58 protein-coding genes and 3 pseudogenes are annotated in these 55,282 nt (G+C 69.7%); 35 read left to right on the forward strand and 26 right to left on the reverse strand.

The genetic code is table 11. The annotated features are described in order from the left end of the window. Positions 1–207: pseudogene (locus tag ABT403_RS34620) on the forward strand (flavodoxin); the annotation flags it as partial. Positions 208–306: 99 nt separating this feature from the next. Here ABT403_RS34620 and ABT403_RS34625 read toward each other — a convergent pair. After that, the gene (locus ABT403_RS34625; protein ID WP_344170266.1) at positions 307–498 is read right to left on the reverse strand and encodes an early set domain-containing protein; all 192 of its coding nucleotides are present in this window, start codon (positions 496–498) and stop codon (positions 307–309) included. Between the two features lie 617 nt (positions 499–1,115). Here ABT403_RS34625 and ABT403_RS34630 point away from each other — a divergent pair. The 8 genes from ABT403_RS34630 to ABT403_RS34665 all read left to right on the forward strand — a co-directional run bounded on the left by ABT403_RS34630 (position 1,116) and on the right by ABT403_RS34665 (position 10,096). Further along, a complete protein-coding gene (locus tag ABT403_RS34630) occupies positions 1,116–2,174 on the forward strand; it encodes a LacI family DNA-binding transcriptional regulator (RefSeq protein ID WP_344170263.1) in 1,059 nt (352 codons plus the stop codon). Between the two features lie 408 nt (positions 2,175–2,582). Continuing rightward, entirely contained in the window at positions 2,583–4,082 is a 1,500-nt protein-coding gene (locus ABT403_RS34635) for a glycoside hydrolase family 32 protein (RefSeq protein ID WP_344170260.1), read from the forward strand. A gap of 76 nt (positions 4,083–4,158) precedes the next feature. Then, positions 4,159–5,502 (forward strand): ABC transporter substrate-binding protein, encoded by a 1,344-nt coding sequence (locus tag ABT403_RS34640; RefSeq protein WP_344170257.1) that lies wholly within the window; start codon positions 4,159–4,161, stop codon positions 5,500–5,502. Between the two features lie 77 nt (positions 5,503–5,579). Next, entirely contained in the window at positions 5,580–6,581 is a 1,002-nt protein-coding gene (locus ABT403_RS34645) for a carbohydrate ABC transporter permease (RefSeq protein WP_425580355.1), read from the forward strand. Between the two features lie 2 nt (positions 6,582–6,583). Continuing rightward, complete coding sequence (locus ABT403_RS34650; RefSeq protein ID WP_344170254.1) at positions 6,584–7,420, forward strand: carbohydrate ABC transporter permease; 837 nt, start codon at positions 6,584–6,586, stop codon at positions 7,418–7,420. 35 nt (positions 7,421–7,455) lie between these two features. Further along, a complete protein-coding gene (locus ABT403_RS34655; RefSeq protein WP_344170251.1) occupies positions 7,456–8,439 on the forward strand; it encodes a carbohydrate kinase family protein in 984 nt (327 codons plus the stop codon). Between the two features lie 308 nt (positions 8,440–8,747). Then, positions 8,748–9,557 (forward strand): DUF4253 domain-containing protein, encoded by an 810-nt coding sequence (locus tag ABT403_RS34660; RefSeq protein WP_344170248.1) that lies wholly within the window; start codon positions 8,748–8,750, stop codon positions 9,555–9,557. Positions 9,558–9,559: 2 nt separating this feature from the next. Further along, entirely contained in the window at positions 9,560–10,096 is a 537-nt protein-coding gene (locus ABT403_RS34665; protein ID WP_344170245.1) for a DUF4240 domain-containing protein, read from the forward strand. 136 nt (positions 10,097–10,232) lie between these two features. Here the strand turns inward: ABT403_RS34665 and ABT403_RS34670 are convergent, their stop codons facing one another. Next, positions 10,233–11,489 (reverse strand): sensor histidine kinase, encoded by a 1,257-nt coding sequence (locus ABT403_RS34670; protein WP_344170242.1) that lies wholly within the window; start codon positions 11,487–11,489, stop codon positions 10,233–10,235. 171 nt (positions 11,490–11,660) lie between these two features. Between ABT403_RS34670 and ABT403_RS34675 the strand changes: the two genes are divergently transcribed. The 4 genes from ABT403_RS34675 to ABT403_RS34690 all read left to right on the forward strand — a co-directional run bounded on the left by ABT403_RS34675 (position 11,661) and on the right by ABT403_RS34690 (position 13,388). Continuing rightward, on the forward strand, positions 11,661–12,140 hold the full coding sequence (locus ABT403_RS34675; RefSeq protein ID WP_344170239.1) for a hypothetical protein: 480 nt from the start codon (positions 11,661–11,663) through the stop codon (positions 12,138–12,140). 198 nt (positions 12,141–12,338) lie between these two features. After that, positions 12,339–12,554, forward strand: coding sequence for a class I SAM-dependent methyltransferase (locus tag ABT403_RS34680; protein ID WP_344170236.1), 216 nt, complete (start codon positions 12,339–12,341; stop codon positions 12,552–12,554). Between the two features lie 176 nt (positions 12,555–12,730). Beyond that, the gene (locus tag ABT403_RS34685; RefSeq protein WP_344170233.1) at positions 12,731–13,057 is read left to right on the forward strand and encodes a hypothetical protein; all 327 of its coding nucleotides are present in this window, start codon (positions 12,731–12,733) and stop codon (positions 13,055–13,057) included. Positions 13,058–13,214: 157 nt separating this feature from the next. Beyond that, a complete protein-coding gene (locus tag ABT403_RS34690; protein WP_344170230.1) occupies positions 13,215–13,388 on the forward strand; it encodes a hypothetical protein in 174 nt (57 codons plus the stop codon). 142 nt (positions 13,389–13,530) lie between these two features. On the opposite strand, the gene ABT403_RS34695 is transcribed toward ABT403_RS34690, so the two are convergent. Beyond that, entirely contained in the window at positions 13,531–14,397 is an 867-nt protein-coding gene (locus ABT403_RS34695; RefSeq protein WP_344170227.1) for an alpha/beta fold hydrolase, read from the reverse strand. Between the two features lie 250 nt (positions 14,398–14,647). Between ABT403_RS34695 and ABT403_RS34700 the strand changes: the two genes are divergently transcribed. From ABT403_RS34700 to ABT403_RS34710, 3 genes are all read left to right on the forward strand, one after another. After that, entirely contained in the window at positions 14,648–15,034 is a 387-nt protein-coding gene (locus ABT403_RS34700) for a hypothetical protein (protein WP_344170224.1), read from the forward strand. A gap of 595 nt (positions 15,035–15,629) precedes the next feature. Continuing rightward, the gene (locus tag ABT403_RS34705) at positions 15,630–16,277 is read left to right on the forward strand and encodes a hypothetical protein (protein WP_344170221.1); all 648 of its coding nucleotides are present in this window, start codon (positions 15,630–15,632) and stop codon (positions 16,275–16,277) included. Between the two features lie 346 nt (positions 16,278–16,623). Next, entirely contained in the window at positions 16,624–17,028 is a 405-nt protein-coding gene (locus ABT403_RS34710) for a hypothetical protein (protein WP_344170218.1), read from the forward strand. 15 nt (positions 17,029–17,043) lie between these two features. On the opposite strand, the gene ABT403_RS34715 is transcribed toward ABT403_RS34710, so the two are convergent. Both ABT403_RS34715 and ABT403_RS34720 read right to left on the reverse strand, forming a co-directional pair. Beyond that, the gene (locus tag ABT403_RS34715) at positions 17,044–17,205 is read right to left on the reverse strand and encodes a hypothetical protein (protein ID WP_344170215.1); all 162 of its coding nucleotides are present in this window, start codon (positions 17,203–17,205) and stop codon (positions 17,044–17,046) included. Between the two features lie 137 nt (positions 17,206–17,342). Further along, entirely contained in the window at positions 17,343–17,870 is a 528-nt protein-coding gene (locus tag ABT403_RS34720) for a hypothetical protein (protein ID WP_344170213.1), read from the reverse strand. Between the two features lie 241 nt (positions 17,871–18,111). Here ABT403_RS34720 and ABT403_RS34725 point away from each other — a divergent pair, with 241 nt between their 5' ends. The 3 genes from ABT403_RS34725 to ABT403_RS34735 all read left to right on the forward strand — a co-directional run bounded on the left by ABT403_RS34725 (position 18,112) and on the right by ABT403_RS34735 (position 20,135). Next, the gene (locus tag ABT403_RS34725; protein WP_344170211.1) at positions 18,112–18,348 is read left to right on the forward strand and encodes a hypothetical protein; all 237 of its coding nucleotides are present in this window, start codon (positions 18,112–18,114) and stop codon (positions 18,346–18,348) included. A gap of 327 nt (positions 18,349–18,675) precedes the next feature. Further along, on the forward strand, positions 18,676–19,140 hold the full coding sequence (locus ABT403_RS34730; RefSeq protein WP_344170209.1) for a hypothetical protein: 465 nt from the start codon (positions 18,676–18,678) through the stop codon (positions 19,138–19,140). Further along, positions 19,137–20,135, forward strand: coding sequence for a CopG family transcriptional regulator (locus ABT403_RS34735; RefSeq protein WP_344170207.1), 999 nt, complete (start codon positions 19,137–19,139; stop codon positions 20,133–20,135). Before ABT403_RS34730 ends, ABT403_RS34735 begins: the two co-directional genes overlap by 4 nt. Before the next feature lie 298 nt (positions 20,136–20,433). On the opposite strand, the gene ABT403_RS34740 is transcribed toward ABT403_RS34735, so the two are convergent. Continuing rightward, the gene (locus ABT403_RS34740; protein WP_344170205.1) at positions 20,434–21,504 is read right to left on the reverse strand and encodes a tyrosine-type recombinase/integrase; all 1,071 of its coding nucleotides are present in this window, start codon (positions 21,502–21,504) and stop codon (positions 20,434–20,436) included. A 291-nt stretch (positions 21,505–21,795) separates the two neighbouring features. Here ABT403_RS34740 and ABT403_RS34745 point away from each other — a divergent pair, with 291 nt between their 5' ends. From ABT403_RS34745 to ABT403_RS34755, 3 genes are all read left to right on the forward strand, one after another. After that, entirely contained in the window at positions 21,796–22,863 is a 1,068-nt protein-coding gene (locus ABT403_RS34745; protein WP_344170203.1) for a hypothetical protein, read from the forward strand. 34 nt (positions 22,864–22,897) lie between these two features. Then, on the forward strand, positions 22,898–23,623 hold the full coding sequence (locus ABT403_RS34750; protein ID WP_344170201.1) for a TetR/AcrR family transcriptional regulator: 726 nt from the start codon (positions 22,898–22,900) through the stop codon (positions 23,621–23,623). Positions 23,624–23,732: 109 nt separating this feature from the next. Then, positions 23,733–24,011, forward strand: coding sequence for a hypothetical protein (locus ABT403_RS34755; RefSeq protein WP_344170199.1), 279 nt, complete (start codon positions 23,733–23,735; stop codon positions 24,009–24,011). Here ABT403_RS34755 and ABT403_RS34760 read toward each other — a convergent pair. Next, complete coding sequence (locus ABT403_RS34760) at positions 23,989–24,711, reverse strand: MucR family transcriptional regulator (protein WP_351650626.1); 723 nt, start codon at positions 24,709–24,711, stop codon at positions 23,989–23,991. The genes ABT403_RS34755 and ABT403_RS34760 overlap by 23 nt on opposite strands. A 400-nt stretch (positions 24,712–25,111) precedes the next feature. Between ABT403_RS34760 and ABT403_RS34765 the strand changes: the two genes are divergently transcribed. Beyond that, complete coding sequence (locus ABT403_RS34765) at positions 25,112–25,663, forward strand: MarR family winged helix-turn-helix transcriptional regulator (protein WP_344170197.1); 552 nt, start codon at positions 25,112–25,114, stop codon at positions 25,661–25,663. A gap of 22 nt (positions 25,664–25,685) precedes the next feature. Further along, the gene (locus tag ABT403_RS34770; RefSeq protein WP_344170190.1) at positions 25,686–26,108 is read left to right on the forward strand and encodes a nuclear transport factor 2 family protein; all 423 of its coding nucleotides are present in this window, start codon (positions 25,686–25,688) and stop codon (positions 26,106–26,108) included. A gap of 99 nt (positions 26,109–26,207) precedes the next feature. On the opposite strand, the pseudogene ABT403_RS34775 reads toward ABT403_RS34770, so the two are convergent. Together ABT403_RS34775 and ABT403_RS34780 are read right to left on the reverse strand one after the other, a co-directional pair. After that, positions 26,208–26,606: pseudogene (locus ABT403_RS34775) on the reverse strand (transposase); the annotation flags it as partial. A gap of 174 nt (positions 26,607–26,780) precedes the next feature. Then, complete coding sequence (locus ABT403_RS34780) at positions 26,781–26,921, reverse strand: hypothetical protein (RefSeq protein ID WP_344170188.1); 141 nt, start codon at positions 26,919–26,921, stop codon at positions 26,781–26,783. Positions 26,922–27,698: 777 nt separating this feature from the next. Between ABT403_RS34780 and ABT403_RS34785 the strand changes: the two genes are divergently transcribed. Next, positions 27,699–27,836, forward strand: a complete 138-nt coding sequence (locus tag ABT403_RS34785; RefSeq protein ID WP_344170186.1) for a hypothetical protein — start codon at positions 27,699–27,701, stop codon at positions 27,834–27,836. Positions 27,837–28,741: 905 nt separating this feature from the next. Then, positions 28,742–28,942 (forward strand): hypothetical protein, encoded by a 201-nt coding sequence (locus tag ABT403_RS34790; protein ID WP_344170184.1) that lies wholly within the window; start codon positions 28,742–28,744, stop codon positions 28,940–28,942. Positions 28,943–29,354: 412 nt separating this feature from the next. On the opposite strand, the gene ABT403_RS34795 is transcribed toward ABT403_RS34790, so the two are convergent. Then, on the reverse strand, positions 29,355–29,546 hold the full coding sequence (locus ABT403_RS34795; RefSeq protein ID WP_344170181.1) for a hypothetical protein: 192 nt from the start codon (positions 29,544–29,546) through the stop codon (positions 29,355–29,357). A 330-nt stretch (positions 29,547–29,876) separates the two neighbouring features. Between ABT403_RS34795 and ABT403_RS34800 the strand changes: the two genes are divergently transcribed. Next, positions 29,877–30,446, forward strand: coding sequence for a hypothetical protein (locus ABT403_RS34800; protein WP_344170178.1), 570 nt, complete (start codon positions 29,877–29,879; stop codon positions 30,444–30,446). A gap of 3 nt (positions 30,447–30,449) precedes the next feature. On the opposite strand, the gene ABT403_RS34805 is transcribed toward ABT403_RS34800, so the two are convergent. Both ABT403_RS34805 and ABT403_RS34810 read right to left on the reverse strand, forming a co-directional pair. Beyond that, a complete protein-coding gene (locus tag ABT403_RS34805) occupies positions 30,450–32,285 on the reverse strand; it encodes a hypothetical protein (protein WP_344170175.1) in 1,836 nt (611 codons plus the stop codon). Between the two features lie 217 nt (positions 32,286–32,502). Continuing rightward, positions 32,503–32,768, reverse strand: a pseudogene (locus tag ABT403_RS34810) (transposase); the annotation flags it as partial. 210 nt (positions 32,769–32,978) lie between these two features. Between ABT403_RS34810 and ABT403_RS34815 the strand changes: the two are divergent. Next, positions 32,979–33,269 carry a protein-tyrosine phosphatase family protein gene (locus tag ABT403_RS34815; RefSeq protein WP_344170172.1) on the forward strand — a complete coding sequence of 97 codons (291 nt, stop codon included), beginning with the start codon at positions 32,979–32,981 and terminating at the stop codon, positions 33,267–33,269. Here the strand turns inward: ABT403_RS34815 and ABT403_RS34820 are convergent. The 5 genes from ABT403_RS34820 to ABT403_RS34840 all read right to left on the reverse strand — a co-directional run bounded on the left by ABT403_RS34820 (position 33,252) and on the right by ABT403_RS34840 (position 36,284). Beyond that, the gene (locus tag ABT403_RS34820; RefSeq protein WP_344170169.1) at positions 33,252–33,881 is read right to left on the reverse strand and encodes a hypothetical protein; all 630 of its coding nucleotides are present in this window, start codon (positions 33,879–33,881) and stop codon (positions 33,252–33,254) included. The genes ABT403_RS34815 and ABT403_RS34820 overlap by 18 nt on opposite strands. Continuing rightward, positions 33,847–34,320, reverse strand: a complete 474-nt coding sequence (locus ABT403_RS34825; protein WP_344170166.1) for a hypothetical protein — start codon at positions 34,318–34,320, stop codon at positions 33,847–33,849. Before ABT403_RS34825 ends, ABT403_RS34820 begins: the two co-directional genes overlap by 35 nt. Further along, positions 34,212–34,655, reverse strand: coding sequence for a transposase domain-containing protein (locus tag ABT403_RS34830; RefSeq protein ID WP_351650645.1), 444 nt, complete (start codon positions 34,653–34,655; stop codon positions 34,212–34,214). The genes ABT403_RS34825 and ABT403_RS34830 overlap by 109 nt, the downstream gene beginning before the upstream one ends. Before the next feature lie 180 nt (positions 34,656–34,835). Further along, a complete protein-coding gene (locus ABT403_RS34835; RefSeq protein WP_344170163.1) occupies positions 34,836–36,053 on the reverse strand; it encodes a cupin domain-containing protein in 1,218 nt (405 codons plus the stop codon). Between the two features lie 18 nt (positions 36,054–36,071). Continuing rightward, positions 36,072–36,284 carry a hypothetical protein gene (locus tag ABT403_RS34840; protein ID WP_344170160.1) on the reverse strand — a complete coding sequence of 71 codons (213 nt, stop codon included), beginning with the start codon at positions 36,282–36,284 and terminating at the stop codon, positions 36,072–36,074. A gap of 636 nt (positions 36,285–36,920) precedes the next feature. On the opposite strand from ABT403_RS34840, the gene ABT403_RS34845 reads away from it, so the two are divergent. Beyond that, the gene (locus tag ABT403_RS34845) at positions 36,921–37,100 is read left to right on the forward strand and encodes a hypothetical protein (protein WP_344170157.1); all 180 of its coding nucleotides are present in this window, start codon (positions 36,921–36,923) and stop codon (positions 37,098–37,100) included. Positions 37,101–37,311: 211 nt separating this feature from the next. On the opposite strand, the gene ABT403_RS34850 is transcribed toward ABT403_RS34845, so the two are convergent. The 4 genes from ABT403_RS34850 to ABT403_RS34865 are packed head-to-tail and all read right to left on the reverse strand — an operon-like array spanning position 37,312 to position 46,765. Continuing rightward, on the reverse strand, positions 37,312–38,682 hold the full coding sequence (locus ABT403_RS34850; RefSeq protein WP_344170154.1) for a DUF2399 domain-containing protein: 1,371 nt from the start codon (positions 38,680–38,682) through the stop codon (positions 37,312–37,314). Then, positions 38,672–44,014 (reverse strand): SbcC/MukB-like Walker B domain-containing protein, encoded by a 5,343-nt coding sequence (locus ABT403_RS34855; protein WP_351650633.1) that lies wholly within the window; start codon positions 44,012–44,014, stop codon positions 38,672–38,674. Before ABT403_RS34855 ends, ABT403_RS34850 begins: the two co-directional genes overlap by 11 nt. Continuing rightward, complete coding sequence (locus tag ABT403_RS34860; RefSeq protein ID WP_344170151.1) at positions 43,983–45,260, reverse strand: DUF2398 family protein; 1,278 nt, start codon at positions 45,258–45,260, stop codon at positions 43,983–43,985. The genes ABT403_RS34855 and ABT403_RS34860 overlap by 32 nt, the downstream gene beginning before the upstream one ends. Then, positions 45,257–46,765 (reverse strand): DUF2397 family protein, encoded by a 1,509-nt coding sequence (locus tag ABT403_RS34865; protein ID WP_344170148.1) that lies wholly within the window; start codon positions 46,763–46,765, stop codon positions 45,257–45,259. The genes ABT403_RS34860 and ABT403_RS34865 overlap by 4 nt, the downstream gene beginning before the upstream one ends. Before the next feature lie 333 nt (positions 46,766–47,098). On the opposite strand from ABT403_RS34865, the gene ABT403_RS34870 reads away from it, so the two are divergent. After that, the gene (locus ABT403_RS34870; RefSeq protein ID WP_351650636.1) at positions 47,099–47,665 is read left to right on the forward strand and encodes a hypothetical protein; all 567 of its coding nucleotides are present in this window, start codon (positions 47,099–47,101) and stop codon (positions 47,663–47,665) included. 146 nt (positions 47,666–47,811) lie between these two features. Continuing rightward, positions 47,812–48,114 (forward strand): hypothetical protein, encoded by a 303-nt coding sequence (locus ABT403_RS34875; RefSeq protein ID WP_344170142.1) that lies wholly within the window; start codon positions 47,812–47,814, stop codon positions 48,112–48,114. Between the two features lie 343 nt (positions 48,115–48,457). On the opposite strand, the gene ABT403_RS34880 is transcribed toward ABT403_RS34875, so the two are convergent. The 4 genes from ABT403_RS34880 to ABT403_RS34895 all read right to left on the reverse strand — a co-directional run bounded on the left by ABT403_RS34880 (position 48,458) and on the right by ABT403_RS34895 (position 51,728). Then, the gene (locus tag ABT403_RS34880; protein ID WP_344170139.1) at positions 48,458–49,117 is read right to left on the reverse strand and encodes a hypothetical protein; all 660 of its coding nucleotides are present in this window, start codon (positions 49,115–49,117) and stop codon (positions 48,458–48,460) included. Positions 49,118–49,402: 285 nt separating this feature from the next. Then, the gene (locus ABT403_RS34885; protein ID WP_344170136.1) at positions 49,403–49,750 is read right to left on the reverse strand and encodes an antibiotic biosynthesis monooxygenase family protein; all 348 of its coding nucleotides are present in this window, start codon (positions 49,748–49,750) and stop codon (positions 49,403–49,405) included. A gap of 327 nt (positions 49,751–50,077) precedes the next feature. Continuing rightward, complete coding sequence (locus ABT403_RS34890; protein WP_344170133.1) at positions 50,078–50,857, reverse strand: class I SAM-dependent methyltransferase; 780 nt, start codon at positions 50,855–50,857, stop codon at positions 50,078–50,080. Between the two features lie 190 nt (positions 50,858–51,047). Further along, complete coding sequence (locus ABT403_RS34895) at positions 51,048–51,728, reverse strand: type 1 glutamine amidotransferase domain-containing protein (RefSeq protein WP_344170130.1); 681 nt, start codon at positions 51,726–51,728, stop codon at positions 51,048–51,050. Positions 51,729–51,877: 149 nt separating this feature from the next. On the opposite strand from ABT403_RS34895, the gene ABT403_RS34900 reads away from it, so the two are divergent. Next, positions 51,878–52,795 (forward strand): LysR family transcriptional regulator, encoded by a 918-nt coding sequence (locus ABT403_RS34900; RefSeq protein ID WP_344170127.1) that lies wholly within the window; start codon positions 51,878–51,880, stop codon positions 52,793–52,795. A 318-nt stretch (positions 52,796–53,113) separates the two neighbouring features. Further along, positions 53,114–53,650, forward strand: a complete 537-nt coding sequence (locus tag ABT403_RS34905; protein ID WP_344170124.1) for a hypothetical protein — start codon at positions 53,114–53,116, stop codon at positions 53,648–53,650. A 48-nt stretch (positions 53,651–53,698) separates the two neighbouring features. Here the strand turns inward: ABT403_RS34905 and ABT403_RS34910 are convergent, their stop codons facing one another. Beyond that, positions 53,699–54,157, reverse strand: a complete 459-nt coding sequence (locus tag ABT403_RS34910) for a PPOX class F420-dependent oxidoreductase (protein WP_344170121.1) — start codon at positions 54,155–54,157, stop codon at positions 53,699–53,701. Positions 54,158–54,357: 200 nt separating this feature from the next. Here ABT403_RS34910 and ABT403_RS34915 point away from each other — a divergent pair, with 200 nt between their 5' ends. Next, positions 54,358–54,792 (forward strand): hypothetical protein, encoded by a 435-nt coding sequence (locus tag ABT403_RS34915; protein WP_344170118.1) that lies wholly within the window; start codon positions 54,358–54,360, stop codon positions 54,790–54,792. Positions 54,793–54,887: 95 nt separating this feature from the next. After that, positions 54,888–55,208 (forward strand): transposase, encoded by a 321-nt coding sequence (locus ABT403_RS34920; RefSeq protein WP_344170115.1) that lies wholly within the window; start codon positions 54,888–54,890, stop codon positions 55,206–55,208. Positions 55,209–55,282 lie beyond the last annotated feature (74 nt).

Raw genomic sequence — 55,282 nt, forward strand, 5'->3', positions numbered from 1 at the left:
CTGGCGCCTTTCTCCCGCCCCCTGGTCAAGCTGCTGGAAAGCAGGGGCTTTGAGGTGGACGGGAACTTCTCGTGCCGGGCGTTGGACACCATGGCGCCGTTCAAGCTGGTCGGCGGTATCCGGAAGCAGCGGCCTGACGACCGGGACCTGGCTGCCGCGCGGGCGTTCGCCGCGCGGCTGCGGGACGGGCAAGGCCCGGTTTCCTGAAGCGTGCCGCCCCTGGGAGTGCTGTCCTTGACCAGCTACGCCGGAACCGTTGGGCGGCCGGGGGCCGGCTCCGGCCGTACGTGCCGGCCAGGGGGCAGGTCAGGTGTGGAGGCGGCTGTTAGGGCCGTCGTGGTCGTCGGCGCTCTCGTCGTTGAACCAGTGGTCGCCGGCGGCCAGGTAGCGGAAGGCGTAAGTGTTCTCGTCGGGCAGCTTCACTGTTACGGCGCGTTTGCCGTCTTTGCGGGGTGTGAGGGTGTGGGTGCCGGGCTGCCAGTCGTTGAAGTCGCCCACGACGCTGACCGGGCCGGGGGAGTGTCGGCGGGCAGGATTAAGGTGACCTCGGTGTGGGTTCTGCGCAGGGTGCGTTCCAGCATGGGGGTGCTCCAGATCGGCCGAGCGGGTACCGAGCCATCGTGGGCCGCAGGTGCCCACGTCGCACGCCGACGCCCCGGACGGCAGACCGGCGTTACCCTCCCACCGCAGCCGACGCGGCTTTGCGTCCTGGCAGGGCCGCACCTGCGGTGTCCGTTCAGCGGGCCGGACGGAGGGGGAGGGAGGCGACGATGGCTTTCACGCGGCCTGACCTCAGGTCTGCCGGCTGCTGGAGGCCATCGGCCGGGAAGGTGTCCGGCAGCTGATGGCTCGCCTGGCCCCCCGGCACGCCGCAGGAGCGGGTCCTGCCGGAGGCGTTCCCGATCGCGTGTGACGGCACATCTGCTCCCCCCGCCGGAGCTTTGCCATCCTTTGGGTCATTTCACGCGATCGGCACCCGCGCTGTCGCCCGACATGGCGCGGCCACGAGTTCGTAACGAGCCATTGACATTGGCTTCGGCGAGAGGGCAACCTCATCTCCACACGGGTGCCTAAACGATTAGGCAAACCGGAATCGACCACTTTGGGCAGGGGCAATGGCGCGCCGGATCGGGATCAAGGACGTAGCTGCGGCGGCAGGTGTGTCGACCGCGACCGTGTCGCACGTCCTGAACCGGGTCGAGGGCAAGCGAATCAGCGAAGAGACACGTCAGCGCGTCTGGAAGGCCGCCGGCGAGCTCGGGTACGCGCCGAACGGGCTGGCCCGCGGGCTGAGGATGCAGCGGTCGCAGACCATCGGATTCGTCAGCGACGAGATCGCCACCACCCCCCACGCGGGCAGGATGATCCTGGGTGCCCAGGAGGCGGCCGCAGCCGAGGGCCTGGTGCTGCTGCTGGTCAACACCAGCGGCGATACCGAACTGGAGCGCGCGAGCATCGACATGCTGCTTCAGCGCCGGGTGGACGGTGTGCTGTACGCGGCGATGTATCACCGCCCCGTGGAACTGCCGGAGGCCCTGCGCGCGACGCCGACCGTGCTGCTCGACGCGGGTTCGGCCGATCCCTCCGTCCCCTCCGTGGTGCCCGATGAGGTCCAGGGCGGCTATGCGGCGGTACGCGAGCTGACCGATCACGGCCACCGCCGGATCGGCATGATCGTGCAGACCGTCGACCTTCCCGCCCGTCAGGGCCGCTTGGAGGGCTACCGCAGGGCGCTGGCCGAGGTCGGGGTCGCCTACGACCCGTCGCTCGTCGCTGCGGAGACGGCCGTTCCGTTCAACACGGTCGGCGGTGATGTGGAGGCGGGCTACCGGGCTGCGCGGCGCCTGTTGACGGCGGAGCGGCGCCCCACGGCGTTGTTCTGCTTCAACGACCGGATGGCCGCCGGTGCTTACCGGGCCGCCGCCGAATCGGGGCTGACCATCCCCGGTGACCTGTCGGTCATCGGGTTCGACAACCAAGAGCTGGTCTGCGAGTCGGTCCACCCGCAGCTGAGCACGGTTCAGCTCCCGCACTACGAGATGGGGGCACGGGCCGTGGCCCAGCTGCTCGCACTCACCAAGTCTCCGGGCCGGCCACCGGGCCCGGGCATGAAGGAATTGCTGCCTTGTCCGCTGGTGGCGCGGGCATCGGTCGCTTCGCCGTCCCGACTCTGACCCCGGGACGGCGAAGCAACACCGTGACAGGCGACCGTCGCAACCGGTCGTCGGTCCTGTCAGTTACATGGAACACAGTGAGGGTACACAGATGTCCCCTGAGATTTTCAATGAGCGGTCGACGCGGCATTCCCGCCTGACATCCGACAGCGTCTCGGAGTACTGAGCCGCGTCCTTCCCGCCGCCCCTGCGCCGGCGCCTCAGACAGCCTTCCCACGCCTCGCCGCCGAAAGCACGTCGCCCCGGCTTCCCTCGCCATGTCAGGAGGGCCGGCAGCGGGCGCTGAGGGAAGGCGTCTTCACCGAGTTCCACGAGGAGATCGTGACCGGCTTGGCCGGCCGGCTGGCCGGTTCCGTTGACGACCGTCCTCGCATGCTCTGCCTGCCGCACATACCGAAAGGCCCGCGTGTGCCCACCGCGCCCTGCGATCCGTACCGGCCCGTCGCGCATCTGCGCCCGCCCCGGAACTGGATCAACGACCCCAACGGCCTCGTCTTCCATGACGGCCACTACCACGTCTTCTACCAGTACAACCCCTCCGGTGCGACGCACGCGAACATGCACTGGGGCCACTTTCGCAGCCCCGACCTGCTGACCTGGGAGCCGCTGCCGATCGCCCTGTCCCCGGCTCCGGGTGGTGTGGACGCCGACGGCTGCTTCTCGGGCAACGCCGTATCCGACAGGGACCGGCTGGTCGCCTTCTACTCCGCGAACCGCTGGGACCGTTCACCCCAGCACCAGCCGGTCACCGCAGCCATCTCCCGCGACGGCGGCCGGACCTTCGCCCCGCGGGGCGACCTGGTCATCCCCGGATGGCCCGAGGACTGCACGATGTACCGCGACCCGTACGTGTGGCTGGACGGAGAGCGGTGGCGGATGCTGGTCGGCGCCGCCCTCGCGGACGGCCGGGGCGCGGCCCTGCTGTACGAGTCGGCGGACCTGGAGACCTGGACCTACCTGGGCCCCTTCGAGGCCCGCCCGCAGGAGCCGGTCGGCATTACCGGCCTGCACACCGGCGAGGGCTGGGAGTGCCCCCAGTACCTGCCGCCGCAGCCCGGGCAACCCGGGGTCCTGATCTTCAGCGCCTGGAACAGCCACGACGGCGACCGCTGCGTCACAGCCCTGATCGGCGAGGAACACGGCAACGTCTTCGAGGCCGGCACGCCGGTGCTCGTCGACCACGGCCCGGACTGCTACGCGCCCGCCCTCCTGCGCGCACCGGACGGCCGATGGCTGCTGTGGGGCTGGTCCGCAGAGGCCCGCGAAGAAAGCTGGGCGGTCGCCGGCGGATGGGCCGGCGCACTGACCCTGCCGCGCGAGATCTCCATCGGCGCTGAGGGCACACTGAGCCAGCGGCCCGCCGCCGAACTCCACTCCCTGCGCGGCGAGCAGGCACTCCACGCGCAAGGCGTCAGTCATGGCCCGCAGCCCGTGGAACTGGGCAGTGTGGGCCACGCCTTCGACCTGACGGCCCAGCTGGAGACGACCGGGGCGGCGAGCCTGCGGCTGCTCACCAACCCGGACGCCTCCGAGTACCTCGAGATCCGCCTCGACGCCACCGCCGGCGAACTCGTCGTCGACCGCGACCACGCCTCGCTGGGCGGCCGCGCACGCGGCGGTTCCTACCGCATGCCCTGCCCCACGGGGCAGTCGGTCGAGCTGCGGCTCGTCGTCGACCATTCGATCGCCGAAGTCTTCCTGACCACCACCGGCCAGGTGCTCACCCTGCGCTTCTACCCGACAGGCGAAGGGCCCTGGCGCCTTGAGGCCCGTACCGCGCCGGACACGCACCTCGGCTACACCGTCGAGGCCTGGCAACTGCTGCCCCTCACGGTCAAGGAGCCGAGCGCCGACACCGACCTGCCGCACGGCCAGGTCCCCCTGACGGAGTCATCGCCCGCGCCGTAAGGCGCGTGCCGATCCCGGATCCCCCCACCTCCGCACCACCCACTCCCACCCGCACCACACATCGGAGGCACCCAGCATGGACCCCGGCACCACGAGATCCCGCCGCACGGCGGCCACGGCCCTGGCCCTGGCCCTGCCCCTGGCCGCGCTGGCCGCCTGCGGCGCCGGCGGCGGCACCGAAACCTCCGCCGAGCAGGGCAGCGGTACGGGCACCATCACCGTCTGGGCCCACCAGGGCCAGGCCAACGAGGCCGCCGCCCTGCAGACCGCGGTGAAAACCTTCAACTCCTCACAGCAGAAGGTCAAGGCCCAGCTGACCCTGATCCCCGACACCGACTACACCAAGACCATCACCGCCACCGACGCCTCCAAGCTCCCGGACGTGATGGAGTTCGACGGCCCCACCATGGCGAACTTCGTCTACAACAAGAAGCTCGCCGCGATCGACAACTATGTCTCCGTCAAGACTCTGGCGAACGCCACCGACGCCATCAAGGCCGAGGGCGAGATCAACGGCAAGCAGTACGGCCTGGGCATGTACGACTCGGGGCTGGGCATTTACGGCAACAAGAAGCTGCTGGACGCGGCCGGCGTCAAGTACCCCACCGGACTGGCCGACGCCTGGACCGCGGCGGAGTTCACCGACGCCGTGAAGAAGCTGGCCGCCCAGGACTCCGACGGCAAGAGCCTGGACCTTCAGGAGAGCGGCGGATACGCCAACGAGTGGGGCACCTACGGCTTCGCTCCCATCGCCTGGTCGGCCGGCGGCTCTCTGCTGAAGAACGACAAGGCCCAAGGCGCCCTGGACACCCCATCCGTCGCATCGGCGCTGAAGACGTTCCAGTCCTGGAAGACGTACACCGACCCCAACACCGACGGCAACGCCTTCGCCAACGGCCGCGTCGCCCTGAGCTGGGTAGGCCACTGGATGTACCCCGCCTACAGCAAGGCCCTCGACAAGGACCTCGTCGTCCTGCCCCTGCCGGACTTCGGCAACGGCCCCAAGACCGGCCAGGGCTCATGGGAATGGGGTATCGGCGCCCACACCAAGAACGGCAAGGCCGCCGGCGCCTTCCTCGACTCCCTCCTCAACGACACCAACGTCACCGCGATGACCACGGCCAACGGTGCCCCTCCCGGCACCAGGTCCGCGCTCGCCCAGAGCAGCCTGTACAAGCAGGGCGGCCCGCTCCAGCTCTTCGCCGACCAGCTCGCCAAGCCCTGCGGTGACAGCCGGATCGACAAGTCCTGCGTCGCCGTGACCCGGCGGATCACGGCCGGATACCCCACGCTCACCGCCAACTTCAGCCAGGCGCTGAGCGACATCTACGGCGGCACCGACCCGAATTCCGCCCTGGCCAAAGCCGCCCGCGCCATCGACCAGGACTTCTCGGACAACGACGGCTACAAGCTGCCGTAGCCAGCATCCAGCGGCCGGGAGGGACGGACCCATTCTGACAGCGCCCGTCCCTCCCGGCCCGGAAGAGGACCTCCACCGTGACCACCGTGAACCCCGCCCCCGCCCCCGCCCCGGCCACACCGGACGGGCGCAAGCCCAGCCCGCCGGCGCCCTCCGGCACACCCCTACGGCCCCGGCGCCCCAACCGCGAACGGGTGCACGGACTGCTCATGTCCGCACCCGCCCTCGGCGGACTGATCGCCTTCGTCGGAGTGCCGTTCGTCTACGCCGTCGTACTGTCCTTCTACAACGTGCGGCTCGGCTCCCCGCTCCCGCCCCGCTTCTTCGGCATCGAGCAGTACCGGCGGATCTTCACCGACCCCGACATGTCCGGCCCCTTCCTGCGGGCCCTGGTGAACAACCTGACCTTCGCCGTGGTCGTCGTACCCCTGCAGACCGCCCTCGCCCTGGGCCTGGCGATCCTGCTCAACCGCAAGCTCAAGGCAATCGGCGTCTTCCGGTCCCTGTTCTTCCTGCCCGTCGTCTTCCCCATGGCCCTGGTCGCCGTCATCTGGCGGCTCATCCTCGCCCGCAGCGGTGACGGACTGCTGAACTCCGCCCTCCACACGGTGAGTTTCGGCAACTGGGGCGCCTTCGACTGGCTCGGCAACGGACTCACCGCGATGGCCTCGATCATCGTGCTGTCCGTGTGGCAGGGCGTCGGCTTCCAGATGGTCATCCTGCTCGCCGGCCTCCAGCAGATCCCCGGCGAGCTCTACGAGGCCGCCGAACTCGACCGTGCCTCCCCCTGGCAGAAGTTCCGGCACGTCACCCTCCCCGGCATCCGCGGAACCCTCGTCTTCGTCGCCATGCTCACCTCGGTGCTGTCCTTCCGCGTCTTCGACCAGGTCTACGTCCTCGTCAAGGGCGGCGGACTCGACGAGGACGCCACCCGGACGGTGATGTACCAAGCCGTCACCACCGCCTTCGACCAGCACAACATCGGCCAGGCATCCGCGATCACCGTCGTCTTCTTCCTGATCGTCGTCGTCCTGACCCTCATCCAGCGCCGCGTCGTCCGCACCGGCAACGAGGACTGACCATGACCCGCACACCCCTGCGCCGCTTCCTGGACTACGCCGTCCTCAGCATGTCGGCGATCATCTTCGTCCTGCCGGTCCTCTACCTGATCCTCGGCAGCTTCAAGCCCTCCGACCAGGTCCTGAGCGGTCTGACCGGCTTCCTGCCCACCCACCTGTCCTTCGACAACTATCGCGCCGTCCTCAGCAGCTTCGACTCCGACGCCACCGGCTACTTCTGGCGCTTCATGGGCATCTCACTGCTGCTGTCCACGGTCGTGGTCCTGGGCGGTCTGATCGTCAACTCCATGGCCGCCTATGGTCTGACCCGGCTGAAGTGGCGTGGGCAAGGCGCGGTCTTCGCTGTCGTCCTGCTGCTGATGCTGGTGCCGTTCGAAGCCGTCGCCGTCCCGCTGTTCTACATGTTCAACGACCAGCGCAACACCATCTACGTCCAGGCCGTCCCCTTCATCGCCAACGCCTTCTCCGTCTACCAGTTCGCCACGTTCTTCCGCGCCATCCCGCCCAGCATCGAAGAAGCCGTCCGCATCGACGGCGCCGGCCCCTGGCGCACCTTCTTCGCGATCATCGTCCCGATGTCGAAGCCGGTCTTCGCGTCCGTGGCGATCCTGACCTTCCTCACCCAGTGGGGCTCATTCCTCTGGCCCGTCCTGATGGTCTCCGACCCCGCCGTACGCCCCCTGCCGCTGGCGATGAGCGTCTTCCAGGGCCAGATGCCCGTCGACTGGGGCCAGGTCCTCGCCTTCGGCGTCCTTCTGGTCCTGCCCGTACTGATCGTCTTCGCCTTCTTCCAGCGCTGGTTCGTCCAGGGCGTCGCCAGCTCCGCCGTCAAGGGCTGAGCGTGCCCACACCGCAGAAAGAGAGCCGGCACCCCATGCCCCGATCCCTCTCCCGCCCGACTGTTGCCGTCCTGGGCGAGTGCGTTGCCGATGCCTTCACCCTCACATCCCCCCGCCCTCGTACGGATACCCCGCCCACCGGCCTCGACTTGCGGGTACTGCCCGGCGGCGGCCCCGCCAACACCGCCGTCTCCCTCGCCCGGCTCGGCACCCCCACCCGCTTCTTCGCCCGGCTGTCCCACGACCTGTTCGGCGACCTCTTCCGCGCACGGCTCACCCACTCGGGCGTAGACCTGTCCGCCTGTATGCCCGCTCGCGAGCCCAGCACCCTCGCCGTCGCGGCCATCGACGACATGGGCCAGGCCACCTACTCCTTCTTCGCCGACGGCGCCGCCGACTGGCAGTGGACCGAGGCCGAACTGTCCGCCGCGCCCCTGGACGGCATCTCCTGCCTGCACACCGGCTCACTCGCCCTCGCGCGGGAACCAGGCGGCCCGCGCCTCGAAGAACACCTCGCCAGGGCTCGCCCGCACATGACCATCTCCCTCGACCCCAACGTCCGGCCGCTGTTGGTCGAACCCGCCGCCTACCGAAAACGCCTCAACCGTTGGTGTGAACTCGCCGACATCCTCCGCCTCAGCGAGGACGACCTCACCCACCTGCTCCCCAGCACCACCCCGGAAGAGGCCTGCGACACCCTGCACATCGCCGGCGCACCCCTCGTCGTCATCACCCTCGGAAGCCGCGGCGCCCTCGCCTCCCTGGGTGGCATCCGCGCCTACATACCCGCCAGACCCACCCACGTCGTCGACACCGTCGGCGCGGGGGACTCCTTCACCGCAGGACTCCTCCACCACCTCAACACCCTCGGACGACTTGGCGGACGCCTGGATGAACTGACCATCGACGAGACCATCGACGCATGCGCCTACGCAGCCGAAGTCGCCGCCAGAACCTGCGCGGTCCCCGGCGCGAACCCACCCTGGGCACACCAACTGCTCCCAACGGGGCCCCACTAGTTTCTGGTGCGACATCCCGCGAGGTCTCCTGAGCCCCGCCGAGTGACCGAGGCCGTGGCCAGGGGCTCCTTCCCGCTTCGAGCGCTCCGTCGGACTGTGACGCAACTCCGTGATTCCTGAAGAGTTCGCAGCTCGTGCGACCGATCTGCGATCCGTCGAAGGAGAGGAGACGCGGGTTGTCGGCGCTGGCAGTGGCGCGGGACCTGCGCGAGGACGGGCATCAGCTGGGCGATGTCCGGTCCATCGGCTTGTGGTGACCACTCCCGCTGAAAGGACCGGATGTCAGACCCACCTCATAGCATCCGCTCGTGAACCTCGACCTCCTTCTGTCCTGCCGAAGATCCCTGCCGCCTGGACGCCTGATCACCTCGGATGAAGGTGGCGGCGACCTGCAACCTCTGTGGCTGAGCGACAGCCCCGCCTCTGCCGACCTGTGGGCACGGCTGCGTGGCGAACATGCCGCCTCCGGCCTGTGGCCGCTGCTGCTCGACTCCCTGGACCCGTACGACGCAGACTTCCGGCCCTGGGGCTGCGGCGAACTGTCCCCCGAGCGCATGTCTTCCCCCGACGAACACGACGCCGAGGTACTTCTCGCCCGCTGGTGGCAGGAGTACACAGCCACGGACGAAGACTACGACCAGCTCACCGCCGGGGAACGCCTGGCGGTCACCGCTCCCTTCGGCCAGACCTGGCCCGGTACCGCAGCCACCCGCGAGAGCTCCGTGGACCCCGATGGAATGGCCGAACAGTACGCGCGAGCCTTCCTGGCCCGGAACCCGCAAGCACGTCTCGGCCTCGTCTCGGCACCCCGCGGAGCTGATGCCCTCACCGCAGTCGGGTGGGACGGACCTGCCAACTACGACAACGACACAGCCACCTTCTCGGCCGTCGTCCGCGGCTGGGAGGATCGCTTCGGTGCGCGCGTGGTCGGCGTCGGATTCAGCACCCTCCACCTCAGCGTTGCCGCACCGCCCAGCGGACTTGAGGATGCCCTGGCCATCGCCGCTGAGCACTTCGCCTTCTGCCCCGACAACATCTGGCAAGGCGCGCACCGCGACCTGGTCGCGTATGCCGAGCACCTCATCGATCTGAACTGCTGGGAGTTCTGGTGGGACTGACCATGGACAACGACCGCTTCTGGCACCTGATCGAACAAGCCCGCCGCCTCGCCGCCGACCCGACCGATGCCGAGGAGGTCGCCGGCCACGCCACCACACTGCTCGCTGACCATCCACCAGCAGAGATCATCCAAGCGGAGCAGGTCCTGTGGGACTTGATGGCCGCCTCGTACCTCGCCCCGCTGTGGGCCGCCGCGTACCAGATCAACGGTGGCTGCTCCGACGACGGCTTCGACTACTTCCGAGGCTGGCTCATTGCACAGGGCCGCGCCACCTTCGAGCAGGTCATCAACGATCCGAACAGCCTGGCCGACCTTCCTGTCGTCCAACTGGCTGCCGCAGAGGGCTGGGACCTCGACGGAGAAGCAGTTCTCCCCATCGTCTGGCACGCCTACCGGGCCGCCACGGCAAGCGAGCCACCGGCCCATGGCTTCACCATCCGCTATCCCGAGCTCGACCCGGAGTGGGCTTTCGGCTTCGGCGACCGCAAACGCATCGCCCGCCACCTGCCCCGTATAGCGGCCCTGTACCCCGCCTGATTCCGCGCAACGATCACCCTCGAGACCGCCGAACCTTCGCCCTCAGGGCCCGCTCCTGGAGACGGGTGCGCCCCGCAGCGCGAGCTGCGGACCCCCGCCGCTCAGACGCCGAAATCGCGGACAGGGCAGAAGGCGATCAGGGCGAGCAGGGCAGCTCCGCGGTGATGACGGTCGGGCCCCCGGCGGGGCTGCGGCAGGAGAACGTGCCGTCGACGGACGCGACGCGCTTGGCGAGCCCGGCGAGCCCGGTGCCGCCTGCCGGCGCGAGATCCGCGCCGCCCACCCCATCGTCCGCGACGACCACGAGGAGTCTCTCCCCGATCCGCTCCACGGTCACGTCCGCCCGGGTCGCCTGGGCGTGTTTGACCACGTTCGTCAGGGCTTCGGAGACCACGAAGTACGCGACGGCCTCGACCGTGGGTGAAGGGCGCTGCGGCAGGTCCACCGCCAGGCGCACCGGGATCGGGAGGCGGGCGGCGACCCCGGACAGCGCGGCGTCGAGGCCGCGGTCCTCAAGGACGGCCGGGTGTAGGCCGCGCACCAGGTTGCTCAGTTCGGCGATCGCCTCCTTCGCCTCGCGGTGCGCCTCGTCGATCACCTTGCGGGCGTCCTCCGGCAGGTCGCCGAGGGTGGACCTGGCCAGGCCCAGGTTGACGGCGAGTGAGACGAGGCGCTGCTGTGCGCCGTCGTGCAGGTCGCGCTCGATCCGCCGCCGCTCGGCGTCGGCGGCGTCGAGCACGCCGGCCCGGCTCTCGGCGAGGTCAGAGACCCGGCGGGCCAGCTTCTCCGCGCGACTGGGGCCGAGCAGGACCTCGGCCGCCCGGGTCTCCAGCCGCACCAGAGCGCCGGTCAGGCGGGGCGACAGGAACAGCAGGGCGAGGCCACCGGCGGTGAGGTACGCGGCCTGCGCGGTGTGTCCGAGGTCGGTGACCCGCCACTGCGGGGGCAGAGCCCAGATCCACACGTAGAGGGAGGCGGCCACGACGGCGGTGGCCCAGACGGCGAGGGCGGCGAGGTCCAGGACGGCGAACAGCGGACCCGCCACGGCGTGGTAGCAGGCCTGCCGCCACAAGGTCCGCGTGGTCAGCCGGCGCACCGCCGACTTCCAGCCGCGTCCCGGCCCGGGTACGGCGGGGCGCGGGAGGTCCTTGCCGACGAGCGCCCGGTAGCGCCGCCGCTGCCCGGCGGTCAGCAGGGGTGTCACCACGAGCGTGAGCAGCACGGGTAGCGGAGTCAGGACCGGCACCAACGCCGCCAGCGTGCCGAGCAGCCAGAGCCACAGTGGCACCACGGCGAGGTGGAGCGGCAGGCCGGCGGCGACGAGCGCGGTCCGTTGTCCCGCCCTGCGGAACGTCCGGCCGAGCACCAGCCGTAGCCACGTGGTGAGTTGCATGCGCCCTACGGTAAAGCCGCAGGCCATCGCCGTGCCATGACGCTCCCACCCGGTTCGGGGGTGCACCTGTCTCCACCCCGGGTCGGAACCCTGCGTGACTGACGGCGCCCGGGTGTGCGGCCCAGTGTGGAGCACATGAAAGGCAGAGCTGACGGGGAGCGAAAAGGGACGATGCGACACCTGACGTTATGCAAGGACGAATTGGCCGGTGCCGAGGACGTCGACCGGGCCGAGGTCATCCCGCTCCACGAAGAGGCGCGGGAGCCGCGCCCGGCGCGGGGCATGCGGTGGGCCGGGTGGCTGCTGGCCGCCTGCGGGCTGGCCCTGTTGCCGTGGCTGTACGTGCTGGCCACCGGCCTGCCGGCCACCGCGACCGCGGCGCACTGGCCGGTCGCCTGGGTCGGGCTCGACGCGCTTGAGGCACTCGGCCTGATCGCCACCGGCCTCCTCGCCGCCCGCGGCGACCGACGGCACGCCCTGGCGGCCGCCGCGACCGCGACGCTGCTTGTGGTGGACGCCTGGTTCGACACCACGACCGCGGCCCCGGGCGGCGACTTCGCCACCGCGGTCGCCATGGCGCTCGGCGCCGAACTGCCGCTCGCCGCGCTGTGCGGCCGGCTGGCGCTGCGGGCGCTGAGCCGGCACGCGTGAGGCCGACCGCCCAGCCACATGCCACGGACCACATCAATCCACCGGAGAACACCATGCACCGCATCACCACCGCACCCTCGCCCCCATCCCGGCCCGGACCCGCTGGGCGGTCGCCGCCGGCGTCGGCGCCGCGTTGGCCGCCCCCTGGCGGCTGGGCGACACGGCGCCCTATCCGTACGCCAGTGCGGCCTCCTCGACGTGCCGCTGCCGTTCCTGACAGCCGACCCGATGGACGCCGTACTGCAACCGCGACCGGGGGAGCGGATCCTGGAGGTCGGCCCGGGGACGGGCTTGCAGTCGCTGCACGTCGCGCCGCAGCTCGGGCCGGCGGGACGGCTCGATGTGCTCGACATCCAGCAGGAGATGCTCGACCAGGTGATGCGCCGCCCGATCCGTTCGGGACGGTCCCGGTAGCTTTGTTCATGAGAACCGGCGGCAGATGTTCACCACTTCGGGAGGCGTTGCTGTCTTCGAGTATTCGAGTTCCGGATTCAGCCGTGCTGCGGCAACGGCGTGCCGTGGTTCACTACGATGATCGTTAGTGGGCTCGGCGCGGGCTGCGCCCGATCAGGGGGAAGGGCAGCGAACCGATGACTGACGACATCGAGTGGAGCATCGACCTAGGCGAGAGCTCCGTACCGGATCTCACGATCGTGCCCGCCGCATGGGCGAGCGAGAGTGAGGTCACGCTCAGCGCCTTCCACGGTGAGGGCGGGGAACCGCTTAAGGGGGTCGTGTGGAGCGTGCTGGGCGCGGGCTCGATTGATGAGCAAGGCGTCTACCACGCCGACCTGGCCAGAGGGTATTCCTTCGTCCTCATCGTGGCGACCTACGAGCACGCCGGCGTTGTGCACGAAGGGCACCTGATGGTCCCAGTCCCGTTCTCGTCCTCCCCCTCCGTGCAAGGTTCCGCCTGAGCGAGTAGCTGGCCGTACAGCAGCGGGAGCGTAACCGCCCTCCTGAGTCGTCGGTGCCGGGGCCTCCTCCGCCGGATCAGCGGAGGAGGCCCTGCTGTTCGAGCCACCATGGCACTCAGGCGCCTCCCGAAGTGGTGAACATCTGCCGCCGGTTCTCATGAACAAAGCCATGCCGGCCGACGAGCGTGACGCAGCATCCCTGATCGGCCATGTGGGCAGCCCCATCACCGGAGGGCTGAGGCCGTACCTGCTGGAGCACTTCAACGCCCTGCGCAACCTCTACCTCGACGCAGCCGAGCGCCACCTACTCGTCGTGCTCTGGTGGGACTGACCTTCAACCCACCCGGCGTCCCCACCACGAGCACCTCGGGGAATCACAACCTGGGAGCGATAGGAGGCCTGCTTCTGAGTGGGGCAGGTCCTGGGCGATCGTCGCGGCGGCCGGGGCCTCGCCAGCTGCGGTATTGGGTCGGCTACCTCACGGGTGTGTCGGAGGCGGGCTGGCCCGGGTTCTCCAGCAAGGTGGACAGGTATTCGGGGCGTTCTTCGACCACGAGGTGTCCGGCCTCGGTGACCACACCCAACTCGGCGCCGAGTGTGCTGTGCACTGCCGTGACGAGCCGCTTGGGCGGTAGGAAGACGTCGTGCTCGCCGGTGACGACCAGGCGGGGGACCAACCGCGCGGGCAGGACGGCGGCGCCGGGCGCCCCGCTGGAGCGCGAGTGCCGGGCGACCAACGTCATCCAGGTCACCAGGTCCTCGCGGGGTTGGTGGCTGGGGGCGAGCATGGTGCGCAAGAGCCGGGCACTGTGCGTCGGTGCGGGCCGTAGGAACCAGGCTGCCGAGGCGGCCAGCACCGCAGGGGTCAACCTGAGCCCGGTCAGTCCGCCAGGTGAGACCAGGACAAGCCGGCTGATCCTGGGTGAGTCGGTGGACAGGGCTATGGCGGCACCGAAGGAGTGGCCCATCACCGCTACTGGCTCGGACGAGATCTTCTCGATCACCTTGCTCAGCCATGCCCCGTACCAGGACAACCGACCGCCGGAGAGTCTGCGTTCGCCTGTGCTGAGACCGGGCTGGCCCGGGACATCCACCAGCAGGACCCGGTAGCCGTCGGCGACCAGGGCCGTGGCCAGCGGTAGGGATGCGGCGGCGTTGAAGTTGGTGCCCGGGACGAACACGACTGTCGTAGCGCCGTCTCCGGCGAGGACCACGTGGGTCCGTGCGCCATTGGCGGTCACCGTCGTCCGTTCGTGCGGTACCGACCATGCGTCGAGCTGGTCGAAGCACCAGCGCCGGATGAGTTCCCTGCCCGTCGTGCTGCGGTAGATCGAGTCCACCGGTCGAGTATCGCGCCTCGCCTCTGGCCGTGACGTGGGAACGGTCGTACGGGTTGGGTGAGTTGTGACGCCTACCTGGGCCCGTGCGGCCTGCTCCCATCCTGCCTGTCCGGGGTCTCTCGCGCACACTTCGGCGAGTTGCTCGAAGAACTCGCCCCGAAATGGGAAGCATCCCGGGAGTCGGCACTGCGCGAACGGCGCGGCGGAGACCGGCGGCGGGCGGCCGGCGCCGGTCCCAAGCAGCGCCTGGTTGACCACCAAGCTGTATACGGACCGGGTCTGCCACTTCGCGCACCACCCCGGCCCGGACGGGCACCCGCACTTGTGCGGACGCCGGGCCCGCGGCATGGCGAGCACTGACCATCTGTACGTGAAAGCGGCGGCCGATGCCTGGCTGCGCGGTCGCGGTACGCAGGCCGGCTTCGACTTCGTCCAGCCGGACGGGGTGCCGATCGGGTCGGTCGTCGATATCCAGCTGCCGCACAAGAAGCTCCGCGTGCACCTGGACCGGGAGGCGGAACCGGACTGGGACGCGGAGCACGAGCCGGTACTCGGGGTGTCGGTCCCGGTGGACTCGGATACCTTGATCCGCCGTTGGTACGTGCACCGCGGCCGCCGAACGCGTCGTGGCGCGTGACGGCGCGGCCGCCCTCACCAGCCGGGCGGTCACCGCCGAGGCGTTCGCACGGCCCGTCGAGTGGTTCGCTCTGGACGATTGCGAGATCACCGACCGGGGCCTGTCCACCCCGGCGGTCGAGCGGATTGTCCAGGGCCGCAGCGCCCGCGGAGAGGCGGCGGTGCAAGGCGCCACGGCAGCCGTAACCCCAATGGGTGAGGCGGCCACCCCGGCTGTGCTCAGCGAGGCGGCTCGAGGAGGTCCACGGTGGACAGGCCGGTTTCGCCGTCGACGAGTTGGAGGGCGACTTCGGCGCGGGAGGTCGAGTAGCCACCTGTGACAACGGCCCAGCCCCGGCATTGCAGCGACATTGTTGCGAATCCGGGCGACGAGCGTCACGTCGGTGGGAGCCTTCGCATACTCGCTGGTTCATCGATCGGCGTTCGGTGACCCGTCTTGTCCTTCCCTCGCGGCACGGGGGTGGATACGGTTGCCGTCCAGCAGCGATCGCAGGCAGTCATCACCGCCAGTTTGCGGGGGAGTTGGGGGCATGGTGTTGTGTAAGCGGGCCAGTACTCGCGGAGTTTCTGGGTTAGTTCTGTCTGTCCTTCTCACGATGGCCATCACCTCCTGTTCAGGCGACGACAGCGCATCGCCTGGGCCGTCCCGGCAGGCTTCACACAAGCAGCAGGCGCCGGAGCAGTCCGCCCCGGCCGCAAGCGACGCGCTCAGCAACGACGACCTTCGCCGCATGTTGCCCACCACCGCAGAGCTGCCCGTGGGGTGGCAGGCCTCCGGCTCGAATTCGGTCGGCTGGCGTGACGCCGGTGCGTCCGGGGCATTCACGCCGTGCTCCAAGTCGGCTCAGGAGTTGGCCGGGCGGCACGGCTTCGGGAGCCTCGTGCACGATTCCCCCGGCAACGGGGCCGACGGGATCGACTTGCGCCTGTCCGTGCCGGAGTCACCGGACACCCGCGATGGGCCCGCGCCCAAAGCCGAGGCCGTCAACCTGGTCGAGGAGAACCTGACGGTGCACCGGAGGGTGTACGACTGCTACAATCTCAAGAACGCGAGCATCGGAGACTCCTCCATCGTGTTCACCACCGAGCGCTTCACGCACATCATCATGCGCGTGGGGCCGGTGGAAGTGGCCATCAATGGTGTCCTTGACGGTCGGCCGACGGCCGAGGAGTGGGCCCGCGTCATGGCGGAGCGGGTGCGGGCTGTGCTGGATGGGAAGAAGCCCACCGCCCGGATCAACTGACCCACCTCCAACCACCGCTTCCCCGCCGGAACTATCGGCGAATCCAGCCTGCTGAGCTCTATCCCGCAGGCCGGAGGGCTGCCGGGCATGAGGTGCGAGACCGCGGAGGAGGGCCGGGCGACCCAGACGGTCTGGACAGTCGTTGCGGGGCGTTGGACGCTTGCGCGACGGGCACAGCAGGGGATCGGGGGATGCGATGAGTGCGGAGCACAGGCGGCCTTGGGAGCGTTCCGAGGACGGGGGGTTCCCGGCGGATGACCCCGCCGGCGGTCCGGGCCAGCCTTTGGAGCCCCGTCCGGGCCCGCCTTCGGGGGAGGGAATGCCCCCGCTGGTGCGGAGGCTGCGTGTGCTGATGACGGTCCTCGGTGCCGCTCAGGCGGTCTCGGGGCTCTTCCTGGTCACCAACAGTCTTTCGGTGGCGATATCGGTCTGGGGCGATGCCGGTGTCTCGCAGCGGTGCTGCCGGACGCAGGGTGAGGCGCACGCGGGCCTCGTCACCTTTGCTGGTGTCCTTCTGCTGGCGGTGGCCGCGTGGGGGATCTTCACTGCTCTGCAGTTTCCGACCCGGAAGCCCGGTCTGAGGACCTCCGCTCGCGCCTACGGCTGGACAGCACTCGGCCTCGCCCTGCCGCTCCTGCTGCTGCTTCGATTCTTCGGGCTTGTGCTACTGGTGGCGGCCATCGTGGCCCTTATCTGGCCGAACGAGCAGGAAAGCCGGGCCTGGTTCGTAGAAGAACGCACCACGCTCTGATGAAGAGGGTCGGGGTCACTCCCGGGGCATCCACGCGCCGGCGGGCCAGATCCGGGCCGGTCCGGATCGCCCGCCGCCCGGTGTGCGGTCGCAGGCGGCGGACAGCGCGGCCAGGCGCCGCTGTTCGTCGGCCTCGGCACGGCGGCGCGCCTCCTCGGCCTCGGGGGCCTCAAGCACAGGGGCCTCCCGAAGCGCAGCCCGAGCGTGTAGGCGACGACTGCGGATCGACCGTACGGCCTAGCCGGCGCGCGGGCACGATCCGCGAAGTCGCCCTCGTGCCCCGCGCCCGGGTCGGCCCGCGTCGAAGTCGGCGGTTAAGACGTGGCGGCGGGCTCCGCTTCGTCGCCTGCGTCCCGCAGGGCGCCTTCCAGGTCGTCCAGGGTGGTCTCGGCGGGGGTGCCGATGGCCTGTAGGGCGAGGATGCTGGTTCCGCAGTAGGAGGTCAGGGCAAGCAGGAGGTCGAGGAAGCGGGCCTGGTCCTGGGCGAGGGTGCGACCCATCACCTCCACGCCCTGGTCGTGGAGCATGCCCCGGATCGTCTCGGCCATGAGCTTGTGTACCTCGTCGTCGCCGGCCTGCTCCAGGCCGTCGAGGAACTCCTCAAGTGTCTTCTCTCCCCGTGAGGCGACCTCCGCGCTGAGGCCGAGCGCTGCGAGGGCGAGACCTGCGGCGAGGTTGGTCAGGCGGTCGGCTCCGTTGTCGTCGGCGTCCGCGTGGGCCGCGGCCGCGATCAGGCGCCCGGTTGGAAGATCCAGTTTCGAGACGACGTCTTCGCGGTGGCTCGCTGGATCGAGCGAGGCGCGAAGGAGTTCCATGACGGGCGCGTGCGTGAGTTCGCTCATCACGCCATCCTGCCCACCGGGCCGCACGCCTCGGGCCGAAACAGCAAGTCCGCTACGGCAACGCCGCCACTGGGTCACCACTCAGGTGGAGCGGCAGAGCGCCACGCTGCGGGAGCTGTCCCGTCGCGCGTTCCCCGAGACCGACGTCACTGCGGACGACGCGCCAGCCCCGACGAGCAGGCCCGCGCGCAGCGCCGCCGCCAGGCTGCGGTGACCGAGGCTGCGGCCTGGCGCCGGGTCCATGCAGAGAAGTCCGGCCATCAGATGCAGCCGCGACGCCTTCTTCATCGACCCGCTCACCGACATGCCCGTGCTACGGACCCCGGGCATGGGCGGCAAACCCGCGGCCTGGCGGTTCTACGCCCCGCTGTCCCTCCCGGCCGGCGGCGCAGAACTCACCTCGGTAGTGCTCTGCCACCTCCTGTGGATCACCACCAGCGACGGTTACGTCCACCCCGCGCCTTGCACCCCGCGGTGATCCTGAGCACGCCGGAGTTCTCCGTGCCGGAGAGCCGTCCGTCTCGGAGCTGGTCAAGACTGCTCGGATGCTGCCGGATCGGTCTGCGTGGTGAGGGCGATGGTTGGCCGTCGAGGATCTTGATCCGGCCACTCCTGGCGAAGTCCGGACGCGGGGCGGTACGTGGCCGGTACCGTCAACCGGTTCTGCGGCTGGCAGGCATGACGGGCGGGAAAGATCTGGCCGTCGCTGAGGATGGGGGATGGGTAGCCGAGCTTCACGAGGAGATAACCCAGGAGGTCACGGTCAGGCAGGCTGAGATCACCTCGGCGCTGCGGCCTGGACGGCTTGGAGGAGGACGACCCCGGCTACGAGGCCGCCTTCGCGCGGCAGGTGAAGGCGGGTACGGATCTGCTCAAGTACGAGGCCGAGGTGCCGGCCAGGCTGGAGGAGCCGCGGCGCAAGGTGAGCGCCGCCGTGTTCTTCTGGTCTGTGGGCGCGCATGCGGCGGAGGCCGTGCTGCTCGGGCTGGCGGCGTTGTTGGGGTGGATCGGCGGGGGCTGGGCTGTTCTGGCCGTCTTCCAGTTCGTTGCGGTCAGCGCGCTCGCTGTCTCAGGGAAGAAGAGGCAGACGGGTAAGCACGGAGACCTGCGGTCGGCCGCCGGCATCCTGGCTGCGGTGACCGTGCTCGTCCCGCTCCTCGTGTTCGACGTCCTGCCCGGCTGGTTGTGGCTTCTCCCCGCATTCGCGTGGATGGCGATGTTCGGGTTCACCCTCGAACTGAGCGAGGCCGCGAAGAAGGCGGCGCGATGAACGACTACTCCACCGAGGACTACGGGCCCCGCATCGAGGCGCTCAAGCGCAGCCACGCCGCGTACGAGCGGAACACCGACTACACCCTGTCCAACGTCCAGTCGAAACTGCAGGACCTCGAAGGCTCGGTCGACGGGCTCGATGAGCGCGAGCGGCGGCACTTCGAATCCCTCGAGGCCGACATCCGGGAGGCCAGGGAAACCGCCGAAGCCCGCTCCGAGGAACTGGAGGAGTCCGTCTCCGCGACCGACGCGGGCATGGAGCGGTTGGGCAGGCGGGTGACCGCCTTGGAGCGGCACCTGAGGCAGGCCGAGGGTGCCGTCGTCACCGACCTGGACTCCGATCGCGGCGGCAAGCTCCGCGGCCTCGGTCTCGCCGTTGAGGAGGGCCTGGCCGCCGAGGAGGAACTACTCTCCCCGCACCAGCGTGCTGGCATCGAGTCAAGGATCTCTCACCTCAAGCAAGCCCGTGAGGCACTAACCGGGCATCGGGCCACGGTTCGGCAGGCAGCTGCGGTGCTGGCTTCCACCGCGGCCGGCGACCCTCGCCGCGCGCAGGCCGAGAAGGAGTTCACCTCTGCCGCCACGGCGGCACAGGAGACTCAGCGGCGGGTCGGCAACCTCGTCCTGGCTGCTCAGAGTGGCCGGGCTCAGCTGGCGGCGGACGATGCCCGGCGCGCGAGGGCGGCAGGAGTCATCGAGGAGGGACAGCGGGCGCACACCCAGCTGCGAGTCCGGCTGCGCAGCCGGCTCTCTGACGCCCTGAGCGGGGGCGATCTGCTGCCCGTGTGGTTCGCCACGGCGCTTGGGCCGATCGCACCCTCCCGCAGGGCGGAGAAGTGGCTGGAGACCGCTCTGGATGTGCTGGTCTACCGGGTGACCTACCAGGTCACCGATCCTGTCCTCGTCCTCGGCAGCACACCCAATGGGACCATCGCGCCGCGCCGGACTGCCCGGTTCAGGGAGCTGGAGCGGGATCTGCGCAACTGGGGGTAAGGCTGTCGGGCGTGGTGGATGCGGCAACCGCTGGGGCACGCGGCGCGTGCGAGGTAGTTCACCTTGCCCAGCGGCAGGCCGGGGAGTGTGGCGTCGGCACGGGCCGTAGCCGAGGGCCAGGAGGTGTGGACGTCGTCCGGCACGGGCCACCGTGGGTCAGGGGGCCGGGATGAGTTCGGAGATCGAGGAGCCCGACGCCTTACTCAACATGACCTTGAAGACAGTCAGTCGTCGTCGCCCGCTGATGGGGTGTGACCCAGATACGCGTCAAAGGGGCAATGAGATGATCTCGGAGGCGTCAGCGCTTCCGCCGGGCGGCGGGGTCGCGTTCAGCAACGTGCTGAGCGACCGCGTCGACACCGGGTCGGGCGTACCGTTCCAGGGACCGTACGGAGGCATGGCGGGAGCGGGCCAACAGCAGCGGAGTTGAGGTGCCGTCTTCCGCGTCGTGTGTGAGCGCGCTGTGGCGGAGTCTGTGGAGCGTCCAGCCTTCCAGCTTGTCGCCGCAGTCCTCGGGCCGGGCGAGGGGGTTGGCCAGCAGTCGGGTGCTCTCCTCGAAGATCTCCTCTGCCCGGCGGTAGGACAGCCTCGCCCGCCCGGTTGTCGGGCAGATGTCCAGGGTCGGGGTGCGGGCGGGGGCTTTGCGGTCAGTGAGGAAGAGCGGGCCGCGGGTGCGGCCGGCAATGTGGCGGGGCAGGAGCTGGGCGGTGCCGGACTGCCAGTGGATCCACTCGACCGCGCCACCCTTGGAGACGACTCGGCCGCGCTTGTCGGCGGGGAACAGCTCCTCGACATTCAGGCACAGGATCTCGTCGGCTCTGGCCGCGCTCTCGTAGAGGAGCTTCCAGAACGTCTTCTCCCGGACGGACGCGTCGAGTTGCCATAGGGCGGTAATCTGCGGCTTGGAGAGTGCCTTCGTACGGTCCGGGGGCGCCGGTCGGCGCTCGATCCCGATTGTGGGATCGGCCTCGATCCATCCTTGTGCCTGCCACCAGCTGATGGCCTTACGCGCGATGGTCAGCTCCCGGTTGACGGTGTCGGCGTCCATCTCGTCTGCTCGCGCTGCCGCGAGCTCGGCGAGCACCAGCGGAAGCGCCGGGTCGTCGACGGTGGTCAGATCGAAGGACGCGGGCTTCGCGTTGCGGCGGGCCGGGCCGGTCGGCGCCGGCTCACCGCACAGCATCCACCCCCATGTGATGAGCGAGATCCGGTAGATGCGCGCGGAGGACTTCGCGATTCCTGCGCTGGTGAGGTATCGCTCGATCGCCGCTTCGTATGACGGTGGCGGGGCGGACAGCGGCACGACCCGGGCGCGCGGCACCCGTAACGCGCCCCCGGCCTCTGGCGCCACCGCCTGTTCGATTCCCATTCGTGCGCCCCTCTCAACTCTGCCGCGGTAAATGAGTACACCTCGCCCCGCGTGGCGGCGAGCGCGCCCGGTCGAACATCCGAGTCCACCGGCACGGCGCCGGAAGGAGGTTAGCGGCACTACCGCAGTAAATCTGGTATTTACTGCGGTAGACACTGAATGCTCACATCAGGACCGGACCTCTTACTGCGCACGACTAGAGAAGGATCTTAAAGATGGGCTACTTTCTAAATCCCCTTTAGTGCAGGGCTGGTTGCGCCATGCAATACGAATACGGGAGGAAGAGCTGTGGTGGACCTCGGCATTCTGGCGGGGGCGGCAGTCGGCATCGTGGGAGACTTTCTGGCCGGCGTCGTCCAGAACATGGCGGCTGGCGCGGTGACCGACCTGGTAAGGCAGCGCTTGCGGTCGACTGATGACGGTACGAGAGCTCTGGCGCGGCTCGAAGAGGCACCGCAGGAGTCCGGGCGGCGCATGGAGGCCGCGAGCACTCTCGCCAGCGCCGCTCGGAGCGACCCCTCGTTCGCGCAGGCCCTGAATGACGCGGTGAACGACTACCACCAGTACACCAACCAGGGCACGTCCACCTCCGGCTCGCCGCACCACCAAGTCAACATCAGCGGTGGCGGCATCAGTGGGAAGGGCCACCAGGTCGCTGGCGGCAACATCGACAACAGCAAGAAGCGCAACATCCGCATCGGCTTTGGAGTACTTGCGCTCCTCGCCCTCGTCCTCGGTGGCTACGGAGTAACGCAGTGGGTCGGCGGCGGCAGCGGGGGAGCCGGCCAGTCACCTATCTCCGGCGACGGACTGCTCGGCTCCGGTATTGGCAATTCTGCAACCGTGAAGTCCAAGACCCTCACGTATGACCTGCGGCAAGGCGACCCGGACCCCGAGTCTCGCATGTACCGCTCAAGTGGATCGCTCGTCGCCACGCCAGGAGCCGCCGTGGCGAGTCACAGCGCCTGCCAGTTGAACGCCCCCTCGGGCACCTCAATCGTCCCGGTGAAGGTCCAGCTCACGAACGCCAACTCCCCGCAGTGGGATTGGTCACAGAACAGCAAAGACGAGGCCGAGACGGTGACTGTGACCGCGAAGGCACCCGACGGCATTGCCACCCACCTCCACATCCCGGAGGACGGATCCGAGGAGGATGGACTCAGGGACGGTGCTTGTGTCGCGGCCTTCTCGCTGTCCTCTCGATCCGTCCTTGGCGGGTCCCGAACGGTCGACCTCCTGCTGGTAGGCGTGCCCCAGGGGAAGAACATCGAGATCACCCTCGACGTGGCGGGTCCGGACTGCTGCTTTACTCAGGTCGAGGATAAGCATGCGACCCTCAAATTCACTGTCCGCGGCTGAAATGCAAGGATGGGGCGTAAGGAGGGTCAAGTAGATGGCGACATTGGGGCGTCGTGAACGGCTACGGGCTCAGATGTCCGCGGAAGTGCGGTCGGCTGCCCGTCGCATCATCACACGCCAGGGCGTCGATGCGCTGACGCTTGCCGACATCGCTCGGCTCGTTGGTGTGACCCCTGCCGCCCTCTACCACCACTTCGAGGGCGGACTCCCGGAAATCGTATACCGAGTCGCCGAGGATATCGTGGACGACCTGGTCCAAGGCCTTCAGTCCGCGGTTGACTCACATCCTGAAGACAACTTCGCGATGCGGCTGATCGAACCGGTACGTGTCCTCCGCAGTTGGGCAATAACGCACCAGCCCGAATTCAACCTGCTGTTCGGCACACCATCGGCAGCCGCCGGCGACGCCCACGGAGAACTGACCAGCGCCTGGGTACGGCGGCTTGCCGCCGTCTGGGGACCGATCTTCGTGCAGTTGTGGGCGGAGCGCCGGTTTCCGGTCCTCACTGAGGACGAGATGGATCCACGCCTGCGGCAGCAGATGCAGGACTACCGAACAGACACCGGTGTGGACCTTCCCCCCGGCGCCATGGTGGTGATGCTGAGCTGCTGGCGGTCACTCTACGGCCAAATCGCGCTGGAGGTCTTCGGGCACTTCGCTCCCCTGTTCTCCGACCAGGAGCCCATGTTCGAGCTGCTGATGCAGGAACTGATGCGTGGCATGGGCCTCGAAGCCCAGTACCAACCGCCGACCCGTTAAGTCCGCGCCTGGACCGACACCGCCGCCGGAGCGAGAAATGTTGAGCCCCCGATGCAGTTCGCGACTCGGGATGAGCGAGTTGCCACACCAGTCACAAGGAGGCTGATTGATGTCTACATGGTTGATCATCTCAGAGGAGACGGGCACGGCCGATGGGGCAGCATCGCATCGGCAGGTGAAGGTCATCCGGACCCTGAACGGAAACAAGACCCGCGAACAGGCGCTCGTCGAGCTACGTAACGTGGCCAAGAGGCATGTGCCCGACTCGCTGAAGACCACCTCCACCGTGGTGGGACGCGACAGCGACGGGTCCTTCTGGGTACTGCCGAAGAACGGTAAGGGCCATGCTTCCTGCAACGTCCGTCTCATCGAGCAGATACGTCCCTGAGCTGTTTCGATCCTGTACCTGAAGCTGTGCGTCGGTCTGGCGTGCGGCGGCGCCGGCCCGCTCGATGCTGCCGTCGTCCTCCAGTTGGCGCTTCCAGTCGCCGACGGTGGTGCGCGGCAGGCCCAGCTCGGCGGCCCTGGCCGCCGCGGCGGCGCGCTTCGATCACCCCCGGGCGGTGGGCGGTCTCCTGGCTGCTGCGCACGGCGTCGGGGCCAGGTCCGCCGGCCCTTCCCTGGGCCATCGCGGCGCGGATGTCCTTACGGGCGGCGTAGCGGGCGCGGCCCTGCTCCCGGGCCTGCTCAGACAGGTCGCGGGCCCTCAGGCCCAGTCGGCGGGGCAGTTGGTGTGCCTCTCGGTACTCGGCGGCGGACATCCGGTGGGCGGCGCCCAGGTGCGGGGGGAGTAGCCGGTACCAGCCTCCGCATTCCAGGCACTCCAGCCGGCCGTCTTCCTGCGGTTGGACGCCGCTCACCCGTCCACACCCTCCGCGGCTTTGAGGAGGGCGGCCGCCCGCTCGCTGGCGCGCGTGACCTGGGCGCGCTGTGCGGGGGTGAGGCGGTCGGAGCGCAGGTGGCGAACGGCGGGCGATCAGGCGTCTGGTCATCGCGGCGACGTCGCGGGCGGTGATCGCGGCGGCCACCTCGCGGGTGGCCAGCGCCGTCGCGTCGGTTTCCAGGAGCGTCGTCAGCGCGGTGCGCATCAGGGTGCGGTCGTTGCCGCGGCGCTCGGCGACCGCCTTGGAGACGGCCGTGGGGGAGATGCCGAAGTGCTGGGCGACGCGGTTGCCGTCCCACTACCCAAGCAGCCAAATGAGATGGCCTCCAAGTACCTGTCCCTGAGCCGTGCATGACAGGAGTGGCTGCGCAGGCGAGACCGGAGTGCTGCTGTGCGCCGATTGGAAGAGCGGCTGGTGAGCCCGGGGCCGAGGAAGTGTTGGCCGGCACCAAGGGGCTGCGGAGAGCCGACGCGGCGCCATCGCCTGCTTCGTCCCCACGAGGGTGGGTGTGATCTTCAGGCACCGCACGGCGCCAAGCGCTGGTGATGCCGCCACGAGCGAAGTAGAGTGGTGCTTCATTATGAAGCATGTACATAATTCCGCCTTGGTCCGTGACTCTGATGGCTTCCTCTACGACCCTGGCGTCCGGGACTCCATGCAGGCGTTCACTGCGGGGGGTGACACTCTGGCGCTGGAGGCGGCCGCAGCCGTCCGGTCGGCCTCACAGGCGGTCGATCGGCTGCGTTCGCACGGCGCGGGGGGACGGGGCCTCAGCGCGGGGGCGCTCGACGTCCTCGCGCGGTTGAGTACGGCCACAGGCCAGGGCCTGAGCATCGGCGAACTTGCCCGCGCCGCAGGGGTGAGTTCCCGCAACGTCACCGGCTTGGTCGACACCCTCGAACGGGACGGGCTGGCGCAGCGGATCCAAGACCAGCACGACCGCAGGTCGGTACGAGCCACGATCACACCAGCCGGCCTCGACTGGCTGGACAACTTCCGGCAGCCGACACAACGTGCCATGTCCGCCGTTTTCCAGAACTTCACCGAAGACGAACTCGCCCGGTTTCGCGACCTGTGCCTGCGCATGGTCGAGAACCAGCAACGCATCGAGCAGTACATGAACGCCGCCAAGCGCGACCAGCCGCCGACTGCCTGAACAGACAAGAACGGAACACCACATGACCATCGACTCAGCCGATTCAGCAGCCCGGCGTACCGTCAGGGCCTACCACGAGGCCCGATTCCGGGGAGACGTCACCACGGCCGCCGCCCAGATCGGCGAAGGCTTCAGCTTCCGAAGCCCGTTCATCACCTCCGACAGCCCGACCGGCCACCTCGACGGCCTGGACGGACTCCTGGGCATCGTCACCGGCGTAGAGCTGATCAGCGAGCTGTACAGCGAGACCGAGGCCACTCTGCTCTACGACGTCCACACCACGCCAGCCGTCGGCATCACCCAGCACACAGCCGAGCACTTCCACCTCCGCGACGGCCGGATCACCTCCATCACGCTCATCTTCGACTCCGCCCCCTGGCAGGCCATCATGTCTGCGCTGACGGCCCTACCCACAAGCGAAGTGGAAACCCTGTCGGGTGAATGAGGCAAGGGCGGGAACGGCGGGTGCTTGGTGGCGGTGATCGGTTCAGTCCCGGGTGAGTTCGCGCGGTGCGGGCTGACCGGCTCGGCGGGATTGCCGGGGGGTGATGCGTCTGGTCATGAGGGTGATCGCGGCCCAGGTGATCAGTGATCCGGAGTGCTGGATCAGCCGTTCGTAGTCGCGTGCGTGCCGACGCGCGTGCATGATCCAGGCGATCGAGCGTTCGACCACCCAGCGGCGGGGCAGGACCACGAAGCCGGGGATGTTCTTGGGACGGCTGACGGTCTTCAGGGTCAGGTTCAGGTAGTGCTTCGCCCAGTTCACGAGCTGTCCGGCGTAACCGGAGTCAGCCCAGGCGATCGTGATCTCGGGGTGCATCAGGCAGAGGCGGAAGAGGGCTTCCTTGGCGCCCACGCGGTCGGTGATGTCGGCCAGGTGACCATGACGAGCAGGGGCAGGCAGGCCCTCGGCGTCGACGACCAGGTGGCGTTTGCGGCCGTTGAACGGGGTGACATCCCGACGTACGCGCCCAGGTGCGACGCCTCAGTTGTCGACCGCTCGAAGTCGAACGGACATCACTGGAGGTGTTCGGGGGGCGACGGGCGGCCCGCCCTGGACGGCTCTCGAGCTGGCAGACGCCCACCGGGGGTGGGGACGCAGCACCGCGTCGCTTGGTCACGTGTCCCGGCGCGGCAGCGAAGAAGCGGGGCGTGGTCGGTGATTGGCCCGGTGGCTGCCTTCGCCGTCGGAGACGTTCGCAGCTGTCAGGATCACCGCGAGGGCGACGGGCATCAGGGTGAGGAACGAGAACAGCATGGCGTGCTTGTGCCCGTCGGTCTCCCCTCGATGCGCGGTTGCGGTGGGCTCTTGGCCGGATGGGCGGGCGGGCTGGGCCGACCGGTGGTGAAAGTCAGCTCATTCGGGGGGCGTGCCCCGCCGGCTTGCGGGGCAGCGGCGGCGGCGGGGGCATGTGTGAGACGTCCCCAAGGCCGGGGCCGGTCGTCGTGAGAGGCCGCCTCGGCGTCTCGGCCGTCCGCGGCCGCGACGCGCAAGCGGACGCACAGGTCGGTCCCTCTGTGCTCATGCGCCACGAATGGAAACGAATCCGGAAAGGACCTTGAAAGCAATATGCTCCGCGTTCCGAGGCCGTGAGCGGCCCCCACACAGCACCCCCGGTCTGGTCCTGGACGGTGAGCTGGTTGTCTGGGATGCCGAGGAGGGTGTTGGCCTCGAAGGACTCACCGCCGAACGCTCAGTGGGGCCGACAGTGGGGGGCGTCGGGACGCCGACTGACCCTACCGGGCAGGCGGCCGCTGGCGGTGCTGGGCGACGTGAGGATGGCGGAACGCCTCCTGGGAATGCCGGGCGCCGTTCCCACGCCGGTGGTCGGGCGTCGGGGCTAAGTCCACGAGCGTGCGGACGGACCGTCGGTGCACAGCAAGGCGTTGCACAAGCGTCGCCCCTGGCCCGCGCCGCCGCCGAGCACACCCCGCCGCACGGTCCGGCCACCGCCGCCTGGCGCGCGTCCGCGCACCCCGCCGACCGGGACGCGCTCGAGCTCACGAAACTCCTCGTCGCCCGCCCCGCAGGCCTATGGAACGCCCGGGACGTCCGCGCTCCGCCCGGGACCTGCTCCAGGCCGCTCAGGCCGAGACCCGCCACCCCCACGCCGACGCCATCACACAACTGCGCGAAGCACTCATCAACGCGGGCGAAGTCGACGCCGTCTGACGAGGGCCGGCCCCACGGCCAGTCAGCCGGAGACGGTATTCGCTTGGCCGTCGCCTGAGACCTGACTGGACAAGCTGATCGCCCGGTAGTGCTGTTCGGAGGGACTGCCGCACCGCAGTGGGGTCTCAAGGGGCTGGCCGCGTCCGTAGCTCGCCGGCCGCCCAGGTCACCTCGTCGGGTTGCAGGCCCCCTTTCGATAGGGTGACAGGTCGAGCAGAGCCCGTGCCTTCCCGAGGGTCGCGTATGGGTCCCTGCGTCCTTCGTCCTCCACATGCACGCCGAGCCTGGCCCTGCGAACATCGGTGCCGGGCCCAACGCCGCAGCCGTCGACGAGTCACGGGGGGCCTATGGCTGTGGCCACCCCTCGTTGCCCATGCACTGGCGGAACGTTCGTTCCCTCTGTGCTGCCGAATACCCGTTGCCGAGTTGGTCAAGGGTCGTGTCGCCGCTGCCCCGTGTGTCAGGCCAGGCCCTCGCTGCCTGATCGTTGCAGTATGCGCGGGCCTCGATTTGGCTCCGCGCCGCGGTCGGCCCGTTTCCGCCGCCGCGTTCGGAGGTCGTCCCGGACACCGCGTCGCGACCGTCTCTGCCGGCGGCCCCGGTCGGGCCTACCGGGCCCTGCGGCCCTTCGGGTCCGGCCGGCCCCTGGGAGCCTCCCGGGCCCTGCGGTCCGGGCACAGCAGTCCGGTGGCGGAGGTCGGATATCTGGTGTTGCTGGACGGCGATCGCCACGGTCTGCCCTGCCAGAACCGCGCCGACGAAGACGCCGAGCGCGATGGGCAGGCGTCGGCGCCCGGTTCTTGAGGGCTGTTCGTATGCGTGGGCCATCGCTCCCCCGGGGCTCGGTGTGACGCGCCAGTGTACGAGCGTCAGCCGAGGACGCCGAGAGCACTGTCCTGGCGGCAGTGAGTGCAGGCCTCTTCGCCGTCGGTGTGCACTGGGCCCTCGGCGTCGCCGGGGTGCCGCAGTCGAGACACGACCCCGCGCAGAAACTCGGACTTCAGGAGATCCACGCCAACCTGCTCGGCCGGCTCCGCAAGGCCAAGCGACAGGGTTGGCTCGGCGAAGTCGCCGCGATCGAGGCCGGCCTCGGCGGAGCGTGCTGAGGGCGGCGTCGTCTGGACGGTGGTGTGGCGTTCTCGGGGTGCTCGGTCGGCTGGCGCTGCTCAGTTCGTTCCCCCTGCGTGCACCCGTGCCGGTGTCGGGGGCCAGGCCTGCCAGACCATTAAAGGAGGAGTCGGTGAGTCAGGGAAGCCCGTGTCTGGGCGTTGGACGACATGACGGCCTTCCTTCGGGCGGACACGCTCTGGGTGCTCCCGTCCGGAAGCCCGCGCACTCAGAGGCGGCTGTACGACCGAGCGGTGAAGCGGGCCAAGAGCAGCAGCTGAGAGAACCCGTTCCGGCCCCGTTCGTAAGCGCCGGGCACACGAGCAAACTTGGCTGACAAGGGACAGAGTGGGTGTCCCCCGTGCTGAGACGGACGGGAGTCGCCCCTGCGGCGGGACAGGCGTTCGGGGGTCAGGGCATGCTGGTGAGCGGCCAGGGGTTCGGGGCGTTGCGTCGGACGGCCGCGCGTATGTGCACCATGGCCACGATGGCGCTCATCTCGGTCTTGCCCTCGGTGTACCGGACGTGGTCCTTGCAGAACCACAGGGCGTTCTCGGGATGCCCCTCGTGTTCGAGTGGTGCTGCTATCGCGCGGAAGTACACGAGCGTGAAGGACTCGTAGTCGTGGTCCCGGTGGGAAGCGTTGCAGATTGCGCAGTACGGGGGCCTCACAGTGGTTCAACTCCTCCACGCCGGAATGATCATGATCGCCAGCCTACGCGCCGGCACGGGCCCGGTCCCGTGCCCGCCCTCCTTGGCCAGCGGCGGACATGCCTGATGCCGCGCCTCGGCCGGGCCCGGCTGCTCGGCGTCTGCCGGCGGGTGTCCGGCTGCTGCGCGGTGCCGGCTGTCGGGCATGGCCCGCAGGACGGTGGGCCCGGGCGTGGATGGTGGTTCGGTCGGGTGCTCGCCGTCTGCAGTTCGAGTGTGGGTGTGGCCTGGTTCGGTCGCTGCCCGCTGTTCGTGGCCACGCCCGGGTCCGGCCCCGGCCGGCCCGTGCCGGCCGCCCTGCTCGGGACCGGGGTCTGCTGCCCGCTGTTGCCCGGGATCGGCGCGACTGCCGGCGCCTCGTCTGCCGTCGGCGGGGAGTTCGAGGCCGTCGCTCTGCCGTCCCCGCCGCTGTGGTGGCGGCCGCTCGAGCTGGTGGCCTGCCTGGCAGCGGCCCCTGCCCAGCCGCCCGCCCCACAGCTGGCGGTTCCCGCCCCGGCACGGCCTGTGCCGGCCCCGCAGCCAGCGCCCGCGAGTCCGGCCCCCCGGAAGGGCGGCGCGGTCGAGGGGCTCGCGGGCGGCTTCTTGTACGGCTGCGCGGTGGGTGGCATCGGTGCCGTCGTGCTCGGCATTGTCCTCAGGACGGCCGGCGCCGCCGACGGGGACGCGCTGGGCATCACGACAATGGCCTTCGCCTTGGCCTCCGTCGTGGCCTGCATGGCCATCGGGGCGGTCCAGGGCGGACGCAAGCCCGCCCCGCCGTGCCGGACGGGGCCGCCGACATCGCGCCGCTGACCGTCAGAGGGACGGGCCCTCCTTGTCCTCGACGCGCTGCCAGGCGGCGGCGAAGAGTTCCGGCAGGGTGCGCGGGGGCAGCGGCACCCCGGCGAGTTCGGTGCCTTCGCCCCGCAGCACGAGGCCGTGCAGGTCCGCCTTCCACCGCTCCACGGGCAGCAGCGGCTTGGCCGCCTGGACCCAGGGGCCGGGCAGGAAGACCCCGCGGCCGGCGCGGGGCCGCTTGTCCTCGACGACCAGACCGAGTTCGAGCAGGGCGGCGACGGCCTTCTTGTGGCGGGCCGGCGTCCAGCCGTTCCAGCGGCGTACGTTGCGGTCGGTGGGGGAGAGGAGGGCCAGCAGCTGCAGGTAGAGGACCGCGGGGTCCGGCGCCAGCCGGAGCCGGTCCCCCACCTGCGCCACCAGCTCCGGCACGCAGGCGCCCGGGTCGGACTCGTAGCGGCCCTCGGGCAGGGCGCCGTCCGCTATCCGGGCCATCATGCGCTTGCAGGCCGCGCCGTTCAGCCAGTCGCCCCTGATGACACCGGCATGGGCTCGCCCGAGCTCCCCGGAGAGCATCCGCGACGGGGAGTCCCTGGGCACCGACACCTCCCGCAGCACCCGGACCAGTTCGGGCGCGCCGTCGCGGACCGGGTCCCCGGCAGGGAGGTCGGCGTACGCCCACGGGAGGGCGGTGAAGATGGTGTCGAGCAGCCGGTCGGTGTCGTGGCGGGTCATCACGTCCCAGGCGGTGAACAACCGGGTGTCACGCGCGGGGCGGGGCCACACGAGGAGGTCGGCGCCGCCCGGAAGCGGCGCGGAGGCGGGCTGCAGGAAGAGGCTGCAGACATCGGCCGAGGGGTATCGGGCGGTCTCCAGTGCCATGGCGGCCTCCCTGGTCCGGCGGGGCGCCGGGATGCGGCCGCCGCGCTGTGCGAGCCAGGCCTGCGCGGTGCGCGAGGCGACGCGGCGCAGGCCGCCGGGCTCCCACAGGTCGGCCGGGTCTTCGGGCAGAACGTTGGAGAGGAGGGTGAGCCGGTCCTGGTCGTGCAGCGGGATGAGTTCGCATCGGGCGTCCTCGGCCTCGGCCGTCTTGAGGTCGAGGACGGCGCGTTCTTCGTTCTCCAGGAACGGCACGTAGTAGCCGCCCGAGCCGGGGTTGCCGGACAGGGTGAGGGCGGCGGCTCCCCGGCTCATGCCGGTGGCCCGGCTCAGGTCCTCGACCGCCGCGGGGTCCCACGGGATCGGGCCGCGCTCGCGCACCAGCGCCACCAGGCGGCGCAGCTGGCCCGCCGTCCCCCAGTGGCCGCGCGGGGTGTCGGCCTGCGACTGCACCTCGCCCTCGCCCAGCCGGGGCGGGGCGGTCTCGCCCGTCCAGGCCTGGAGGAACCTGCGGGTGCCGTCGATCGGCCAGTACGTGGCCACGGCCGCGCCGCCGTGCGCGTCGCGGACGCCCCAGGGTACGTCGGCCTCCGCGAGGACGCCGGTGCGGAAGCGGAACGCCGGGTCCGCGAAAGGGCTTTCCGCCCACATCTCCAGCAGGTTGAGCAGCACCTCCCGCCGGGGCGGGCGGGTCGAGGGGACGGCCGCACGCAGGGCCAGGAGGCCGGTCTGCCCGATGAACCCGGTCCACGAGCCCTCGCCCGCCGGCCGCGGGCCGTCCTCGCCGTCGGCCGGCTCCCAGGTGCCGGCGACGTAGCGGCCAGTGCGCTCGATGGCCCGCAGCGCGTCCCGGTACCACATACCGCTGCCGCCGATCAGCCCCTGCAGTGCGGCGGTGACGGCGAAGCCCTGGGTGCCCCAGCCGGGCGTGCCCCAGTCGGCGGCGATCCAGTCACCCGTGTCCTCGTTCTCGATCATGACGCCATCCTGGCGCACGGCACTGACAGCGCGCACGGCGCCGTGTTCCGCCATTCGTTGCGGCTCCAGCGGATTCGCCTGGACATGACCGCAGGCGATGTGCCGCCGTTCGGTGCGGGGCTCAGACGGCGGCCGGCTGATCACCGCGGCAGGCAACGGCCAGGGGTCCGGGATCGCGCTGAGGACGCCCAGCTGGTTGATGTCCGGTTCACTGCTGTGGCAACGCGGCGAGAGTCCGCCACAGCCGGCAACGTCGATGCGGCCGTGGTTCAAGGCCGCATACAGGGCGCCGTGGCCGCGGCGGTGCTCGGCCGGCAGCGTCAAGTCCACCGGCGTCCTTACCGGCCCGTCCGCGCACAGCATCGCGCCGGTCAGCTCGAACAGTTCGTCACGGTGCGCGGTCAGACACGCATGGAGGTCGCTCCGGAAGCGTGACGCTTCCGCGAACGCTTCCCGTTGGGCATCAAGTTGCGGCACGCTCATCCCCACGACCTTCGTCACGGCTCGGTGCAACCCTTGGTCGGAGCGCAGAATCGGGCGAAGGCCACTCGCGTGTCCCTGAGGATCCCCAGGTGGGCGACCAAGCTCGACGGGCATTCGAGCCGTGTGGTGGTCGGGAGCTGGCCGCATTGTCTCGGCAGAGAGGGACGCAAGTGAAGAGACGCCAGAGGGACCGCGGCGTGCCAGAGCCACATGCCCCCTCGAACGAGGTCGATCCACACGGTCCAGCAGCTCGCCCGCACCGCCGCCAGGGCCGTCCAGGACGGGCGCACGGTCCTGGTTCGCTGCAACGCCGGCTACAACCGCTCCGGCCTTGTCATCGCGCAGACGCTCATCAACCTCGGCCAGGAAGCGCCGACGGCCATCGACGTCGTCCGGCAGAAACGATCCCCCTCGGCCTTGAACAACAGGCTCTTCGAGGAGTACCTCAACACCGGCCTCGGCGTCGCCTACCTACTCGCCGATCTAGACATGCTCACCTGACCTGATCGAGGTTAAAGACAATGCCGTTGACTTAGGGGTCTGGTGGGGGTGCGACGGCTGCAATGATCTGAAGGTTTCTGCTGGTCGGCGGGTTGGCTGTGGTGGTCGTGGCCGGTCTGGGTTCCAGGACAGGAAGCGGGACATCTTGCGCTTCGCCTGACGAATCACGGCCCGGCGTCTGCGAGGCGGGTTGATCTCCTCCTCGAGTTCACGGGCCACCGTGGACAGGTGCTGAGGGGGGAAATCCCTGTTCAGCGAGGTGATGCTCCGGCGTGCTGCCCGCAGGGCCGCGGCAAAGGAGAGCCGATCCGGATCAAGTGGTTCGCTGCGGTTCACAGCTGCTCTGTGCATCAGGACTCTCAAACCAGCGTAGAGAGCCAAGTGTGCGTAGATCTCCTGGAACACCAGGCCAGGGCTCTTGCTCGGCATGACGGTGCGAGTGCCGATCTGCGTCGTCTTCAGTTCGGCGAGGGTGTTCTCCACCTCCCACCACTCGCCGTAAAGGGCTGCCAGTTCGGCAGCCGGCGCCGTCTTGGGGTCCATGAGGGTAGTGATGAGCCGGTAGCGTTCGGCCTCGTCACGACCGGGGATGTCCAGGCTGTACTCGACCACGCGAACCTGGATGTCCTGGGGCGGGCGGACGCTGCGGCCTCTGCCACCCTTCACCGTGGAGATCCACGAGCCGTTCGCGAGGACCTCCTGGAGGGGCAGTTTCGGGCAGTTTCCAGATGCCGGGAATCCGCCACAGCACGTCGGCGCCGGTCGCGGCCAGGCACTGCCACACATGGGCTCCTGGCAGGCCGCGGTCGGCCAGGACCAGCATGCCCGGCCGCAGCGAACCGGCGAGCCGCTCTGCCAGGATATGTTCCTTGAACCGGTAGGAGTCGACCGCCGCGTCGCAGACCACGTGAGTGCCGGACTCGACCAGAACCATGACCCGGGTCAGCGGATATCCGGTGGGACCCTTACCGCCCTTGGTCCGCAGCCGTCCCAGCCCGGCCTCGTTGGCCTTCGTATCGGCGGCCTGCAGTGTCGTCCCGTCGATCGCCATCGACCGCAAGCCCCGCCAAACGCCCCGGGCGTCCGCTCGTCGGCCACTGCTGCCCCGGCATGAAGCAGCAGCTCACGCAGTGGTTCCACCCCGAGGTTCCGAAGAGCGCGGAAGACCGCTGCCTTGTCCAGAAGCCGCCAGGCGCCCCACCCGTCCTCGCGCCGGACCGCCTCGGCCAGCATCCGCAGGACCTCTCGGTACGGCTCGCCGCAGAACAACGCCCGCGCGAGCACGAAATACACCATCAGCCTCGGCGGCAGGAGCCGTACCGGTACCTTGCGCGGGCCGGTCCCGCCGAGGGTCTGCCCGGCCTTCGGCGGGACCGGCGGGACCAGGCTCCCACTCGCGCAGCAGTCCGCGGTGCTCCAACTCGGACCGCACCCCCGGCGCGAGCGCGACGGGTCGTGTCGGCCGGTGCAGCCCGGCCTCCTGCAGCTCGTGCAGCCCGGTACGGATCCGGGCTTGGACCGCGCGCCGCTGTGACTGGGGGTGGGGCCGGGGCCCGCCGGGCTGGTTCAGCCGGCGTTCTCCAGAAGGCCTTCCCGGACCAGGCGTTGGGCGAATACCAGCCGGCCGGGTCCGTCGAGATACTCGGCGAGTTCGGACACTTGGAACGGCTCGCCGTCAATGACCCGTCGCAGTGCTGGTTCCAGGCGAGCCGGCATCGTGAGTTCCCGGTCGCCGAGGAGCGCTAGAAGTCGGTCTTCCTCAAGTCGGAGGTTGCAGACCGATTGGGGACGTCGGCGCAGCGTCGAGCCGTCGCTGATGTCGTCGAGGTCGATCAGCTGCCGCAGCTGGCCCGTCAGGACGGGGGAGCGCCGGGCCCAGAAATGCCGCGTCACCGCGGCCGACAGCGAGTCGATGTCGATGCTGTCGAGCCGACGCTTGAGGTCACCGAGTTGCTGGACCGCCTGCGCCGCGAGCTCGGCCGGGTCGTCCGCGAAACCGACGGGCAAGGGCTCCCTGAGCGTGTCAAGGATTTCTGTGAGCGCCTTTTCGAAGACGATCCGCCACTGGTACGCGCGGATACCGATCGTGATGTGCGCCGAAGGGACGTCCGCGGTGCGGGCCGAGTGGGCGAAGCCGCGCGGGATGTACAGCATGTCACCGGGCTTCAGCTCGACGTCGATCAGTGACTCGCCCGGATCACCGCCCTCGTCGGACGAACGAGGCTGCCCGTACACCTTCCAGTTCTTACGGCCGAAGGACTGGAGCACGAACACGTCGTGATCGTCCGTGTGCACCGCGAGTCCCTGAGCGGAACGGGGTGTGATGTACGCGTTCGCCTGGACGGGATGAGTCAGTGCGAACTCGAGGCTGCGGCAGAAGCGGGTCAGCGGCGGCCAGTAGTCCTGCAGCGTCTGCAGGACGATGGTTGCTCCCGCATCGAAGAGTTCGAAGATGTGCCCCGGGTGGGCCTGGTCCGAGTTCTCCTTCTTCGAGATGGGATCCGGCCGCTTGGTGTAGCGGGCGGCCTCGATCTGTACCCCGTCCTGCAACAGACGGAATTGTGGAATCCGCAGTGCCCTGGAGGTGATCAGAGTATCGACGTCCTCGATGCTCAGAAGGTCACCGAAGCCCGCCCCGTCTGCTGCGGCCCGATGGAACGGGGCGCGTCCCCAGTGGCGATCGACGAAGTTGGAGACGTCACCGACACAGCGACGAAGGGCATCAGTGCCGCCGTCCCTCGTGGTCGTGTCACCCGCAAACTGAGAGGAGTCCGGTCGCACCACTTGTCAGCCTTCCTAAATCTATCCGTCGCCGGTGCCCAGGTCGGGTCCGTCGCCACCGATCTCAGGGTCACCGGGAAGCACATCGTGGTAGATGTCGTGGTGGTCGCCGATGACATCGACACCGTCAGGAAACGCGGGAACGACGGACAGGGCCGATCGGAAGGACGGCCTGGTGGTTTGCGTCCAGGCAGTGGTGATCTCGCTGTCGTCGAGCCCTCTGCTCTCCCCCACCTGGAACTCCTTGCCGGACGGGTCGCCAGCGGCGACGTGGCGGTACGTGGAACCCGCAGTACGTGGAACCACGGGCCTTCTGTCCGCATGATCGGCAAGTCGGATCGGCATCGATAGCGGCAATCAGGTGACCAATCAGAGACAGCCATCGGGTGGCGGTACGGAACGACGCCGTGGTCGTGTGCGCCCGCTCTCCTTCATTCGCCCCGCGCCGGGGGCCATGGGGGTTCAACGGCGGAGCTTCGGCAGCCAGGCCGGGCTGACATAGCCGGGCTTCGTGTCCGAGGTGCGCACGCCTGCTGAGGGTCCGGGTCCCTGCCGCCGCTGCTGTACGGGGCGGGGGCGGGGGCCCGGTTGGTTACCGCTGGCAGGCTGCCGCGGGTGTCAGGTCGAGGCTGGTGGAGAACAGCACCTCCGGGCTGTCGAGGGCGGGCAGGGTGAGAGGGCTGAACGGGAAGGGGATCCCTTCCGCGTCCTCCTCTGCATCCGGATGAACGGGCTTCCGTCCTGCCTTCGGGGCGGATCGTGCACCGGGCGCTGCGGGGGCATGCCCGAGGAGTTCGAGGCTGTGCTGGCCGCCGGCGAGGGATTGCCGGAGCCCACGGCGGTCCCCTCTCCCCGCCGTTGCTCCTCCTGGTGTCCGCCGCCACGCCGGTCCTGGGGAGGGTCTACCTCGCCAACGACAAGAAGATCAGCGACATGGGACGCTACATCCGCACCAGCGTCGCCCCCCCCCGGCTCGGCGCCATCAGCCGGGAACCGGTGCCGATGTTCGCCTGGGAGCACTCTTCACCGAAGTGCCCGCCGTTGCTCTGACCGAATGCTGGACCGGATCCCGGAATTCCGCCCTTGGCCTGACGGTGTACGTCGTCGTCGAAGTGGTAGCCGTGATCACATTGGGGATCCAGATCATCAAACACGCAAGATCCAGCCGCTGATCGACAGAATCAGAAGACCGCCGAATGGGCCGTTCCCCCGCGCATCCCTGGCTCTGCGGGGGCCGCTCCGGGGAACCGGCCGCATCGTGTCACTCGGCGCAGCCGTCTCCGGTTTTGGAAGGCCTTCCCAACGCAGCCGTCGGCGATGGCCCATGGTCTCGTTCCGCTTGTCCGGACCTTGGCGCCGGTGTCCTCGCGGAGGCCGGGGAGCACCACAGTCCCGTCAGGGGATCGTCATGGCAGGAGCCGAGCAGGAGGTTCAGGACAGCGGGGTGCTCCTGGTACAACGGGAGCCCCCCACTGTCGTCCGGTAGCGTGCCGGACCGCGGTGGGCGCACGTCCAGGGGGCAATTCTGGGCGGGCGTTTGGCGCACGTAGGTTGCGGCGTGTTGGAGGGTGGCGGGGTCCATGTGCTGGACCCGCGCTCCGTAACGCGTGTGCACGGCGCGGGCGATCGAGTGCCCGGCGGCATCGATGTCGCCCGAGTAACACAGGGATACCCCCTGGTCATGGGCGAGGGCCAGAAGGACGTGGTCGACTGCCGTAAGGGTTCCGGAGGTGCACACCACCGGGGTCCGCATGCCGCGCATCATGGCCTCGTCCACCACCGAAGGGTTTTCGACCACGCTCCATGGCGCTGACGCGTCGAAGCGGGGCGGATGCCGGGTCAGGTCGTGGAGGGTCAGGTGCACGGGACGGCCGTCGGCGAAGGCCTGGCGCAGGGCGCGGTCGGCGGGCCCGTCTCCGGTGGCGTTCACGTTCAGCATAAGCACGGTCTGGGACAGCCGGTCGGCGATGATGCCCAGGTGCGCGAGAAGGACGCGCTCCTGCGCGGGGGTCTGCGGCTCTGGTGCGTCGAGCATGTCTCTGGTGAGCAGGACGAGTTTGTCTCCGTGCCTGCCCTCGGTGAGGTCGAACAGGTGGGGGTCACCGCTGGTGTCGTGGGCCAGCCGGGCGATGGTGACGGGACGTGGCAATGGGGCCAGGGCGCGAACGATTGCGAGGGCCTGGGTCAGGAGGAGCCGTTCCCGCACGGTGGCATCGGTGACGCCGACGCTCAGGAGGCGTTTTCGCAGCAGGGGGGTGTCCGGCAGCACCCGGCTCGTGTATTCGGCGATCATGCTGCGCAATTCGTGGGCTCGCAGACGGGGTCCCTGCCGGTCGGAGATGGCGATGCCGGCCTGCTGGACCAGCGTGTGCAGTTCGGTGGGGGTGCGACCGAGCACGCTCAGCAGCCGCTGGACGGGCACCGCCGTGCCGCCGCCCGTGCGTCGGGGCTCGGATCGACGGCCGCGGGCACCGGCGCCGGCGCGCAGCCATCCGTGGACCATGGCTTCGCCGGTGGGGGAGAGCTTGACGGTGACGGTGTGGATCGAGGCAGGATCGTTTCCCAGGGCCAGACGCGCGGCGACGGCTTCCCACAGCGGCCGGATTTCGGGGTCGACCAGGTCACTGGGCATCAGGTGCTCCCGCCTGCCCGGGTACCCGGATGAGAGCGGTCCGGGGGGACCCGGTGCCCGTCCAGATGCTGGGGACGGTGAAGCGGGTGTTGCCGTCGGGGTGCTGCTGGATCCGGTGGATGCCGATCCGCCCGATCTCCGGGACGAGCAGGGGCTGCATGGAGGGCAGCGTGAACACGGCGTCGAAGTCCCATTGCCGCAGCAGTTGGAGGAGCATGCGCAGGTTCGGAGCGTCGAGGGCCGCGTTGAGTTCGTCGATGAAGATCATGCGGGGGCCCTGGTAGCCGTGTGTGGAGTAGAAGGCGTGGGCCGCGGCCAGCAGCGGGAGCATGGTCACCAGGCGCTTCTCGCCCGCAGACAAGGTGCTCAACGGGTTGCTGCGACCGGTCGCGGTCTTGAAGACCTCCTGGTCGGGAGTAGCGGGGTCACTGAAGCGCTTGTGCGTGAGTTCGATCTTCCAGGAGTGCCAAGCGCGGTAGTCGAAGACGTGCTCCACTTGCTTGGCCCAGCTCTCGTGCTTGCCGTTCTCGGCACCGAGCTGGGCGACGAAGAAGTCGTACATCTCGTCGAAGCTTCCGTCCTGGTCGACGTCGCGAATCAGGTGCAACGCCTTCACCGCCAGCGGGTTGCCCTCCTCGGGCGCCCAGCTGAGTTTGATGCCGACGCGCTCCACGCTGGTGCGTACGCCCTTCAGGGTGCGCCTGATGTCCGCGACGATTTTTTCGGCCAGGGCGATGCGGACGTTGATGGCCCGGCGGAGTTCGGAAAACACCACCCCCTTGACCTCGGACTGGACCTGCTCGTTGAAGTCGTGCTCGAGCTTCGTCACGGCCATGCCCGCGGTCGTCAGCGCATCGCGCAATTCCCGGGCGCCGCTGAGGCCGTGACCCTCCAGCTGCTGGCTGACCACGACCCGGCGCCACCCGCTGTCGGCCAGGTCCTCGCAGGACACGTGCAGGCCGATCCTCAGGAGGTCGGGAAGGAGCCGGCGGATGCACGAATCGACGGTGGCACGAGAACTCTGCTCATGTGCCCGGGCCGACTCCATGTCCGGTGACTGACCTCGTTGCTCCAGGATCAGACGGGCGACCGCCGCGGCCTCCTCCTCGTCCGCGGGTCGGACCAACCTCCCGTCGCCCGCGAGTTCCTCGACGATGTGGTGGTCGAACAGGTCCCGCAGCGTGCGCAGGCACGCGTCGTGCTTCTGTGTGGCCTGGGCGATCGCGGCGCTTTCGCTGTCGAACCGGTCGGTCAGGACGGCCACGGTGACCTGTGCGTCGGCGGCGGCGCGCTGGTGCTGGGCCAGAGCGTCCCGCAACGTCACCTGCCGCTGCCTGGCCTGCAACAGCTCGTCCACGAGGGCCTGGTAGGTCGTGTCGTGCTGGCGCCGCTCCTCCGCGTACCGGTGCCGGGCGGCCTCCGCAGTGGCCGCCTCGGCCTGCGCACCGGCGCGCGCCTGGTCCGCACGTGCCGACGCCCCGGCGGCCGCCGCGGCGGCCGAGGTGGCGAGGGACAGAGCAGCGCCGGTGGTGGTGGCCTGGTCGGCCCAGGAGCGTAGGGCGTCGGTCAGCCCGCCGAGCCGGTGCTGCCGTTGCTCGAGTTCGTGCAGATCGGTGGCGAGCGGGACGGCGCCCGCGTGGGCCGCGCTGTGCAGTGCGGCGGTGTCCTGGCGCAACAGGACATTGAGCCGGGACAGCTCGTCCTCCACCTGGGCGGCGGCGCGTGCCTTGTCCGCGCTGACGGCCCGTGCGGTCTCTACCGCGGTCCGCGCGGGGCTCAGCGCGTCGAGTTCCCCAGGCACCCCCGCCAGGTCCTGCTCCACTTCCGCGGCGCCGTTCTGGGCTTGTTCCCACGCGGTGTGTGCCTGCTCGCTCTGCTCGGCCCTGTCGTCCGCCTCCCGCCGTGCCGCTCCGGCGGCACAGGCCTCGTCCCGGGCGGCCCGTGCGTCGCGTACCACGCCGGTCAGGTGCGGCTTCAATTCACCGCACACGGTCTGAGAGGCGTGCACCGCGGACGCGTCCGGCGCCACGTGGGCAGCGCGGCAGGCTCCGATCGCTGCCTGCCGTGCAGCGTCCGCGCGTGCGTGCGAGGCGTCCGCCGCGTGCCGTGCCTGCTGCGCGAGCTCTTCGCGGTGCTGTGCCCGGTCGACTGCCCCACCGACCAGGGCCAGGTGCTGCTGCCACGGATCGGGGTCCGGCATGACGCGCTCCTGCTCGCAGCGCCCGCGACGCTCCTTCACCGTGCCGAGTGCTGCTGTGGTCAGTGCGAGGTCGGCCGTGGCACGCTCACGCAGCCGTGCCAGCTCGGCCAGCCGCTGCCGCTGGGACCGCTCACGGGCGGCGGCGCCGATGTACCGCGCTTGCCACCCGGGAGGGGCTGCGGCCTTGAGCGGGCCGATGTTCACCGTGCCGTCGGCGCGAACGACCCGGCCGCCAGGAGAGGCCGCTGCCGCCAGGTCACCAACACCCACGCTGTCCAGCAGCGCCTGGATACGGTCGCCCGCGACGGGGGCGTCCGTGTCGGGTACCAGGAACCGTGCCAAGGTGGTGCCCGCGGCGCGGGTGCCGGGGACCAGGCACAGATCGCCTGCGGTCACGGTCCCGTCGGGGGACATCCACGCGTCGAGGAGCCCGACCGCGAGAAGTGCGCCTTCCAGTTGCCCGCGCTCCTCTTCGGTGAGGGCCCGGGCGAAACTGACCAGCTTCCACAACGGTGCGCCGGGCCGGTCCGCCCGTGAAGGCCTCCACTCGGGCTGCCCGGGACCTTGCTCGGTGTGGCGCGCAAGGTCGATCTGGACGTCCAGGTCCGTGATCGCGGCCTGCTGCCCGGTGTGCTGCTGGGTCAGCTGTGCCTGTTCCTGCGCCAAGGCACCGGCAACGGCCATGTAGCAGCGGTCGACATCGCCCCGTAGCCGGGTGGCGCTGTCCGGTGCGGGCCGTTCCCGGTCCGGCAGGCGCAGCTGCCGCGAGTCGAGCACGTCGAGGCCGGAGGCCCATGCGTGGACCTGGTCGGCCCAGGTGGAGCCTGCCCGTGCAGCCCGGGCCGTCAGGTCGTCGGCATGGGAGCGGGCGGCCGTGGCGGCCCCGGCGGCTTGTTGTGCGTCCCCATCCGCTCCTTGCGCGCGGGTCAAGGCGGCGTCCGCTTCCTTCAACTGCCCTTCGGCGTCCCGCAGGGCATGTACGAGGTCCGCCATCGCCCCCTCCGCTTCCTGAGCGCGCTCCTCCAGAGCGAAGGCCGGGTCCCCGTCCGGCAGCGCGTCACTCAGCGGGGCGCGTACCGCGAGCTCGGGTACCTCCGCGTCCTGTACCACGAGGGCGGCCTGCTCGACGAGGACGGCGAACGACGAAGGCGGGTCCGTGAGCCGGGCCACCGTCGCGGTGAACGCCGCCTGCTGGTCGCGGGCGTTCGAGACAGCTTGGTCGGCGCGGTGCCGGGCCGCGACCGAGGCGTTCTGCGCGGTGCGCATGGCTTCGGCGGCGGCTTCGGCCTGGACTTCTTTGCCGCGTACGTCTAGCTCGCCCCGTACCCGCTTCCCTTCGTCCTCGAAGAACGCCCGGACGGCCTGCGGGTCCAGCGGCACCGCCCGCAGCAGATCGGTGCCGGGTGCCCGCAGGCGCAGCAGCCCGGAGACGTAACGGGACAGAGCCGCGCCGGCCGTCTCCTCGGCCTCGTCGGCGACCCGGGCCAGCGCGTGGGCCCGCTCCTCGGTCTCGACGCGAGCCTGCTGCGCGGCGTCGTACCGCTCCTGTACCCCGGCGTACGCCTCCCTGCGCGCGTCCAGGGCGACTCGAGCCTCCCGGACGGCGTTCACCTGCTCCTGCTGCCCCTGGACCCAGGCCGTCCCGTGATCGCGTGCGCTGCGGACCCCGGCCTCGAAGTCCGCATCGGGGCGCCCGTCCGCGGATTCCAGGAGCTGCTCGGCCGCTCGCATCGGGTCCACCAAGGCGCCGCCGTTCAGATCCAGTGCCACTCGCACGGTCCGTTGCGATTCGTGAGCCAGCACCTCGCGGCAGCGGACGGCCCTCTCGTGTGCCCGCTCCTCGGACCCGCGGGCCTCCTGTTGCTCCCCTTCGTGTCGCTGCGCCTGGCGCAGGGCGTGCCGGGCACGTTCCTCGGCCTCTTCCGCGGCGCGAGCCCATTCCGCCAGGCCGGCTCCAGGATGGCCTTGTACCCCGCGCTCCAGGCTCTCCACCGTCTGCCCCAGCAGCTGGTGCTGGCGATCGCTCTCTTGCACGCAGGCCTCCGACTCGCTCTGCGCGGTCCGGGCCGCGTCCCTTCGCCGTTGTAGCTCCGCGGCTCCGGCGACCACGCCGTCACGGGCGTCGGCAGTGGTGAGGTAACCGGCCGCCGCGCGCGCTGCGGCCGCCGCGGCGTAGCGCCGGTGGGCGTCACGGACCTCGCCCAGCAGACGCGCCTCGGTGCGGGCCCGTGCGAGTTGACCGTGCAGGCGATCCGCGGTGGACAAGGATTCGGCGAGACGCCTCACCTTGGCCGTCTCCAACGGCGGCAGGGCCTTCGTCAAGGTGTCCTGCATCGATTCGGGACTGAGTTTGTCGTTGGCCTGCACGCTGCGCAGGACCCGCAGGATCGCACTGAGGGCGTCGACCTGGGGCCGGTCCAACGGCTCGTACATCGCGCGTCGGACGGCCTCGACGAATCCTTCCTGGGTGTCCGCGGTCAACCCGGCCGTCTGGCAGCCGTGCTGGAGCGCCTTGGCGTCCGTGAACAGCTGTCCCTGGCACACGAGCAGCTGTCCGGCGAGGTCCTCGACGGTGATCGGCACGCCGTCGCGTTGCATGACCAGGTCCGCGTCCGCCCGGCCGCCCACCAGGAACCACGCCAGGTCCAGGGTCGGGCGGCTGCCACCACTGCTGCGGAGCCACAGTCCCACGGTCAGCCACTCCGTCTGCTCGCAGCCGTCCGGTCCCAAGGTCGTGCGCCCGTACTCCTGCCACCACATTCCGGTGCGCGGCGGACCGGTCCGCCCCTGCGTGTGGATGGCCAGCAGGCTGCCCGCGGCGCTCCCCGACGCGGACAGCGCCTTCGCGGTGATGTTCCCGTCCATGAACGTCGGGCACAGAACGCCCGAGGTCAGCGACTTTCCGCAGCCGTTGCGCCCGATCATGGCCAGCAGTCCGTTCACATAGACGAATTGCTCGTCGCCCCACTGCCAGGTGTTCACCGCTCCCGCGCGGGTTGGCTGCCACCGGTTCCGCGCGCCCGGCCGCGGATCCAATTCCACGAACGCCGCTCCGGGCCGGCGCTGCGGCGCCAGGTGGAACAGGGAACCGGCTTGCTCTTCAGCCATGGAGATCCTCCTCGTCGTGCGCACCGCCGGGCCGGCTGGCCACGGCGACGTTGATGTGCCACATGTGAACTGCGGGTGTGGGACGCCACCCCTCGTGCTCGTCGGCGTCCGGGACCACGACACCGGCGTTTTGCAGGAAGTCCACCGCGACCCGGGCGAGCCGACGCGCTCCGCGCGCGTCCTGGTAGGCGCTCGCCCACCACCGGTTCGCGTCCAGCACTTCCTGCAGGGCCACCGCGGCAGCATTCGGCCCGAACCACGCCAATGGTTCCTCCCGGTCGGCCAGCCACCGCATGAGCAACAGGGCCGCGTGCTGCTCCAGCGCCCGGCCCTGCGGGAAGGCCCGCTCGGTCGTGCGGCCCCCGAGGTCGCCCACCATCCACCAGTCCTTGCGGACGGTGCAGGTCAGACCTACCGCGGCAGCCGCGTCCAGGGCCTGCTCCCGCCCCGCGGGGGTGGTCAGGAAACCCTGCCCGTCGTCGGGGCACACGCCCGGATCGTCCAGCACCGCCCGGATCGCCTCGTACCGACGTTCTGCCATGTTCGGATCCCGTCCGTCCCGGGCCCCGACCAGTGAGGGCACGTGAGTCGACGGCTCGTCGAGGTCCACCTCGAGGGCGGAGGCGTCCATTGCCGCCACGAGTAGGAGAATGCGCTCGCGCCGGGCGGTGAGCAGCAGCTCACCGCCCTGGTCCTGTTCCAGCAGCGAGAGCGGCTGATCGGACCGCAGGATGTGCCAGGACTCCAGCAGCAGGAGTGCGTCGATGAACGCACGCCGGTGCGCCGAGGCCGTCGCCTGGCCTTCTCCCGGCAGGGCGACCGGCCGGAATCCGGGCAACCGTCCCTCACCTGCCTCGATCCCGCACGCCTGGACGACCGCCCGCTGCAGGTCGTTGAAGGAGGCCGAGGGGCGCCGCCACAGCTGCTCGCACACCAGGCACACCAAGATCAACGCCAAGGGTGTCGCCGGCACCGGCCCCTTCTTGCGGGGAACGGCCGGGGGCCGGTCCTTGGGCGGATTCAGGCGCCGCTTGCAGAGCCTGGCCGCACCTTGTGCGGCATCCAGAGTCACCGGCCACTCGCACTGACGGCCGAACCAGTGGGCCACCTCGTTGTGGTGGTGCACCGCCATCCGGAATAGCTCGGGGTCCTCCTCGGCGTCCAGGACGTGCCGCGCGAGCAATGCGGCCGCCACCTGGCCCGCCTCCGGGGACAACGGTTCGGACAGCGAGGTGGGGCTGCCGGGCTGCACCGCCCGGGTACTGTTCACGCGGCCTCCTCGTCGCTCTCGTGGGTCACCGTGCAGACCTCCACGAGCAGATCCACTGTGGTCAGCACCCCCTCCTCGAAGCAGGTGTCCACCCAGCGGCCCGTGCGCCCGGGCCACACCGTCAGGCGCGCTCCCGCCAGCTCGGCCACCCCGCACCCAGCGGCCGCGTCGAACGCGTCCAAGGCCTCGTCCAGCAGCGACGCCAGCGCGGACGTGTGCTCGGCGTCCAGATCATCGAAGTGGGACAGGGGCACCCGGCCCTCCGTCGCCAGCGCCCCGGTGACCGCCACGAGGCGCTCCAGCACCTCGCGGTTCCGCGTGGAAGCGTCCCTCCGTGCGCGCGACAGGTCGGGGATGTTCCGTGGGCGCCCGGCGGATGCCACCCCCCTCTGGGTGCGGCGCAGCACCACCTGTACCGGCCGGCCGGAGCCCGAGGCTGACAGGATGCCGGGGGCGACATCGTCTTCGGCCAATGTGAGTGGATGCCGCGATGGCCACAGTCCGAAGGCCGCGGCGAACACCTGGAATGCGGCGGGCGCATCCGGCTGGGCGTGCAGCATCCGCGCGACCTGCCGGAAATCGGAGCCCAGGTCACTACCCCGCGTCGCGGCGTGGAACCGTCGGTCGATCGCTCCCAGCAGGGCGTGGACTGCGTCGGCCGCGGCACTCACCAGGAGCTCGACCGCGCCGCCGGGGTCCAGCCATGCCTGAAGGTCCGACAGTTCCCGCACGCGTTGGGCGACCCAGGCGTCCTGCGCTTCCACGTCCAGAACACCGGCTCCCGGCAGGGCGCGGCGGACGACCGTCTGTGTTCCCAGAGCGTGGATCTCGTCGAACGCCGCCCGGACCTGCCCCAGTGACTGCTCGGTGCGCCAAGCGAACTGTTGCAGCGCCAGGAGGATGTGCCGGCAGTTCGCGGTGAAGGCATCGTCGTCGCTGACGTCCGGTCGGGTCAGTGCCCCCACGGCGCTGTAGAAGTCCCCGCTGGCCTCCTGCAGCTGTTCGAGGTGCGTACGAACCTGGGCGAGGACCGGGGCGAGCATCCCCGCGTCACGTCGGTGGTGCGCGGCCAGGGAGCGCAGTGTCTGCTCGACCGAGTCGAGCAGTCGCGCGGGTAGCTGCATCGTGCGCTCCAGGCGCAGCTGCGCGTCACGTACGGCGGCGACGACGACCCGGCCCCGACGTGTCAGGGACCAGGCCTCCCGACGCCGTAGGCCGTCCGTGTAACTCGCCACCGGATCTGTGTAGTTCGGATTCGCGACGACGTGTCCGGCATCGATCAGCCGCTGGATCGACTCCGCGAGGTCCTCGTTGCCGATGGGCTCCTCGTAGCCCACCTCACGAAGCAGCCGATGAATGTCGGACAGCGTCCACGTCGGCCCCCTGGTGCTTCCGGCCAGCAGTGCCGCGAGCACGGCCGTGTCCAGGGCTCGACGCCGAGGGTTGCTCTCCGCGAAGACGCTGAAGAGTTCAGCGTCTTTCAACTGCCACCACTGGGTTCCCATTCGATTCCCTCAGGTTCGACAAATGATCAGATCGCCATACGGGCATGGCGAAGCAGCGCTGCCCGGTGGGCAGCAACTGAATTGAGCCTATGGGTGGGGTCTGACAGCGCCCCTCATGAAATAGAACGCAGTTTCCAAAAAGAGAATCGAATTTCGATTCTCTCTTTTGCGGCCTGGTTACCGCCCTGGCCGTGACGGTTTGAGTCGGCCCCTGTCGGGCGGCCCGAAGCGGCCCCGGGTGTCGGCATGCCGAGGCCCCGCCAGACAGGTCGGTGTCCGCTGCTGGGAGCATCAGCTGATGCGATGCGGAGAGTGAGACGACCGGAGGAGCGAGTGACTGCTCGGCAGCCCCTTGATGAGTGCCCGGCGACGGTGGCCACGGACGCGGGAATGCTCGTCTTGTGGGATCCGCAGCGGTTCGAGGCCGTCGTCGACTACGACACCTGGGAGGATGAGCTCTTGGAGGACGAGGACATCCTCCGTCACATCCAGGCGGGTGTTCTTGTTCCGCTTAACGTCGGTGGAGATGGCGCGTTCGGTGTTCTGGTCCGTTCGGGCACTGCGGTCGAGCCGGCCATGTTGACCGAGCGTGAGGCAGCCCATCGGCTGGTTGCTTCCCAGCCCTACCTATTCGTCTCCCGCGGTCGCGCGCTCGTGGGTGGAATCGAAGGCGTCAGCGGGGACGTCTCGGATGGCGTGCTCGAGCAGCCCGTGCCCGAGGGCCGCTGTGCCGTGGTCGTCCACTTGATCGACTGGCAGGCTGAAGCAGGCAGCCAGGACAAGGAAAGGCGGCCCGTTCCGGGCGCCCTGCCGGACTTCGTGGTGCTGGTCAACCCCGCTCAGCTCGGTCAGGGAACCTTCCGGTCCGAGGTGAATACGTTCGAGGCCCCGAACGGCTGACGTCGACGGCCCCAGTTCAGACTGCCTTGAGCTGCTGCTGGGCCTTTGTGTGGGGCGAGGCGGTATGACTCTGCCCACCGGGCCGCACGCCTCGGGCCGAAGCGGCAAGACCGCTACGGCAACGCCGTCACTCGGCAACCGCTCAGGTGGAGCGGCAGACCACCACGCTGCGCACACTGACCTGTCGCGCCTTCCCGGAGCCCGACGCCCCGGACGATGCGTCGGCCCCGATCGAGCAGGCCCGCGCGCAGCGCCACCGCCAGGCTGGGGCGACCGAGGCCGCGGCCGGAGGCAGCAGGCGCCCGCTGTGGTACGACGGAGACGCCGCCGAGAGCTTCTCGGACTTCGTCCGCTTCGGCGGCTGGACCACCCCCAACCTGAAGCTCTGCAACGGCCGGGCAGCATCCGGCTACCCCAGCGCCCGGGTCGCCTGGCGCCACGAGAGCTGAAACATCACCGGCACGGCACAGCCTGGACGAGACCCCCGGCCCGCCACCGGAGCACCAGCCCCGAAGGATCGGCTCCCGGCGGCGGGGCCATCCGTCAACGAAGCCATGCGGTCCGGGTCCCTGCCGACCGGATCGACTCGCTTGCGGCACCCCTGCCCGCAGGGACCGGCGGCTCCAGGCGCCGGAGGCGGAGCCGGCCACGGCGGCGACGGCATCGTCACCTACTGACCCGTCCGCGTGGGCCGTCCCCAGGACAGTGGGCGGGAACCGGCCCGCGCTCGGGCAACCACGGCAAGAACGCCGGGCGGGGGCAGCGTCAGGCAGGTGCGTCGCCAGACGCCTGTCAGGTGACACCCCACATCTCCGACCGAGCCAGGGCCGAGAACTCGCGCCGCGCGTCGCCGAACTGGCGACGCTTGGCCACGAACACTTCCCGGGCTTCGCTCACCTCAGGAGCCTGGGTGGGCGTGCCGGGTCCGTCCTCGAGGTGGTGGACGTCGGCAAACGCCTCCCGTGCGGCCGCGACTCGGACCCCTTGTTCTGCCACCGCCATCGACGCGTCGTAGACGTTCTGGGCGAGGGCGGAAACGGTCGGGCCGCCGGTCAGCCGGACGTCTTCCAGTGCGTCTCGGGCGTTCACTGCCGCCTCCCGCAAGCCATCGGGAAGAACGATGGTCAGGTGGTCCCAGCTTCGGAACAGACCCTCTCGGCTCCAGCTTTCCGCACGTGGGGTCCGCTGGGGATCGGCCGAGTAGATCCCGGCCTCGGCGACAAGGCCGTGGGCTGCCTTCAGGAACATCAGGTAGGCCGTGTACTGGGCATCCCGCAGGGCCGCCGCACGGTCATGAGCGGCCTTGATGTCCAGCTGGTCGCGCTGTTCGTCCAGGGTGATGCGGGTAAGCCGGCGGGTGGCATTCAGCTGAAGCGTTCCCATGACCAGCTGAACGGTGACGGTGATTGCGGCCGTAACCAAGAACGGCGTCGGTATCGCGGTGGCTGCCATGGCGCGACGGTACGACTGCCCCCATGCAGGCGGAGGCGAATTGAGCTGGTTCGGAGGTTAAGCGTGAGCATCTCGCTGAGAAGACAGAAAAGGAGGTCGGCCCCTGGCGAGGCCAGCCCCCTGGAAGCGCTACGGCGGCGCCGCAGCTGCCGTTAGCGTCCGCGTGCCCGGGCTTCCTCCCCGGGTCCCTCCGCAACTGCTTGCTGCCCGCTACCCGATGCCGGTACGGAGCGCAATGATCCATCGCCGGTGCGAGGCCAGCGCAGATGGGGGTCTGTCGCTGGCTCAGGTCGTCATGCAGACAGTGACGTCGCGGGTGTGCAGGTGGGGAGCGATGTCGGTCAGCACGATCTGCTGGAAGTGGGGGCTGGCGCGGTGCGCCTCGAAGGCGTCGCGGTCGGCGTAACGCTCGATGAGGACGATGTCCCCGCCGGTGGTGCCCGTCGGGGTCAGGGCCTGGTATCCGAGGCAGCCGGGCTCGGCCAGCGATGCCTCGGCCAGGGCCGGTAGTGCCGCATGGACCAGGTCGCGGCCTTTGGGGGTGGTCCGCCAGCGGGCGATCACCACGACCTGCCCGGGGATGACACCGGCCAGCGGCCAGTAGTCGGTCGCGAATTCGTGAGGAGCCGTCATCGGTGACCTTCTTCAGGATCTGTTGCTTCTGTTCGGCGTCGGCGACACCCGCGATGACCTTGATGTTGATGAAAGGTATTGGCGGAGCTCCTTGCGGTTGGGGTGCGCGGCGGCGAATGCCGAATAGTGCGCTGCGGAGTCGGCGCTGAGGGCGTGGCTGAGGGGATGGGCGTCAACGGTTTGCTGGTGTCGGCGTGAACACGAAAGTGTTCAGCCAGGTACGCGACTTCGTGCCCACGTGCCACTGGAGGGAGAACGTGGACGGGCGCGACTGCGGAAGGCCAGGGGGAGGGCAGGTTTGTTGCCGGGGAAGGGGCTGGCACCCCTCTACGGGGTGCGGGGTCGGCGTGCAACGGCCAGCAGGTGCAGGCTGGAGACCACGAGCTCTGGATGGCTGTCGGCGAACCGTGCCGCAGCGAGGGCGGTTTCAAGCGCCCTCGCGCCCAGGTCCTTCGTTCCGGTCCGGCGCTCTTCGGCTCTCAGTGCCTCGTAGGCGGGCCCGTGCAGTCCGTAGACCGTCGGCTCATCGAGGCCTGCCTGCCGGGCCTCGGCGCAGAGCTCTGAGGGGGCGTGGTAGTACGTGGTCGGGCCGTCCGGGCGTACCCGCAGCCCCGTCGTCGCGATGTCCAGCGCAGTGTGCGAGCCCAGCTCCAGGAGCTTGGCATATCGGTTGAGGGCAGCCGCGGCGACGAGGCCGCCGGGCTTGACGACACGGTGAGCCTCCCGCCAGGCACGGGAACGTCCAGCGCCGTCCGGCAGGTGGTAAAGGGGGCCGAGCATCAGCACGACGTCGGACGAAGCGTCTGCCTGGTCGAGTTGCCGCGCGTCGCCCACGAAGGCAGCAAGCCCCTGATGGCGGGCCTGCCGTACGTGTTCCTCCACCGGGTCGACGACGAGAACCTGATAGCCGCTGTCGGTGAGCCAACGAGCATGCACTCCGGGCCCGCCGCCGACATCCAGCACGGACGCGGGTGAGGGCGGAAGATGCGCACGCAGGAGTTCCTGCGTCCGCACCAGCTCGACCGTCCCGATGGTGCGCCCCGAAGTGAGGCGGGCGGCCTCATCGCCGGCACCGTAGAAGGCGGTGATGTCGGGAAGGAGCGCCATGTCGACCTCCGGCGGGAAGATGCAGGCTACCGGTCGGAGAATGACATGGCCGGCCGCATCGCCGCTACGGAAGCCGTCCAGTCAAGGACCAGCGCCCGCTCATGACCCCGGCGGGGCAGGCAGGTGAGCAGGTATCCGCCTACCGCACTGTGCACCTTCGCGTGTGTACCCCGACAGCTGATCCCGGGGGTCAGGAGGCGAGCACCTTGACGACGGCTTCGCCGACTTCGGTGGCCGAGGCGGGGTTCTGGCCGGTGACCAGGCGGCCGTCGACCACGACGTGGGCGGTGAAGTCGGAGGCGGCACTGTGCTTGGCTCCGCGCTCCTCAAGGGCGCTCTGCAGCAGGAAGGGCACGACCTCGGTCAGCCCGACGGATGCTTCCTCGCTGTTGGTGAAGGCGGCGACGTTCTTGCCGGCGACCAGGTGGCTGCCGTCCGACAGGGTCAGGTTGACCAGCCCGGCCGGACCGTGGCAGACGGCCGCGACCGCGCCGCCGGCTTCGTAGATGTCGCGGGCGAGGTCGGCCAGGTCCTGATCGTGGGGGAAGTCCCACATGGTGCCGTGGCCGCCGACGTACAGGATGGCGTCGTAGTCGCCCGCCGTGACCTGACCCGGGCGCGGGGTGGCTTCCAGCTGTGCGGCGATCTTCGGGTCGTGAAGGAACGCCTTCTGGATCGGGTCGGAGATGTCAGCGCCGTCCGCGGTGGGCTTCCCACCGCTGACCGAGACCAGGTCCACGTCGTAGCCCGCGTCGGTGAACACCTTCCAGGGGTGAGCTGCCTCCGGCAGGTAGTAGCCGGTGCCGCGACCGGTGTCTCCCAGCCGGTCGTGGCTGGTCAGCGTGATGAGGATCTTCTTAGCGCGGGGCATGCCGCTCTCCTTCGGTCTTCCCGTCAGTGCAGGACATATCTGCTCTGTTCGGTGTGTTCTGTGCTTCGAGGTCGACAGTAGGCAACCGATCCATCGGTTACCAATGGGAGAATGGGCAGTGAGGCATCGGAATTCCGATCGTTCGGTGGGTGAGGGGTGGAGGAGCCATCTTGGATTTGTCGCTGCTGAGGACCTTTCTGGCTGTCTACAGGGCCGGGTCTTTGACCGCGGCGGCCCGGCAGGTCGGCTTGTCGCAGCCGACCGTCACCGCGCAGGTGCGGGCGTTGGAGGAGGAACTGGGCCAGCAGCTGTTCCAGCGGCTGCCGCGCGGGGTGGCACCCACCACGGTGGCCGACGAGCTCGCCGGCGAGGTCGCCTCGCACATCGACGCGCTCGCGGCCGTCGCCGAGCGCGGCCTGGCCGCTCGTGATCCGTTCGCCCGGCCGCTGCACCTGGCCGGCCCCGCGGAGCTGACCTGCTCCCGGGTGCTGCCCGCACTGGCCCCCCTGACAGACCAGGGCCTGAAACTGCGGGTCTCCCTGGGCCTGAGCGACGAACTGCTGGCCGGGCTGACCGAGGCGCGGTTCGACCTGGTCGTCTCCACGGTGCGGCCGCGCGGCCGCGCGATCGCCGCTACGCCGTTGGCGGACGAGGAGTTCATCCTGGTGGCCGCGCCCCGCTGGGCGGACCGCATCGACCGCGAGGAGCTGGCCGAGCAGGGCCCCGGCGCGCTTCGCGGTGTCCCGCTGGTCTCCTACGCCGAGGACCTGCCCATCATCCGCCGCTACTGGCGCACCGTCTTCGGTACCCGGCCCACCGGCAGCGCCGTCGTGGTGGTCCCCGACCTGCGCGGTGTGCTGGCCGCCACCACTGCTGGTGCCGGTATCAGCGTGCTGCCCGGCTACCTGTGCGCCCGCGAACTCGACTCCGGCGCACTCGTTGCGCTGCTCGCCCCGGAAGTCCCACCGATCAACACCCTCTACGTGGCCACACGCGCAGGCACCGAACACGCCCCGCACCTCGCGGCGGTCCGAAGCCACCTGCTGATGCAGGCCAGACTCTGGTGACCACCGGCACACCCGAAGCTCGTCGGGACGACCCCGGGCGACCGGGCAATCGCTGCACGCACACACGAACGCCGGGACCCTCGGATCGTCCGAGCTGTTCCATCGCGCCGACTTCTCCGCGGTGTCGGACGTCAGGTGGCCAGAGCGCAGGATCAGCGGTGGTTGCTGGAACCAGCCTGAATCACCTGACGGTCGTCTCCGCCTTGTCCGTGTACGGGAGGGGCTCGTGGCACGCGTGAGGCCTATGATCGATCTGTACGGTTCGAGGGCCCCGTATGCGGGCGGGACCCTTCCACTCCGTCTCGGCAAGGGCATGCCATGACTGGGAACGAAGCCGTCAGGCACTTGCGGGCGCTGGCCGAGGAGCGGGCGCTCGGCTGCGAGGTCGACTCCGTCCGGCTCATCCAGGCCGGCCTCACGGCGCTGCTCGCCGGCCTCGACACGCCTTCGGTCCGGGCCCTGGCCAGCCTCGCGTCCTGGGAGACCGAGCATGCGCCCGTGCTCTTCGAGCAGGTCCTGGACGAGCTCGGCATCACCGTGTGCCTGACCGCCGATCCCGACGCGGTTCGTTGGGAGCTCGCCCGCTCATGGGCCACGTCCATTGTCGACGGCTCCTGCGATCCGGGAACCGGCGCCACGATGATCTGGAGTCAGGCAGCCGAACCGCTGAACTACCCTGAAAAGCTCCAGGCCATGGTGGGTTGGGCGTCCGCTTGGGAGGACCGGGACGAAGAGATTGGGGACAGCTCCGCCGAAGATCTCGACACCGAGATCATTCACGCCGCCCGTGAGCTGCTTGCCGTCCTCCCCCCGCCTCCCTGGACCACGGCGGATCCGATCCCCGGAGCCGAGTAGATCGGCGAGGCCGATGGGCGACGCCACGAACCATGAAAGAGAGACGCGCTAGCTCTCGATGTCGAGTGCCGTTCCGTACAGCCGGTCCACCTTCAGCCGGATGACCACCCGGCGCTCGGCTACCAGCTGCTCCAAGAACGCGCTTTCGTCCTGCGGCTTCGCGGCCTGCGGGATCATCGCGAGGAGTTCCCGGCCGACCTCGTCGCCGGGGACCGTCGTCACCTCGGAGACCTCGGCCTCGCCCTCCGCGACGGCGAACGACCACATGTCGCCGCCCTGCACGTGCACCGCCACGTGCGGGTCGCGGCGCAGGTGCTGGAGCTTGACGCGATCGACTGTGGTCGAGAACCGCACGATGCGGGCCTCGGGGTCCCAGCTGTACAGCATGGTGGTCAGGTGGGGGTGGCCGCTGCGCTTGACGGTGGCAAGCGTGCCGAACTGCTGCCTGCCAAGGAGATCAGAAAGGGCTTCGTCCGACAGTGCGCGGGGTGCTGGTCCTTGAGTCATGACGTGATCAACGTCATTGATCGCTGAACAATTTCACGATCGGCCTCATTTTTCCCGGCGGACAAACTCGCCATCGCCTACCGGGCCGCACTCCACCTCGCCGGCATCCTCGCCTGGACCCGACGCTGACCAAAGAGACAGAGTTTAGCTGGGACTTGTCCGGCCGATCATGAATGCGGGCTCTCGGGCATCATGCCCGGGTGAGCATCATCGTGAAGTTCTTCGCCGCACCGGACGACACGTCAGCAAGCCTGGCCCTCCAGACCGGGCCGGGCCGGACATCCGAGTCGCTCTCCTTCGGCAACTTCGATCCCGAAGAGGCCGTGGTCGAGTGGGAATGCCTTCTGACCGGCGGCAGCGTCGAAGAGCTCGTCGAGGCCTGTGAACCTCGCATCGTCACCGGTCAGGACAACGACGGATGCGTCGTCTTCGCGATCTCGCCTCGCCTGTCCACTGCGCTCGCGGACGCCACGCACTCCAGGCTGAGCGACCTCGCCGCCTCGTGGACCCGGCTGCGTGCGGAGGACGGCGAGGTCATCGACACTGAGATCGCCGACGCGATCGTGGGTGATCTCGCTGCTCTCGTCAGCAGCGCCCGGCGCCAGGGCCATAGCGTCTACTGCTGGGTCGCGTAGAGCTCGTCACACGATCTTGTTGGACGACCCTGATCCGCGGTGACTGGTGTGACGACTCGGCCGTTCGGGATGCTGTAAGTACCCGGTCGTGGATCGTGGACGATGACCTGTGGACGCTGATCGAGCCGTTGCTGCCGCCCTGGCCGGAGAAGGCTCCTGGCCCGAGGTCGGTGCCGGACCCTCAGTGCTTGCAGGGCATCCTGTACGTGCTGATCAACGACATCGCCTGGCAACTGCTGCCTCTGGAACTGGGGTTCGGCTCGGGCCAGACATGCAGGTGGCGGCTGGACCGCTGGCAGCAGGCCGGGGTCTTCGACCGGCTGCCCGCCGAACGCCGCCGCGAACGCCGTCACCACATCCGGGTTCGCACTTGGGTGTGTTCGCTCTTGGCCGATCACCGTCATCCGCGTCGCTAGTGCTCTGACCGCGAAGGTTCGCCGGGTTGCGCGCGGTCTGTAAGAACCGGCAGTGCCGCCAGTTGATCTTCTAT

Source organism: Streptomyces sp. NPDC000075 (genome assembly GCF_040301925.1).
In the GTDB taxonomy this organism is placed as follows: Bacteria; Actinomycetota; Actinomycetes; order Streptomycetales; family Streptomycetaceae; genus Streptomyces; species Streptomyces polychromogenes.

Bases quoted from the DNA above. Each gene is read 5' to 3' on its own strand.
- ABT403_RS34905 (WP_344170124.1), top strand. From the start codon at position 53,114: ATGACTGGGAACGAAGCCGTCAGGCACTTGCGGGCGCTGGCCGAGGAG.
- ABT403_RS34755 (WP_344170199.1), top strand. From the start codon at position 23,733: ATGTCTACATGGTTGATCATCTCAGAGGAGACGGGCACGGCCGATGGG.
- ABT403_RS34670 (WP_344170242.1), bottom strand. From the start codon at position 11,489: ATGCAACTCACCACGTGGCTACGGCTGGTGCTCGGCCGGACGTTCCGC.
- ABT403_RS34780 (WP_344170188.1), bottom strand. From the start codon at position 26,921: ATGCTGTTCTCGTTCCTCACCCTGATGCCCGTCGCCCTCGCGGTGATC.
- ABT403_RS34895 (WP_344170130.1), bottom strand. From the start codon at position 51,728: ATGCCCCGCGCTAAGAAGATCCTCATCACGCTGACCAGCCACGACCGG.
- ABT403_RS34910 (WP_344170121.1), bottom strand. From the start codon at position 54,157: ATGACTCAAGGACCAGCACCCCGCGCACTGTCGGACGAAGCCCTTTCT.
- ABT403_RS34825 (WP_344170166.1), bottom strand. From the start codon at position 34,320: ATGGCGATCGACGGGACGACACTGCAGGCCGCCGATACGAAGGCCAAC.
- ABT403_RS34760 (WP_351650626.1), bottom strand. From the start codon at position 24,711: ATGCGCACCGCGCTGACGACGCTCCTGGAAACCGACGCGACGGCGCTG.
- ABT403_RS34815 (WP_344170172.1), top strand. From the start codon at position 32,979: ATGCCCCCTCGAACGAGGTCGATCCACACGGTCCAGCAGCTCGCCCGC.
- ABT403_RS34770 (WP_344170190.1), top strand. From the start codon at position 25,686: ATGACCATCGACTCAGCCGATTCAGCAGCCCGGCGTACCGTCAGGGCC.
- ABT403_RS34805 (WP_344170175.1), bottom strand. From the start codon at position 32,285: ATGATCGAGAACGAGGACACGGGTGACTGGATCGCCGCCGACTGGGGC.
- ABT403_RS34740 (WP_344170205.1), bottom strand. From the start codon at position 21,504: ATGGGAATCGAACAGGCGGTGGCGCCAGAGGCCGGGGGCGCGTTACGG.
- ABT403_RS34720 (WP_344170213.1), bottom strand. From the start codon at position 17,870: ATGAGCGAACTCACGCACGCGCCCGTCATGGAACTCCTTCGCGCCTCG.
- ABT403_RS34690 (WP_344170230.1), top strand. From the start codon at position 13,215: ATGAACAAAGCCATGCCGGCCGACGAGCGTGACGCAGCATCCCTGATC.
- ABT403_RS34630 (WP_344170263.1), top strand. From the start codon at position 1,116: ATGGCGCGCCGGATCGGGATCAAGGACGTAGCTGCGGCGGCAGGTGTG.
- ABT403_RS34885 (WP_344170136.1), bottom strand. From the start codon at position 49,750: ATGACGGCTCCTCACGAATTCGCGACCGACTACTGGCCGCTGGCCGGT.
- ABT403_RS34685 (WP_344170233.1), top strand. From the start codon at position 12,731: ATGACTGACGACATCGAGTGGAGCATCGACCTAGGCGAGAGCTCCGTA.
- ABT403_RS34655 (WP_344170251.1), top strand. From the start codon at position 7,456: ATGCCCCGATCCCTCTCCCGCCCGACTGTTGCCGTCCTGGGCGAGTGC.
- ABT403_RS34750 (WP_344170201.1), top strand. From the start codon at position 22,898: ATGGCGACATTGGGGCGTCGTGAACGGCTACGGGCTCAGATGTCCGCG.
- ABT403_RS34705 (WP_344170221.1), top strand. From the start codon at position 15,630: ATGGCCATCACCTCCTGTTCAGGCGACGACAGCGCATCGCCTGGGCCG.
- ABT403_RS34785 (WP_344170186.1), top strand. From the start codon at position 27,699: ATGGAACGCCCGGGACGTCCGCGCTCCGCCCGGGACCTGCTCCAGGCC.
- ABT403_RS34865 (WP_344170148.1), bottom strand. From the start codon at position 46,765: ATGGGAACCCAGTGGTGGCAGTTGAAAGACGCTGAACTCTTCAGCGTC.
- ABT403_RS34880 (WP_344170139.1), bottom strand. From the start codon at position 49,117: ATGGCAGCCACCGCGATACCGACGCCGTTCTTGGTTACGGCCGCAATC.
- ABT403_RS34890 (WP_344170133.1), bottom strand. From the start codon at position 50,857: ATGGCGCTCCTTCCCGACATCACCGCCTTCTACGGTGCCGGCGATGAG.
- ABT403_RS34675 (WP_344170239.1), top strand. From the start codon at position 11,661: ATGCGACACCTGACGTTATGCAAGGACGAATTGGCCGGTGCCGAGGAC.
- ABT403_RS34650 (WP_344170254.1), top strand. From the start codon at position 6,584: ATGACCCGCACACCCCTGCGCCGCTTCCTGGACTACGCCGTCCTCAGC.
- ABT403_RS34735 (WP_344170207.1), top strand. From the start codon at position 19,137: ATGAACGACTACTCCACCGAGGACTACGGGCCCCGCATCGAGGCGCTC.
- ABT403_RS34640 (WP_344170257.1), top strand. From the start codon at position 4,159: ATGGACCCCGGCACCACGAGATCCCGCCGCACGGCGGCCACGGCCCTG.
- ABT403_RS34850 (WP_344170154.1), bottom strand. From the start codon at position 38,682: ATGCCCAGTGACCTGGTCGACCCCGAAATCCGGCCGCTGTGGGAAGCC.
- ABT403_RS34665 (WP_344170245.1), top strand. From the start codon at position 9,560: ATGGACAACGACCGCTTCTGGCACCTGATCGAACAAGCCCGCCGCCTC.
- ABT403_RS34725 (WP_344170211.1), top strand. From the start codon at position 18,112: ATGCAGAGAAGTCCGGCCATCAGATGCAGCCGCGACGCCTTCTTCATC.